This window comes from Chlorogloea sp. CCALA 695 (genome assembly GCF_003003885.1).
GTDB lineage: Bacteria > Cyanobacteriota > Cyanobacteriia > Cyanobacteriales > Chroococcidiopsidaceae > Aliterella.
Genome location: NZ_PVWN01000002.1, coordinates 171,233 through 226,667, shown reverse-complemented (window position 1 = coordinate 226,667; position 55,435 = coordinate 171,233). Strand labels below are relative to the sequence as shown.

Here is a 55,435-nt window from a genome sequence, read left to right as displayed (position 1 = left end):
TTATAAGATTTTGTAGCCTCAAAAAAACCTTGCCAATTTTTATCTAAAATTATAAGAATTTGTTGACTAACTTTGGAAAGTAAAGCTTTATAATCTATTTGATTCTGTAATTGTTTTTGAATTGCATTATACTTGAGATATTTATGATTGTTAATAAATTCTTGTCTAATAATGTAATTTGCAACGTTATAAAGATTTTTAGATAAGAAAGCTAAATTATCTATTTCTTTATAATTTTTGTGATTTGGATTAATAACATGACGTTCAGACAATAGCATTTAAGAATCCTCTAAACATTTTATTATTTCTTGAGTTTTTCTAGTTCTTCTGCGAATAAAATATAATCTCGCACAGAAGCTAGTAATAATAGAAACAAAATCGTGCATTAAATCATTAAGCCGTTCTGTAGCTAGATTAACTACTTCTATATCACGCCCTGTTTGATTTAATAAAACTTTTAAATAATTAAAACTTACTCTACTCAGGCGGTCTTTATGTTATACAACAATAATAGAATAATCATCTTTATTGAGTAGTTCAATAAGTTTGCGGATCTGTGGGGCGGGTTTCTCGACACAGAGCTTTCCAAGAGAGCGTCTGTTATCATTAACTTGGCTACCCACTTCTTTAACTATTCTAACTATTTGATAGCCTTTAGCAGTACAATAACTTTCTAATCTTTCTGCCTGACTGTTTAAGTTGGATTTATTTTCACTACTTGAGACGCGAGTATAAATAACAACGCCTTTATTTATATTTCTTTCTAAATTAACTATTACAGTACCGCTTGGTAATTGTTTTGCATTAAGTTCACCTCGTTGCCACATTCGCGCCCGCCGTTTTGTAACAACAGTCCTTTTAATTTTGCAAAATCCGATAATTTCATCCACTTGCTCATTTACATTAAATTAATGTTGTATATTTTGTCAACGTATGTCTACAGAACCAGCAAAATTTAGTAATACCGAATTGTGCGATCGCCTATTCTCATCGACAAAAGCTATCTTATTTGACCAATTTATATTTAATTATCCAAAAATAATTGTCAATTGCGGCTTGCAAAGCGTTTAAAAAAAACATAATTAATTGGTTAAAGTGCTGTATCGTTTTCCTTTGAGCCAAGGACAAAGCACCTTACCAAGGGGGAAATTTGTCAGAAGCTAATTTAATTACTCAGGAGTTTTGCTAAGAATGTACGAAAAGATCGCTCCTCCAACGACAGGTTCAACAGTCACGTTTAATAACGGCGAACCGATAGTTCCCGACAACCCGATTATTCCGTTTATTCGTGGCGATGGTACGGGAGTTGATATTTGGCCTGCTAGTCAAAAGGTAATCGATAAGGCGGTGGCTATTGCCTACAAAGGTAAGCGAGAAATTAGCTGGTTTAGAGTTTACGCCGGAGATGAAGCTTGCGAACAATACGGCACTTATCAGTATTTACCTGAAGATACCCTCAAAGCAATTAAAGAGTATGGTATTGCTATCAAAGGTCCTTTGACTACACCCGTAGGCGGCGGGATTCGGTCGCTAAACGTAGCGTTAAGACAAATCAATGATTTATACGCCTGCGTCCGTCCTTGCCGATATTATCCCGGTACGCCGTCGCCGCACAAATATCCTGAGAAAATGGACGTAATTATTTATCGGGAAAATACCGAAGATATTTATTTAGGAATTGAATGGAAACAAGGTAGCGAAATCGGCACGCGCTTAATTAAAATTCTTAACGAAGAACTTATCCCCGCTACTCCCGAACATGGTAAAAAGCAAATTCCGCTAGATTCAGGGATTGGGATTAAACCAATTAGCAAGAAAGGTTCCCAGCGTTTAGTTAGACGGGCGCTGAAACACGCTTTAAGGCTGCCCAAGTCTAAGCAAATGGTGACTTTGGTGCATAAGGGCAATATTATGAAATACACCGAGGGAGCCTTCCGCGATTGGGGCTACGAACTGGCAACGACCGAGTTTCGCACCGATTGCGTTACCGAGCGGGAATCGTGGATTTTAAGCAACAAAGAAAGCAACGCAGACATTAGTTTTGAGGCTAATGCGAGGCTAATTGAGCCAGGTTATAGCTCTTTGACCCCTGAAAAGCAAAACCAAATTTGTCAAGAAGTAGAGGCGGTTTTAAGCCAAATCTGGGCGACTCACGGCAAGGGGCAGTGGAAAGATAAAATTATGGTCAACGATCGCATTGCTGATAGTATTTTCCAACAATTGCAGACTAGACCAGACGAGTATTCAATTTTGGCGACTATGAATCTCAACGGCGATTACTTATCAGATGCCGCCGCCGCCGTTGTGGGTGGGTTAGGCATGGGCCCTGGGGCAAATATTGGCGATGATTGTGCTATTTTTGAAGCAACTCACGGCACAGCACCCAAACACGCCGGATTAGACCGTGTAAACCCCGGCTCTGTGATTCTTTCGGCGGTAATGATGCTGGAATATATGGGATGGCAGGAAGCGGCAGACTTGATTAAAAAAGGGATTGGAGATGCGATCGCCAAGGGTTATGTTACCTACGATTTGGCGCGGTTAATGGAGCCACCAGTAGAGCCATTAAAATGCTCAGAGTTTGCCGACGCAATTATTAACGCCTTTAGTTAAGTAAGGTTGTACCTACAGTTTTGGACTTTACTTTGCGGCGCGGACTAGCAATAGTCCCCCAGTCATTAAACCAAAAGCTGTAGGCAACCAAGCAGATACAATCGGCGAAACTACTCCACTCACACCGAGGGCGCTGCTAATAAAGCTCAGTAAGTAGTAACCAAAAATCACAATGATACTAATGCCGAAGCTGGTAGCTTTAGCTTTTCCCGCCCGTTGGGGGTTGGTTCCCAAAGCCGCCCCCACTAAGCCGAAAACAATACAGACAAAAGGTAAAGAAAGTTTTTCTTGAATGCGGACTTTGAGCTTGCGAATTTTTTTCTCATCTCCACTCAAATTTAAGAGTTTTAACCGCTCTCTTGCTTGAGCAATATTCATTTCCCCAAAATCTCGCCCTTTTGCCGCTAAATCTAAGGCGGTACGCGGTAATTGCAACTGCTGGTGTTCAAAGCGGACAATGTTGCGGTAAGAACTATCGGGCGCAACTAAATAAATAGTGCCATTAAAAAAGTCCCAAATATTTTGTAAGCGATTCCAAGCCGCCGAATCAGACACCAAAATTTGATTTATACCCAATTCTGAGCGATCAACAATTACCAATCCTTGCATTTGCTGCCCGTCAAACTTATCGGCGTAAAATAAACGAGACAAAATCTTAGTTTTTTCGCCATTTGGCTGTTTGACTTCTTTGTATTCTGGGTAAAAGATATTTTGCTCAGTCAAGATCGGTTTATTTTGCTTTAAGGCGCTTCGCAAGGTCTGGGAAGCTTGGTAGTTGGCAATGGGAACCAATTGTTCGTTGAAGAAAAAAGTTATCCCTGTAACTACAAAGCTCAAAACCACCGCCGGGAGAACTAACCTGTAAATACTTACTCCACTGCTGCGTAAGGCAATAAGTTCGCTGTCGCTGGCAAGACGGCTATAAGTCATCAAAGCCGAAAGCAGCGTAGACATGGGAAAAGCTAAGACAATAAAAGCTGGCAAATTTAGCAAAAATACTTGTGATGCGATCGCAATTGGCAACCCTGTTTCAACTATTTTTCTTACCAAGTCAAACAAAATCCCAACAGCTACCCCCACTGACGAAAATGCCCCCACCCCAAACAAAAACGGCCCTAATAGTTCGCTGGCAATGTAGCGATCCATAACCGCAGGCATGGGAATAATTGAGGTGAGAGACTTGAAACTTTTCATAGTTTGGAGTTTTTAAGCTTGAAAGTTACTACCCAAGTAGTATTGACGGACAAGAGGATTGCTATAAAGCTCCTCGGCGTTGCCATACGCAAGAATTTGACCTTCACGCATAATGTAAGCACGGTCGGTAATTGCTAGGGTTTCCCTAACATTGTGATCGGTAATTAAAATCCCGATTTGGCGATCGCGTAATTTTTCGATCATTGCCTGAATCTCGGCTACAGCGATCGGATCTACCCCCGCAAAAGGTTCATCTAATAATAAAAACTTTGGCCCCTCTCTCCCGGCGGCTAAGGCTCTAGCGAGTTCTGTGCGTCGCCTTTCTCCTCCCGACACCTGGATTCCTTTAGTTTGGGCAACACTTTCTAACCGAAACTCCCGCAATAAGGTATGCAAGCGTCCATCCCATTCGCGGCGCGGTACGTTGGTTTGCTCTAATACTAATAAAATATTTTCCGCAACGCTCAATTGCCGAAAAATGCTGGCTTCTTGAGCTAAATAGCCAATTCCTAGTCGCGCTCGTTTGTGAATGGGTAAAGACGTAATATCGCGGTCGTCAAGCCATACTTTACCTTGATTTGGTCTTTCTAAGCCTGTAGCAATGTAAAAAGTTGTGGTTTTACCTGCGCCATTAGGGCCTAATAACCCTACAACTTCTCCTTGGGCTACGGAAAGACTAACGCGATTAACAATAGAGCGCTTACCATAGGACTTATGAATATTCTCTAGGAGAATTTTCATTACTTTTTAGCGGGGCTTTTGCGGTTAAAACTTGGAGTTGCGGGGGCGGCTTGGGTTGTAGTGGCAGGGTTTGGATCGCTAATAATATAAATTGACTCTACCTGTCCGTTAGTTTTGGGTGTGGCAATAAATCGCCCTTCATCAATCAAGTAAGTAATATTTTCTCCTTGAATGCTGTTCCCTTCTTGCAATACATAGACATTGCCACTTAAAACAATTCGGCGTTCGCGGCTAAAGTATTGAGCTTGAGCGGCAGTTGCTTGGATTTTACGGGCGGGATAAAACATTTCTACGTTACCACGAGCGGTAACTACTCCAGTTTTAGAATTAGCTTCTTGAATTTGCGCCTTGACTGTAAGAGCGCGTCCGTCGCTTGTGGGTTGGCTTTTGAGCGGTGAAGGCATGGTAAAGGCGATCGCACTTACAATTGTTGGTATTACCAAAACTCGGTTGATGTAGCGCTGCCAAGAGGGATGTATATAAGCAAGTTTCATAAAAGTTTGTTTAAAATAATCGTTAAAAGCTAAGTAATAAGTAACTAGAACCAAAAAGGCGAAGTGCGAGCTTGTGGCTCTATCGCGTGTCCCAATTCTAACTTAACTCCTAGACCAAAACCCTTATAGGCAAGTTCCACGAATATATCAAGTTAAGTATCAATAGCTAGATTAATTTTAGGTAATAGAGGCGATGCAACTTCTTGTTGTTGTAGTTGGAGCAATAAAGTAACACTATCCTCTAACAACTTATCGACATCAATACCTGCATAACTAGCTTCGTAACGTCTCAACTTATTTGTGCCTTCTCCGAGCAGAATGCAAGCACCGCGCACGTTTGAGTTACCCAGATGATACAGTGCTACAGCAATTTGTAAAATGGCTTGATAAAAAGTTTTTTGCGGCTCAATTGCTTCCATCCATAAAGCTTCTAAAGTATCGTGACAGGCGTAAAACTGTTTTTGATTAAACTGTTCTACACCGTGCCAAAATTCCGCGCTCATAATACATGGCTCGTTTGGATTCATAAAATTTGGGTAATTGGTAATTGGGAATTGGTAATGGGTAATTAATAATTGGTAATGCTCAGGAATATTAAAGAAAGGACTAGACTGGAAAGAGATACAGAGATGTTTGTGATTAGATTATGGTGCGGATGGTTGATTTAGAGGCGATAGATAAAAAGCTTTCGGGGCGGTTTATTGCTCTCGATCCCGGTGGTTATTTTATTATTTATTTGGATCGGGATGCAAGGCTCATTTATGCCAAACATTTTACAAATATAATTAGCGATCGCGGTTTGGCTATTGACCCAGAGACGGGGAAGCCGATTCCGGTGCGGGGAAAGGTAGAACGCACGCCAACAGAGGTATTTAGCGGCAGAACTGCAAAAGAACTTTGTATTGAAATCTTTGAAAAAAATCAGCCCAGTTTAGTTACTCTTTTAGACCATGCGGCTTACTTAGGTCGAGAGTTTGTCCGGGCTGAAATGGCTTTAATTAATGGAATCGAGTATGTTCAAGATTAAGTTACTTGACGTACAAGTAATAAGTTGCCATCGGAATAACAGTAGCAGCGATTAAAAACCCAATTACCCAAACAGTCGCATTACTGCTACCTGTTTCTTCCGCAGTTTTAAAGGTGCGTTCGGTGCTAACGCCAGAGACAATTTGCGGTGGGCCAGGGTCGGGTTCCCCAGATAATACGGCAATTAGGCGACTACTTGCGTCTAAAAATGCTTGATTATATTTTTCGTCTTGTTTTAAAGGAGCAAGGATAGTTTCATTAACCACGCTAGAAGCGATGTCATTAGTTAACAATGATTTTGCCCCAGTCTCTATAGCTGTCCCACTGCTGAGGGTATCAATCACAAGTAGGGTTTGATTTGCTTGGGCTTCGGGAGTGGGGAACCATTTTTTAAACAGTCCTTTAGCAAAGCTTTCGGGGGTTTCACCGTAATCAAGGCGGCGAATAGTAACAATTCGCACTTCGTTTCCGGTCTGTTTTGCTAATTTTTCTAAGTTGCTGCTAATTGTACTTTCGTTGATTCGGCTTAATACTTCTGACTGATCGATTACCCAAGGACTACCACCGGGGGTAAGTTTGGGGATTTGATAAATACCTGTGGCATTTGCTGGAAAGGCGATCGCGCTTGTGGCTAATACGAGCGACGCTAATATTAAAATAAAGCGTTGTAGGTACTTTTTCCCATCAAGATGTTGGGTTTGCATAGAGGTATCCTTAAAAATTACTTTTTCTTCAAAATACTGTATAAATCGTTCCTTAAGCCACTTCAATACAATTTCACTTTATCCTTTCCATAAATTTCAGTAAGACAAATAGCTATGCGTCAAACCCAGGACAGTCCAATACAAAATTAAGGTGATAATAGGCAAGATCGAACCAATTCAGGGCTAAACTATAACCGGATCAAGCTTAAATTAACGAACATTAATAATGTCGGTAGAAAATCTCAAGACTTATCTCGAACGGGCGATTGAAGACGGTCACGCTAGGCTTGCAGGGGAAGGCAAAAAGGAACGTATTCACTACATTGCGACCAATCACTCTGAGCGATGGTCTGATCCGGAAGAGAAAATTCGGGCTGAGTTTTGGGCGGAATTGATCTACAAATACGAATACGATCCCAGGCGGATTAAGTTTGAGGTAAGAGTACCACGCCGGACTCCCAATGACGTGGCTGATTTGGTGATTTACAAAGATGAGGAGTGCAAAGAGCCTTATTTTGTTTTTGAGGCAAAGCGTTCAGATATTAGCGATGCTGAGTTTGCTCAATCTATCGAGCAAGCCTGCGGTAATCGAGCTAGTCTTGGTTCTCCGTTTTGTGGTGCGATCGCAGGTTTAACCCGTCGCCTCCTGCGCTTTGACAAATTTCCACCCGGCGAGCGAGAGCGCAACCACCTAACAGATATTCCAAAACGCTATGGGAATCCTCCCCAATGGCGGTTTTACAAGAACAAATCTGGACAGGATCTCTCTGCTGTTTCCCGTGATAAACTACGTTCTGCCATCCGCAAATGCCATCAGACTCTTTGGGAAGGTGGTCGCCGTAGCCCAATTGCTGCTTTTGGCGAGTTTTGTAAGATTGTCTTTGTTAAACATCGAGATGAGAAAAATGACGATCGTCAAGATGCTGACCCCTACGACTTTCAGCGTCGAGATGGTGAGAGCAGTGATGAACTTGCTAAACGTATTTTTAAGCTTTACGCAACCGAACAGGAACGAGAACCAGGCGTTTTTACCGACCCAATTAATGTAGAGCCACCAGTCCTTGCACAGGTTGTCGAGCATTTAGAAGGAATTTCGCTTGATCGGACAGAACTTGATACAAAAGGTGTCGCTTTTGAGGAGTTCATGGGTGGTTTCTTCAAAGGTGACTTTGGTCAATACTTTACGCCTCGTGAACTTATCGCTTTTTCTATTGAAGTGCTGAACCCAGAGCGTAAGCAGCTAGTGCTTGATCCTGCCTGTGGATCGGGGGGCTTTTTGCTTTATGCGCTTGACCACATTCGCCGGGAAGCAAATCGCCGTTATCCTAATCATAAAACTGATTCGCGTCAAGGTATCAGTCATTACAAGCACTGGCATGACTTTGCAGAACGTAATCTATTTGGAATTGAAATCAATGAAGAACTAGCCCGTGTCGCGAAGATGAATATGATCATTCATGATGATGGTCATACTAATATTGTGGGGCATGATGCGCTGGATTTTCTGACTAAATTAACTGCAATTAAGCCGGAGCTTGTTCCAGGTAAATTTGACTTAATCTTGACAAATCCGCCTTTCGGTTCGGTAGTCAAGGGAACTGAAAAAGGTGATGGGTATCTCGATCAGTTTGATTTACGTAGGTACTTGAACAAATCTACAACTGGTACAGAACCAGACGAATCCGCGCAAGGCGAGAGAGATGCAAAGCGGGGCGCAAATGCGGTAAAAGCCCGTACTAGCATTAAAACAGAAATTTTGTTTATAGAACGGGTTTGGTCATATCTCAAGCCGGGTGAAGGGCGTGCAGCTATCGTATTACCTGACGGGATTCTTACTAATTCTTCACTGCAAGGGGTACGTAATTGGATGCTGTCGCATTTCCAAATTCTTGCAGTAGTCAGTTTACCTCAGTTTGCTTTTGCTTATTACGATGCTGGAGTGAAAGCGAGTATTGTTTTTCTCCGCCGATTGCAGGATGGAGAAATCCTACCCAATGATACGCCGATCTTTATGGCGCTGGCTGAAAATATTGGCTATGACGCAACAGGACGGAAAACTTTTAATGTAACGGTCGAGAGTGAAATTCCAGAGAAAGAGAAAGTAGAGCGACAAAGCTGCGATCTGTTCGATTACCGCGTTTATTTTGAGTGGAGTAAAGTTAATCCTAAAGAACCAGGATGGAGCGAACGTCACCGTGAAATTATTCCTGATACTGGATTAGTTGCTCAGTGGCGAGAGTTCCAAAGAGATCCAACACCTTTTTTCGTCTAAGCCCCGATAGTGCAATTAGTTTTTGTTTTGCACTAAATCGGGGCAATCTAAAAGACAGATTAGATGCAAAATATTTTGCCTTGCGAGAAAACTTGTTGTCTGTTCATTATCCATTGCAAAAGCTAGGAAGCTTAGTTATTCAAGAACCTGCTTATGGAGCGACTTCCCGTGCTATTCCTCGAATTAATCAAAATCAGCCCCGTTATATAAGAATTACAGATTTTGATGATGATGGTATTGAGACAGGTCACGAGTTTTTGACGGCTGATCCAGTTGATTTAGATCATAAACTCATCGAATATGATTTGCTTTTTGCACGTAGTGGTGCAACTGTTGGAAAAACCTACCTTCATGAAGATACAAGCGAACCTGCCATTTTTGCTGGCTATTGCATCCGCTTTAGACTGAATAAATACAATGTTTTGCCAAGATTTGTTTACTTCTTTACAAAAACAGATGTTTATGCACGTTGGATTGCAGCAATTCAACGCCCGTCTGGACAGCCAAACATCAATAAAGAAGAGTTCAAGAATCTACAAATCCCAGTGCCGCCAATTGCAACACAAACTGAACTTGTTGCTGCTATGGATGAGGCGCGATCGCAGCGAAAACAAAAACTATCACAAGCCGATGCTCTCCTTTCTAGTCTTGATAGTTATCTACTAAACACTCTTGGACTTGATCGTCCCGCTAAAGACAATCGTAAGGTGTTTTCCATCCAATGCTCTGGTATTAACGGACGCTTTGATCCTCATTTTCATGCTCCTAGCTTTAAACAAGTCAGCCGTTTACTTTCCACAACTATTACTGCGTCTCTTGGATCGCTAGTGAGTTTTTCTAAAGAAACTTGGAAGCTTGAAGATGATGAAAGTTCTACGTTTCGTTATATCGAAATTAGCAATGTAAAGCCAGAAACAGGAGAAGCAAGGTGGTCAGAAGTTCCTGTAAAGGAGGCTCCTAGCCGTGCGCGAATGGTTGTTCGCACAGATGATATTATTGTTAGCCTTACTCGTCCTCATCACGGATCTATTGCCTACCTTTCTGCTGAATTTGACGGTTGTATTGCATCAACTGGTTTTGCTGTAATTCGTTATGTCAGTAAATTAGTTGATCGAGATTACCTCTGGTGCGTTCTGCGCTCTCAGATTTGTCTTCAGCAAATGCTTCAGCGTTCTAGTGGTGGTAACTACCCCGCGATCATTAAGTCAGAATTGGAAAATGTTATTGTCCCTGTGCCAGGTATGGCTGTACAGAAGGCTGTCGTTACTGAAGTACAAAACCGTCGTAACGAAGCTCGACGTTTACGATCGCAAGCAGAGGCAGGTTGGCAAGAAGCCAAGAGATGGTTTGAAGAACAACTGCTTGGATCTGCACCGCTATAATCTTGGAGTTCTTGAGCTTTATCTGCGAAACTCTAGCAGATGTACTAACCAAAGTGCTAGAAGCAAACTATGATAATTTCGATCCTAATGAAGTTCAGCAAATGCTTCTCCTCTCAAAAAGCTGCGACCATTTTTATATTTACCTTTTTTGAGGAATGTTAACCTTTGAACATGAAACATATACCCTCAATAATCATTGGTCTTTCCACCTTGTTTTTGACTCCCACCGCCTACGCCAGCAGTTGTAGTAAAAGCGATCTCTCCTTCGTTCAGTTGGCTAAACGATCGCAATTAGCAATTAGGGGCAAAGTTATTAAGTACCATTGGTCTAAAAACGATCAAGAGCAAAAAGGAAGACCACGAGCGATGATTGTGGAAGTTAAAGAGGTATATAAAGGAGTAACAAAATTGGCTAAGGTTACGGTGTGGGGAGATAACGGGATGCAGACTCGACCCTACGTTACTCAGTTTCCGATTGGGACAGAGTGGGTTTTGGCGCTCTCAAAAGATTATTGGACTCAAAAAGGAGAGTTAGCAATCTCAGGATGTGGAGAGTATTGGTTGCAAGTAAAAGGTAATAATGTTGTAGGAAAAGTAACCGACGGGAGAATTAAAGCCAAACCGCAAGTTGTCAGCCTTCCCAATCTTCGTAAGCTTCTAAAGGCTGCACCCTAACAAAAGCTTGCATCGGAGGGTATTAACGCTTCAAATGATTTAAAGACTCTTACCACCTCTAAAACCCAAGCCTTTATCTCACTTCATTCGAGCGGTTAAGGTGTGGTTTGACGATCCTACTGGGCATACGAAGCACGACAATTATTGGCACAGATTTGCCGAACATAATTTATTCGGAATTGAAATCAATGACGAACTAGCCCGTATCCAAAATTTGGCGTTTTAGAGATGTTGGTTGTCTTGTTTTCTGCTTTTTTGGCAGTAAGGGGGCGATAATTTGCCACTTTTTGTTAGTTAAGCTACTGGAGTACGGCATTTATTTTTCATCCTAGTTCATCTTCCAAGATCCTAAATGGGTTCTATAAACCACTCAATTAGAGTTGTTGCCATATCTTCCCTATTGGGGGCAAAAAGTCAAGGCTTTTGGGTAGTAGTAAATTAATACTAGCTCTAGCACTAGCGCAAAACTCTAAATTTTTCAATCATTGTCCGCTATATCTAAATGCCTTATAGTCTTAAGTCTGTCCTCAAAAATGCAAGACTTTTTCTATGGTGAGAGATTTAGAGCGGGTGCAAAAAAGTAGTAAGTTTCCTGAATCTGCCCCGGCTGGCGAAGCGGTATTTTATCGTACTTACAGCCGTCGCCAGAGTACCGGAAGGGAATCTTGGCAGCAAGTAGGCGATCGCATTCTCGAAGGATTAGTAAGTTTAGGTAAGCTTACTCCTTCGCAAGCGGCTTTAACTGCCAAAATGCAGCAGCAACTCAAATCTCTCTCTAGTGGTCGTTGGCTGTGGGTAGGCGGGACGCAATGGCTAGAAAAGCCAGAGAATTTTTCGGGCGCGTACAATTGTACTAGCACAAATGTAGTAGATTGGCGAGCTTTTGGGCTGATGATGGATTTGGCAATGATGGGTTGTGGGACGGGTGCAGTGCTAGAACCCAAGTATATTAACCAATTGCCAGCAATTCGCAATCGTCTAAGTGTTGAGTTACAAGGGAAAATTGGTACAACTCCCGCCGCAATCAGGCGAGAGCAAACAGAAATTAATATTAATAACAATATCGTTACAATCTACGTTGGCGATAGCCGTGCTGGCTGGGTTAAGTCTTATCAAACTTTACTCGAACTTTCCAGCGATGAAAGATTTACAGGCGACGTAATAGTTCGAGTAGTTCTTGATGATATTCGGGGCGAAGGAGAGCGCTTACAGGGCTTTGGCGGCGTTGCTAACCCAGTTAAATTACCGACATTGTACGATCGCTGTGCCAGTATCCTCAACAAGGCTTTAGGGCGACAATTAAATTCAGTGGAATGCTGCTTGTTGATTGATGAGGCGGCGGTAGTAGTAGTAGCGGGTAACGTGCGGCGCTGCCTTCCTGGTGAAGCTTTGGTACATACAGAATCAGGGTTAGTACCAATTCAAAAAATTAGAATAGGCGATCGCGTCCTGACAAGTAAAGGATTTTATCCTGTTACTAACTTTTTCGATCAAGGGACTCAATCGCTATGCCGGATTAAAACTCAAAATGGTTATTTTGAATGTACGCCCGATCATAAAGTTGCGGTTTTGAGCGATGTTTATGGTAACTATCAGATGGTTAAGGCTAAAAATCTGACGGAAGGCGATCGCTTAATTTTTGTACCGAAATCTATCCCCGGTACGGCGACAGAGTTACCGGAGTTTAGACAAGCAGATTCTAAAGCTAAACCGATTACTATCCCAGCTTTAACCACTGATGTAGCTTATTTCTTAGGCTATCTGCACGGTGATGGTTCGGTAGCTGCGGATGGTTCTAGAGTGAGATTTAGAATAGCAGAACATCAACCAGAAATCATCACTCGTTTAGTAGGTGTGGCGCAAAGTTTTGGGCTTGATACTTATACTCTAAGAACTCCCGAACAGTGTAAAGCTAAAGCCTTTGAACTTCAATTAAATTCCAGCAATCTCAATCGCTATTTAGCACAATTCAAAAAATCTTTTACATCAATCTCGATTCCTGATTGCATCTTGCTGGGTACTTTAGACATTCGTAAAGCTTACTTAGCTGGATTAGCTGATGCTGATGGTTGTCATAGTCAAGGAATATTAGTTGCTTCGGTACATCAAGACTTTTTACGGCAAGTTCAAGCTGTTTATGCTTCCCTAGGAATTACAACTCGTCAATGTTCTTCTGTTGGTAAAAAAGAATTAGTTGCTGTAGGGCATGATGCTTATGAAAGTACCTTAGCACTGCTATCAAAGTATTCTGGTTATTTCTCTACAACCGAGATCGACAGACTTAAGTCTTCTGAGGATCGTAGGTTTTCTAAAGTAATGGTTAGATCGAATGTTACCGATCTAACTCCAATTAAAGTCAAATCTGTAGAAATGGATGTAAGAACATCTCATACTTATGACATTGAAGTTTCGACAATTCACGAATTTGTTTGCGAAGGGATTTTAGTATCAAATTCCGCCGGAATGAGACAGGGAGTTAGCGAAGACGAGTTATTTGCTAACGCTAAGGGCAATTTATGGCATCAAGATGAACATGGGAATTGGCGTATCGATCCCGAAAGAGATGCGCTAAGAATGGCAAATCATACAAGAGTATTTCATCGCAAACCTAGCCTGGACGAATGTATTAATGCTGTCAGACAACAGTATTATTCGGGGGAAGGTGCGATTCAATGGGCGGGAGAAGCGATCGCACGAGCAAATGCGGATATAGTAAATACGCTTGAACTAAAAAAAGACTTCCTTAAAACCTACACAAATTCTGAAACTGCGGCGGCGGATTGGTTGCTTAATCGCGTTCCCGAAATGCCAGCAACAGAAGTAGAACATCGGCTTTCTAGATATGCTTTGAATCCTTGCGTTACTTCAGATACTTGGATTCATACCGAAAAAGGTGCAAGGCAAGTTAAGGATTTAATCGGCGTACAACATGGTACTTATGTTAACGGCGAATTATTTAGTACAACGTCTTCAGGATTCTTTTTTACAGGAGTTAAGCCTGTAGTTAAACTGACGACAAAAGAAGGTTATAGCCTGCGATTAACAGAAAATCATCAACTTCTAAAAGTAACAGCCCAAACTCAAAATAGTCAGTATACAGAATGGGTTGAAGCTGGTAAATTGCAAATAGGCGATCGCATTTCAATCCACAATCACCGAGAATTGTTACCTTGGGATGGCAAAGGAACAAAAGACGAAGGCTGGCTATTAGGTAACTTGGTAGGCGATGGTTGCTTTAGTCACAATCCCTCAAACTACAGCTATCAGGCACATTTGAGATATTGGGGCGATAGCCAAGTAGAGATGAAAGAATATGCTCTTGGTTTGATTAGAAAATCTGTTCAGAGCAGTAACAAATTACAGGGAGTTTACAGCAAACAACATAAGTATTATCAAGTAAGCTCTGCGGGTTTGGCTGGGCTTGCTCGTGATTATGGAATCGCCATTAGACACAAGACAATTACACCAGAAATAGAGCAAGCAAGCTTTGACTTCTACTGTGGTTTTCTGCAAGGAATATTTGATGCAGACGGTAGTGTCCAAGGTACTCAAAATAGCGGAAAGTCTGTGGGGAGGGTTTCCCTCCACAGAGCTTTTCAAGAGAAAGGTGTCAGCATTCGATTAGCTCAAAGTAATTTGCCATTACTTGAGGCTGTACAAAGGATGCTACTGCGCTTAGGAATTGCCTCTAGTATTTATCAAAATCGCCGATTAGAAGGCGTGACAATGTTACCAGACTCTAATCGGGAACTAGCGGAATACTTTTGCAAGGCTCAACATGAATTAGTTATAGCTAACGACAATATCGTTAGTTTCCAAAAGCTAATTGGATTTGCTGAACCGAAAAAAGCCGAACGTTTACAAAGTTGGTTGTCAGGATACAAGCGAAACATTAATCGCGAACGTTTTAGTGTCACAATATCCAGCATTGAATCTGACGGTCAAGAAGCTGTTTATGATTGTACTGTGCCTGGGGTGGCAAGATTTGATGCTAATGGTTTAGTTGCTCACAATTGTGGTGAAATTTTAGGCACTAATTTTCACTGTGTTTCTGGAGAAACTCAATTAATTACCCGCGACAGCATCCACAAAATTAAAGATGTTGTAGGCGAACAAATCGAAATTTGGAACGGTAAGCGCTGGAGTAAAGTAGTACCTTTCCAAACCAATACAGGACAAAAATTATATAGAGTTAGCTTTGCTGATGGTTCTTACTTAGATGCTACAGAGTACCATCGTTTCTTTGTCAAAGATAGATTTGGTAAAGAATACAAAGAGGTGCAAACAAAAGATTTATTAAATTGCAGCAAATACAGTATTCACACAGAACCCTTTACCATTGATTACCTTGATGGGGTTGCGGTCGATTCATCTTATGCTTATACGCTGGGAGTAGCCGTAGGTGACGGAACAATAGATAGTAATGGCAATGCAAAAATCCGTTTGTATCAGCAGAAAGCTGAACTTTTGGTTGCAGGGAAAAAGTCACCGCAAAGAAGTTACAGTTACTTACCCACCTTTGTAGATGTTACAGATTTAGGTTTCTCAGGGGAACTATTACAGCGATTAAAAAATGACCCAGATTCGTTAAATGCGATCGCTTGTTGGCACAAAAAAGCTATTCTGGCTTTTATCGCTGGACTTGCGGATACTGATGGCTCTAACACCGATAGCAACGGCATCAGAATCTATGTTTCTGATTATCAAAGAGCCTATCGCTTACAACTACTCTTGTCTAAATGCGCCATTAGGTCGTCTGTAAATATCATGGCACGTCAAGCAAGTACAACAAATTTAGGTCAAAGAGCTAAAGATTTGTACTATCTGCAAATTACTGATTGTGCGGAAATCCCCTGTCAACGCTTAGATACAACTAAAGGACACAAGCCTACCAATAAAGGCAAATGGCAAATTATCAAAAGCGTTGAAGAATTACCAGGACAGCACGATACGTATTGTTTCAACGAACCAGAATTTAATAAAGGTGTCTTTGGCAATACGTTAACGGGAAACTGCAATCTTGCGGAGATTCACCTCAATCAGATCGATCCTCACAACTACCAAGAACAAAAAGATGCTTTTACCGCCGGAGCGCTTTCGGTTGCTTCTTTATTGAACCATCAATTTATTGAAGAAAGATACCAATCTTCGCGGGAATTAGACCCAATTGTAGGCGTATCTTTTACCGGGTTATTTGACTTTTTTGTTAATGCTTTTGGTACAGATTGGCTACGCTGGTGGGAAGCTGGAAGACCGCAAACAAAGGCAGGATTGGAGTTTAAGCAGCAAGAAGAAGCATACTTAAGTCGGTGGAAGGCGATCGTTAATGAGGTAGTTTGGCAGTATTGCGACGAGCATAATTTTAAGCGCCCAAATCGCTGTACCACAGTGCAACCATCAGGGACAAAATCGTTACTCACGGGCGCGTCTCCGGGCTGGCATCCCCCCAAAGCCCAACGTTTTATTCGCCGCATCACTTTCCGCAAGAATGACCCTGTAGCCTTAGCTTGTATTGATTACGGCTATAATATTGTGCCTTCGCAATCAGATAAAGACGAGAATGGCAACTTGCTAAATAATCCTTTTGACGATCGCTGTACAGAATGGCTTGTAGAAATTCCTGTAGCCGTACCTTGGGCAGATTTTCCTGGAGCGGATGAAATAGAGATTAGTCAGTTTAGCGCGGCGGCTCAAATGGACTTTTATATGCAGGTGCAGAAGCATTACGTAGCTCACAATACTAGCGCCACTATTGAGCTAAGAGAACACGAAATTGAAAGCTTGGGGACGCGGATTTATGAAGCAATCCGCGATGACGAGGGTTATATTTCTGCGGCTTTGTTGGCTCGATTTGACGCTCATCAGACCTTCCCGCGCTTACCTTTTGAACCGATTACGAAGGAAACTTACGACCAACTAATGCAGGAAGTGAAAAGCCGCCGTCAAACTGATGATTTTTACGCCGCTTTGAGTCGTTACGATTCGGGGGAAATGACCGAAGCTGGCCCGGCGGGTTGCGATTCAGATAAATGTTTATTTGCGGCGGAAGAACCCAAGTAGATAGGCATTCCCAACAGGAGCAAGGATAGTTACGAATACGTTAAAATTTTAGCCTAGTAGTACAAGGAGACTTAGATCGTGTTTTTAGACGAATTAGCACCCCTTTTCAAAGAATTGACTCAGCACCCAGTATCGTTTTTAGGTGGACTTTGCTCCGGTTTTTTGCGCCTTAACTTAAATGACGATCCAGTAAGAAGTTGGCTCGAACAGCAAGGCGGCACTACAGCTTATAGTAGTTTTAGCGTTGATGGCGATCGCAATGGAAATAGTACAGGCCCTCAATCTATTTCTATCGACTAATTATTCTTGGCGGTAAGCAAGCGTTGCTTACCGCCATAAGTAGTTTTGTATTCCAGATAACCTTGAAGTAAGGTAGGGATAAGCTATTATGGGGCGGTATGTTTAAGTTCAGTCCCATCAGTGGTCGAAACCTAGACTTGCTGCCTATTTAATTAGACAAAAATCTAGATTTGCCATTGATAAGTCAGATAGATTTTATTAAAGTGTTATCTATCGGTCTATCGGTCTGAAGCTTTTGCTAATCGTCCAGACTAAATTGCCACTTCTATGACTATTTACGTTGGAAACCTCTCTTACCGCGCTACCGAAGAAGACTTAAGAACAGTATTTGCGGAGTACGGCGCAATCAAAAGAATTGTTTTGCCTACAGACCGAGAAACCGGACGGCTGCGAGGTTTCGCCTTTGTTGATATGAATGAGGAGGCCCAAGAAGACACCGCCATTACTGAATTAGACGGCGCAGAATGGATGGGTCGTCAGTTGAGAGTAAATAAAGCCAAGCCGAAAGAGGACAATCGGCGCGAGGGCGGAGTTACAAGGAGAAGCGAATATTAATTAAAATAGTTTTTTAGCGCCAGGTTCAGCAGCACAAACTGAGCCATATATAGTAGTGTGTAGCCGATAAGCCAGTGACAAATGCAAAAAGTGTCATTGCTAGTCGGTATTTTTGTATATTCTCCAAAACTGAATAATTGTATTAATCCTTTTTAAACATGAATTAAGTATTTATCTATGAATCCTAGAGAATCTGTCTATGTAATTGTTCCAGTACATAATCGAAAAAATGTCACTCTAAAATGTCTTGAAAATCTCCATTTACGCGGTGATTTGAACCGCTATCATATAGTTATTGTTGATGATGGCTCTATAGATGGAACTACAGAAGCTATCCATAGCTTATATCCAGAAGTTGCTGTCTTACAAGGAGATGGTAACTTATGGTGGACAGGTGCAATTAAAAAAGGAATGGAATATGCTTACGAACAAGGAGCAGAGTTTTTTGTTTGGCTAAATGATGACTGCTACCCCCAACAAGATACAATCAACAAACTTTTAAATATCTGTAAAAATGATTCAAAAATAATTGCAGGTGGTCAATCTTTGAATCCTGATACGCTTATTCCTAGCTATGGCGGTATTATAGGTAAAAACAAAATTGTACCTGTTCATGCTTTACCTAACTCCGTCTTAGAATGTGACGGTTTATGTGGAAACATAGTATGTATAAATAAAAGCGTTGTTCAAGCTATTGGTTATCCTCAAGCTCATTTATTCCCGCAATATCATGGGGATACAACTTATACTCATATAGCTAAACAAAAAGGATATAAGCTTTTGATCGTTGGAGAGGCCGTTGCATTTTGTGAAAACGATCATGAGCATACATCCTGGATGACTACCCGTCGTTCTTTTATAGATATTTGGAATGAACGTTTTACTATAAAATCACCATATTACTGGAAAGCAGAATTAAATTATTATATAGTCATGCTTGGAATACATGGTTTATGGTTTTATTTTTATGAAAGGATTATAAAATTTATATTTATAGCAATTATTGTTAGTGCATTTCCCCTAAAATATAGGACTTGGTTAAAAAGCATTGTTTCTAAGAAAAGCATAGTATGAAAGAATAAATCTATGATTTGTTACGGAAAGCTTTATACTTAAGCGCAAATTCGCAGTAATTATTAATAGCTAAAATATGAAAGTCGCTTATGATATCTCTATTTTAGGGGCAGGCTATTTGAATCCTAAAGCTAGAACAGGAGTTTTTCGAGTAGTAGAAGCTTTGTTTTTAGCAATAGCTGCTCAATCAAATGTAGACTTAATGGCGATCGCCTTGAATCAAACAAGTACCCTTTGGGATGAAATAAGTGCCAACTTATACTTAGAAAGCTTTAACTCTGAACCTAAAAAATATTTGGACTCGTGTTATGGTAGCAAGCTAAACTTAGATAATATTTATCTTTCTGCTGTAAACTTACATCGGTCATTAATTCAATTTTCTGTTCAAAATCATCCTTTAATATATAAGTCTGCTCAAGGTTTCAAAATCTTGCTTGAGCTAGCTGCTAAGATAAATGTTGATGTGAAAAATATAGATAAAAAATATGATTTGTATCATTCTTCTTATTATCCTTTGCCATCAAGTAATATATTAGGAAGTACACCTAGAGTATTAACTATTTATGATTTAATTCCAATATTATTCCCCAAAGTTGTAACTCCTAAAGTCAATCGTCAGTTTATTAAAACTTTAGAAAGCATCGATTTTAACAAAGATTGGATTATTTGTATTTCTCAACATACTAAAAATGACTTTTGCCAGCGTACAAGAATAAACCCTGAGAGAGTTTTTGTTACGCCTTTAGCTGCTAGTAAAAAATTTTATCCTGTCAATGAAATATCAATCATAAAATCTGTACTTAAAAGTCACAACATATCTGAAAGTCCTTATTTATTAAGTATTTCTACTCTTGAGCCACGCAAAAACTTAACTTTATTAATTAAATGTTTTTGCCAGATTGTTACAGAAAACCCAAATTTAGATTTGAACCTGGTACTGGTTGGTGTAAGTGGCTGGAAAAACAAAGATATTTTTGAGATAGTTGAAAAAAACTCTCAATTGAAGTCAAGAATAATTTTTACAGGGTACATACCAGACAACGATTTAAGTGCAATTTATAGCGGTGCGATCGCCTTTGTCTATCCTTCACTGTACGAAGGTTTTGGACTACCGCCTTTAGAAGCAATGCAATGTGGTATTCCTGTAATTACTTCTAACACAAGTTCTTTACCTGAAGTAGTTGGTAATGCGGGAATTACCATCGATCCCACACAATCTGATGAACTATGTCAAGCAATGCTTGATGTCGTAAATAATTCAAAACTTCGCGCGCAAATGTCGCTGCTTTCTCTTGAACAAGCTAGTAAATTTAGCTGGAAAAAGTGTGCAGAACAAACTGTTGAAGTTTATAAAATAGCGGCTAATAAATGAGTCATTATGCAACTACTTTACACGCTGACAGCTTATCCACCTTATATTGGCGGCGCTCAACTTCATCAGCATTACATTGCTCAACAATTACAATTAAGGCACTCTATTCAAGTAGTTAGTCAATGGGATACAAACCGCACAGACTGGTTGCTGGGTACAACAGTGCGATCGCCAACCAACAATTACAATTACACTGTTGATAATATACCCGTACATCGATTGGGGCTTTCTATACGGGAAAAGCTGCAAGTTGCTCCTTATTTGCCAATTTATTACCCTTTGATGAATCTGGCATTACCGCCAATTGCTGCTTGTTTAGAACAACATTTGTTAGCTTACGCAGCTAAAGCTGATTTAATTCACAATGTGCGAATTGGTAGAGAAGGGCTAAGTTATGCGTCTTATCAAGCAGCCAAACGCTACGATATTCCGTTTATTTTTACTCCTGTACATCATCCGCGTTGGGTAGGATGGCGTTACAAAGCCTATATCAAACTTTACCAAATGGCAGATATGGTAATTGCCTTGACTAATGCCGAAAAGCAGATTTTGATAGATTTAGGTGTAAAAGCAGACCGAATTACAATTACAGGTATGGGCGCAAGTTTAGCTCCTGTGGCTGAAAGCGCCGCTTTTAGAAACAAGTATCAAATTGAAGCACCTTTTGTATTGTTTTTAGGGCAACACTACCCGTATAAAGGCTATCAGCAAGTAATTGAAGCGGCGGCATTAGTTTGGCAAAAACTGCCTGATCTACATTTTGTATTTATTGGGCCATCGGTAGGAAAATCAGAACAATATTTTGTGTCCGTAAACGACAAGCGGATTCATAGTTTAGGCAAAGTAGATTTACAGACAAAAACAAATGCGATCGCATCTTCTAGTTTGCTTTGCGTTCCCTCCACTCAAGAAAGCTTTGGAGGAGTGTATACAGAAGCTTGGAGCTTGGGTAAACCTGTAATTGGCTGTAACATCCCCGCAGTTGCAGAAGTAATCGCTGATGGCGTTGATGGGTACTTGGTAGAGCAAGAATCGAACCAAATAGCCGAAAGAATTATTTATTTACTACAGAATCCTACTAAAGCTCAAGCAATGGGTGAAGCTGGAAAACAAAAAGTAGCATCGCGTTACACTTGGCAGAAAATAGCCGATCGCACTGAGCAAGTTTATCAACAAGTATTAAAGGCTTCATAATAAAAAATGCTTTTAAGTTGCCCATCTAAATACATTCTGGCTACTCAAGTTTATGAAACCAGCTATAAAGATACGACAAGTCGCATTATTATTTGGGCTAGGAATAAAACCTCTTGTTACGTTGTGGCGGCAAATGTCCACGTAGTAATGACTGCTTACTGGCAACCACACTATCAGCAAATTATCAATGGAGCGGCGATCGCAACACCCGATGGGATGCCCCTAGTGTGGGCTTTAAGGCTGCTTGGAGTCGCTGGACAACCTAGAGTTTATGGGCCCGATTTGATGCTTGAATTGTGCGAAAAAGCCGCTACTGAAGGCATCCCGATTTACCTATATGGCGGTACAGAGGCGGTGTTGGCTAAATTGCAAACTAATTTAAAACAACGTTTTCCTACTTTGGTAATTGCTGGGGTTCATTCTCCCCCCTTTCGACTTTTGACAAGCGCAGAAGAAACCACCGATATTAACCGCATTCACGCTTCCGGTGCGGGGATTGTATTGGTAGGTTTAGGTTGTCCCAAACAAGAGGAATGGATGGCAAGACAACAGGGATTGTTACAAGCTGTAATGGTGGGGGTAGGTGCAGCTTTTAGTTTTCATAGCGGCGATGTTTCCCAGTCTCCGCGCTGGATGATGAAGTTGGGTTTAGAGTGGCTTTACCGCTTTGCGATGGAACCTAGAAGGTTGTGGCGACGATATTTAGTCAATAATCCGGCTTTTATAGTTTTGTTTGGGCTGCAACTGTGCAAAAATCAATTTTTTTCTGCTAAAAAATCGGGTGTTGCTGATTAAACCTAGGAATTTTAGTTGCAATGCAACGTCTCTAACATTGGATTTGCTAAATAATTTATTTCTAAGTCAGATTTTCTAGGCTTTTGGGGAATACTAAGTTAGTTGCTCCCAATAGTCAGCCCTGCGGTTATGAATAAACTATCTGGCACTCGTTATAAAAATGATATTCGCGCCCCTGGTAGCTTTCAACCCCAACAAATATTTAACAGCCTAGCTTACCGAGTGGTGGCATTATTATTAAGCGATTTACTAGCGCTGGCTTTAGCTTGGCGATTTGCCGAACATTGGAATAAATTTTACTCTCCCGTTCCGCCTCAACTAGCTTGGTGGGAATGGCTGGGTTTACCTAGTTTATTTTGGCTATTTGCAGGCTGTACATTTTTATTATTTGCTTATGGGGGGCTTTATAGCTTCTCTACTCAACAGAAAAACTACATCCTTTCTGGTCAATTGGTCAGTGTAATTTATTTAATGTCTTTGGTGCTGGGATACTTCTACGATCCTAAATTAGATCCACCGCGATCGCTCTTTTTTACGGCTTGGTTTAGCAGTATCTTCTTAGTTATTGGGTTGCGGCTAGTTACAACCTTGATTTTGCGTCAATTTGACAGGTATCATCCACCAGTTTCAGTATTTTTAATTGCTAATGGCGATCGCCTGCCCATTTTAGGTAAAGTATTACAGAAATCGCCATATAAAGTAGTAGGTGCAGCCCTTGCTTGTACTGCTAATGCTACAACTACTATCGACAAAATCAAGGCTTCTCACGCACGAGAAGTATTAGTCGAAAACTTACCTCAAACCGAGTTAGCTTCTACTTTATATTGGCAATTGCGGCGGTTGGGAATTAGTATGCGTTTAATTCCTTCTAGCTTAGAAATGCTCCATCGGCGCGGTGTTCCTGAAGTTTTTGCCGGATTGCCAACACTATTATTAGAGCTTCCCTTAATTAGCGGCTGGGACTATAGGTTTAAGCGGTTGTTGGATATTTGTGGGGCTTTACTAGGACTGATTATACTATCCCCGATATTTGTTGCTAGTGCGATCGCTATTAAACTTTCTTCCCCTGGTTCTATTTTCTTTTGTCAAGAACGAATGGGGTTGCATGGCAAGGTATTTCAAGTCTGGAAGTTTCGCACTATGGTAGCTAATGCTGTTACTTTACAAAAAACTTTAGAACAAAATAACGAAGTTAATGACGGTGTAATGTTCAAAATTAAAAACGACCCGCGAATTACTTTTGTCGGGCGCTTTCTTAGACGTACCAGTATTGACGAGTTACCGCAATTAGTTAATGTTTTATTAGGGCAAATGAGCTTAGTTGGCCCGCGTCCTTTGCCTTTACGAGATGTAGAACGTTTTGCGACTTGGCATCATATTCGTCATCAAGTTTTGCCTGGTATTACTGGACTTTGGCAAGTTTCGGGGCGGTCTAATATTAATGATTTTGCTGATGCTGTGCGCTTGGATCTTTATTATATTGATAACTGGTCTTTCAATTTAGATTTAGATATTTTAATTGATACAGTGAGAATTGTTCTGTTTGGCAAAGGTGCTTATTAAAGGTAATTATGAAAAATGAAATGCGCCTTGATAGTCAAACAGAAGGTAAGATAATTGGGCTATTAGTAGCAATTTTTTATGGCTTACTTACACTTTTGCCTGATAGCAATACTCAATTTGTAACTTGGCCTTGGGTGTTTTTATGGCAAGCGGGTTTGATGTTTCCTTGCTTGTGGTTATTGTGGCAGTTATGGCAACAAAAAACAATTCAATTATTAGGCAATAAATTAGATTGGATTGTAGGATTATTAGCGATTATTTTAATAATTTCCGCAGCGTTTGCACCGTATCCAAACCAAGCACGATGGTATAGTTGGGCGGGATTGTGTTTATTAGCAGCGTTGTACGCTATAAATAATTGGTTAAGTCAGTCATCGGAGCGCTATTACAAACTATTAGTAGGACAGGGGTATTTAAACTTAGGATTTATTATAATTAGTCTGACTTTATGGTTTAGCCAAATAGTTTTACCCGAATTAAATCGTTTAGATGAAATTAAGCAAACCTACAATATTAGCTTGCCTTTTGACTTTTCGATAATTACGTTACGAAATGGCTTCCCTATTGGACATCAAAATTATGTTGCTGGTTATTTATTATTAGCCATACCTTTACTAATTGCTTTAAGTATTATTCAAAGTGGCTGGCGGCGTTATTTATGGGTAAGTACGGTAATTTTAGGTTTAATAGACTTGTACTCTACAAGTTCTAGAGGTGGATGGCTGGGTTTAATTATAGTAGGTATTATTAGCTTTATTTTTCTGCTTATTCGCAGTAACTTACCGCGACTTTGGCTTTGTTTAGCAGGTGTGGCAATTCTCGTTATTTTCAGCTTTTTAGTGTTAGCAAATAATCGCTTAAACACTTTAATTTCTGCGGTGCTTTCAGGTACAGGCGGTGGTGAATTTGCCTACAGAATAATTACGGCAACTACAGGCTGGAAAATAGGTATTAACCATCTAATTTTTGGTGCAGCACCGGGAAGCGTACCATTACTATATCAACAATATCGCCCCACTTGGGCAGGACGAGAGGCAGAACTTGCTTATCAATTGCATAGCACTCCGGCGCATCTTTGGGCAGAATTGGGATTAAGTGGAATTGCTATACTAGTAAGTGCGATCGCACTTTTAATTTACCTAGGTTTTAAATGGGTATTACACCACTCACAAACTCAAACTAATACTGAGCAAATTTTTGTTTATAGTATCTACGCTGGTTTGCTTGCTTACGGCATAAATAGTCTTACAGATTATCAATTAGATAATATTTGTATTAGCGGCACAATTATAATTTATATTGCAGTATTGGCGACAATTTTTCGCCCAGTAGCAACACCAGCAATAATCCCACTTAAAATAGTTTCTGGCTTAACTTTAGGAGGATTGGGCATACTTTTAGCAATGATAGTTTGGTTATTTCCCATCCACTCGGCTTGGAATGCTTCTAGTGTTGGATTTTTGGCTTTAACCCAACAAGACAATCAAACTCCCGAACAAAAAGCCCAATTAGTAACAGAATTTACTCAGCGATTAACTCAAGCAAATCAATTAGCACCTTGGGAACCTTATTATCCCTATCAATTAGGCTGGAATTTGGGCGATAGAGGCTTGCAAACCAGCAATCCCCAAGAGCGAAAAAAACTAATTGAAGCTGGAATCTCTTGGTTTACTACAGGTGTAAAGGTTTCACCAAATCAAGAATTTGGGCATACAAATTTAGCTTGGTTGCTAATGGCTAAAGGCGATGCTACAAAAGCTACAAAAGAATTTGCTCGTTCTACTCAATTGATGAGTGCAAAACGAGGTGTATTTTATGGTTTGGGTTTAAGCTTACTGGCTCAAGGAAAAACAGATTTAGGCGTTGAAGCTATGACTTTAGAAGCTTTGCGAGATCCAATTATTATTACTAGCCCAATTTGGAATTCACCTCAATTAAAGCCAATTTATACTCAAGTTATTAATCGCTTAGTAGCAAAATATACTGTTTTATTACAAAAACCTTCACCACTTGACAGTTACTTGCGTTATTGCCTAGGTGGGTTGCATTGGTGGCAAGGAAATTATCAAGCATCTCGCGCTAATTGGGAAGCTGCTAAAGCGGTTTTAGGATTGCAAGTGTTGGACTTAGCAGAAGGTAAACCAATATTAAGAGATCAAGCAGCAAATAAGGCGATCGCAGCTTGGCTAGATCCTGCCAATAGACAAACTCTAATCCAATCAGCTTTAATTACAACTAATTCTAGTATCCCCTCACCGCAATTAGTTCAAGACTTAGCTAGTAGCATGGATGCTTCCGCAACTTTTGAACAGTGGCTAAAACAAAAAGCTCCTACTCAACAATATCGCCGTAGCCGTGCGGGTTTTGGAGTTATTAGCCGTCACAATGATGGCCCATTCCCCGTTGATTTTTTACCTGTAGTTGAAAACGGGGCAATCACAAACTTATTTGCTGGATTGCTGCCTTCAAGCATCTACGAACCCCAATTAGACTTAGCATTGCAACCCTGGCGCGATTTGTTACTAAAAAATATTTCGGTAATGGGTAATGGGTAATTGGTAATTGGTAATTGGTAATTGGTAAGAATTTCAATATGAATGAGGAGGAGACAGGATTGCAGAAGAAAAATCATTGTACTTTCGGCAATGCCCTAAACATTCAACTTGTATAACATCAGACTTCAATTAGCAAATTCTCTCTCTAAGATAGAAATTAGCAACCTAATCAAGCTTGTGTTAGTTCGTATAAGCGATCGCACTTAGAGGACAAAATAATGACTGACGTGCAACAAATTCAAGAGGATGAGTACGACTTAAATCGAGATTGTACAACCTTATCGCGTCACGTATTAGAGCAACTGCACAGTTTTGGCGCAGACGCTCAAGACCTTAGTGCTTTAATGAATCGAATAGCTTTAGCAGGAAAGTTAATTTCCCGGCGGCTTAGTCGTGCGGGATTAATGGCAGGGGTACTTGGATTTACTGGAGAAACCAACGTCCAAGGAGAATCTGTTAAAAAAATGGATGTTTACTCCAACGATGTATTTATCTCCGTATTTAAGCAAAGTGGGCTTGTATGCCGCCTAGCATCCGAGGAAATGGAGAAACCCTACTACATCCCTGAAAACTGCCCAATCGGTCGTTATACCCTCTTGTATGACCCGATAGATGGATCTTCTAACACCGATATCAACCTAACTTTGGGATCGATTTTTGCCATTCGGCAACAAGTCGGTACAGATAGCGACGGCACAGCCCAAGACTTGCTTCAAGATGGACATAAGCAAATTGCCGCCGGGTATATTTTGTACGGGCCAAGCACGATGCTAGTTTATTCTATTGGCAAAGGAGTTCATTCTTTTACCCTCGATCCCAGTTTGGGTGAGTTTATTCTTACTGAGGAAAACATGACAATTCCTAGTCATGGTGCTATTTATAGTGTCAATGAAGGTAATTTCTGGCAGTGGGATGAATCTTTTAGAGAATATATCCGCTATGTCCACCGCACCGAAGGTTATACCGCTCGTTATGGAGGCGCTATGGTAGGAGATATTCACCGGATTTTAATCCAAGGTGGCGTGTTTCTTTATCCTGGGACAGAGCAAAAACCCGAAGGTAAGTTGCGCTTATTGTACGAGTCTGCACCGTTAGCTTATTTAATTGAGCAAGCCGGAGGCAGAGCAACTACGGGAATTCAAGAAATTATGGACGTAGTACCCGAAAAATTACATCAACGAACTCCTTTAATTATCGGGAGTAAAGACGATGTAGCTTTGGTAGAATCGTTTATTCAAAAACAAACTCAGCACCAAATACGCGAAAGATCCCGCGTACCTCAGTAAAACGTGACGCTCGAATTACAAACACCAATACGGAGTTAATTATGGCAACTAATCGTTTATTAGAGATCAAGCAATTCGGTCAGAGTATCTGGATGGACAACTTAACCCGCGACATCGTTAAGTCTGGGGAACTCAAAGACATGGTGGAAAATAAAGGGATCTGCGGGATCACTTCTAACCCAGCTATCTTTGAAAAAGCGATCGCTGGAAATGTAATTTATGATGCAGACATTGAAGCGGGAATTAATGCCAAGTTACCAATTTACAAAATCTACGAGTCGCTAATATTTGATGATATCCGTAACGCCTGCGACATCTTGCGCCCCATCTACGACTCATCAGAGGGACTAGACGGCTATGTGAGTATTGAAGTACCACCAACAATCGCTCATGATACTGAGGCAACGATTAAAGAAGCTAGGCGTTATTATCAGGAGATCGGACGGGACAACGTAATGGTCAAAATCCCTGGTACGAGTTCGGGGTTGCCAGCCGTTGAACAGGTAATTAGTGAAGGAATTAATGTCAACGTTACTTTGCTATTTTCTGTAGATAGCTATATAGAGTCAGCATGGGCTTACATTCGTGGTCTGGAAAAACGTGCCGCCGAAGGCAAAGATATTAGTAAAATTGCCTCCGTCGCTAGTTTCTTTCTCAGCCGCATTGACAGCAATATTGATGGCAAAATTGATGCCAAACTCAAAGGTATTGATGATGCGAGTTTATCGGCAAAACTAACCGCCGTTAAAGGTAAAGTTGCGATCGCCAATGCCAAAATTGCCTACCAAGAATACAAAAAGATTGTAACAAGCGATCGTTGGAAAGCATTATCAGCTAAAGGTGCGAACGTACAACGCTTACTATGGGCAAGCACTGGCACTAAAGATCCCAGCTACAGTGATGTCATGTACGTTGATGAATTAGTCGGCCCAGATACCGTTAATACCCTGCCCCCAAGCACCATTGAAGCTTGCGCCGACCATTGCGACGTTGATAACAGAGTAGAAACCAAAGTTGATGAAGCTTATCAGCTAATTAAGAGCCTCAAAGATCCTGATATCAATATTGATATCGACAAAGTAATGGAAGAATTGCTAGTTGATGGGATTGATAAATTTGTCAAACCTTTTGAATCGTTGATGAGTTCTTTAGAAGATAAAGTTAGCAACCTATCACCTGTATAAAAAACCGAGGGAAGGGTTTTAAGCCTTCCCTCGCCCTTTGTCCCTTCATCCTCAAATAAATATGATTAAGTTGCTAGAAAATCCTTTGCGCGTAGGGTTGAAGCAAGAAAAACTACCCGAACCGCAAATAATCGTAATCTTCGGGGCTTCAGGAGATTTAACTCAACGCAAATTAGTTCCCGCCCTTTACAAGTTACGTAAAGAAAGACGAATTCATCCAGAAACTACCATTGTGGGTGTAGCGCGTCGAGAATGGAGCGACCAATATTTCCGCGACAAAATGCGCGAAGGAGTCGAACAATTTTCTGACGGTATTGGCTCTGAAGATTTGTGGCAAGACTTTTCTCAAGGACTATTTTACTGTCCTGGAGACATTGATAATCCTGAAAGCTACCAAAAACTCAAAACCCTCCTCGGCGAACTAGACGAGAAACGCGGTACGAGAGGAAACCGAATGTTTTATCTTTCAGTTTCGCCGAACTTCTTTCCCGAAGCAATTTCCCAACTAGGTAAAGCCCAAATGTTGGCAGATCCCGTCAAAACGCGCTTATTAATTGAAAAACCCTTTGGGCGCGATTTGAGTTCGGCGCGAGTTCTTAACCGAGTAGTACAGCAAACTTGCAAGGAAGAACAAGTTTATCGGATCGACCACTATTTAGGCAAAGAAACTGTCCAAAACTTGCTCGTATTTCGCTTTGCCAATGCAATTTTTGAGCCGTTGTGGAATCGTCAATTTGTTGATCACGTGCAAATTACCGTAGCTGAAACCGTCGGCGTAGAAGATCGGGCGGGATATTATGAGAGTTCCGGCGCATTGCGAGATATGTTGCAAAACCACTTAATGCAACTATTTTGCTTGACAGCAATGGAACCACCAAACGCCCTAGATGCCGATAGTTTGAGAACAGAAAAAGTAAAAGTTATCCAAGCTGCTCGATTAGCCGACGTACAGAATTTACAAAGATCGGCGGTACGGGGTCAATATAGCGCTGGGTGGATGAAAGGCAAAAATGTTGCTGGCTATCGTCAAGAACCAGGAGTAGATCCAAATTCGACGACACCAACTTTTGTAGCGATGAAGTTTTTGGTTGATAACTGGCGCTGGCAAGGCGTACCCTTTTATTTACGCACGGGTAAACGCTTGCCGAAAAAAGTTTCAGAAATATCAATCCATTTTCGGGAAGTTCCGCATTTAATCTTTCAATCGGCGGCGCAACAAGTAAATGCCAATATACTAGCAATGCGGATTCAACCTAACGAGGGTATTTCTTTGCGTTTTGAAGTCAAAATGCCGGGGACATTAGTTAGCACGCGATCGGTAGACATGGACTTTAGCTATGGTTCTTTTGGTATCCAAGCAACGGGGGATGCTTACGATCGCCTATTGATGGATTGCATGATGGGAGATCAAAGTTTATTTACTAGAGCCGATGAAGTAGAAGCAGCTTGGCAATTAGTCACCCCAGCCATGACGGTTTGGGACTCGCCCAGCGATCCCGCCCAAGTTCCTCAATACGAGGCGGGAACTTGGGAACCGAGCGAAGCTGAATTATTAATCAATCAAGATGGTCGCCGTTGGCGCAGACTCTAAAAAATGTTTGGAAAATACAGTAATAATTGTAGTTTTACGTTAAAAAATAATGTAAAACTTCCCTATTACTTCATTTTCAAGCCTTCCTACTCCTAACGCAAACTATATATGTCAACAAAATCTGCTCCTATAGTTTCCTTGCAACCGCCTAAAGATGTGTCTTTGAGCGATATTGAAGCGGAATTGAGTCAAATTTGGCAAAGCTACGGGATGAGCGGAGACAATGCTGGACTTCCCCCGGCGACACGAGCGACTACCTTTAGCTTAATTGTTTACGAACCAGAAGAAACTCAACAGCTATTAGCAGCTTTGGGCGTATACAAAGGGCCCATTGATGGCATTCCTGGCCCCCAAACCGAAGCCGCACTAAGAGAAATCCAAAAAAAATATGGCGTGTCTGTAACGGGAACTGGAACCCCCGAAACTTTGCGTTATTTGCGCGAAGAAGTCGCTAAACGGGGTGGCAATGAGAGTATTAATGATGGCTCAAAAGGGTCAATAGACCTAGCTTACAGCCTTAGCAATCAAAACCCCACAATTGCCGATGCGATCGCCCTGCGTAATCCCTGCCGCATTGTGGCACTGTGTCCGATGGCTGGAGAGGATGAAGGGGTAAAAGTTCAAGTATCTGCTTATTGTCCGTTGCAAAAGCAAGCGTCAAATACTTTGATTTGCTGCGAGTACATTACTCTCAAAGGTACAGCCACCGCTTTAGAAAGAGTGGGGGGTTTAGTTTCCGCTTTATTAATTGGCGATTTGCCTAAGTTTTTGTGGTGGAAAGCTACACCCGATCCCAGTAACGAATTATTTAAGCGCCTAGCATCAGCTTGCAATTCGGTAATTTTTGACTCTAGTAACTTTACCGAAACCGAGGCTAATTTAGTCAAGCTGCAAGAGTTGCTCAAAGCTGGTACACCCCTTGCCGATCTCAATTGGCGGCGCTTATCGGCTTGGCAAGAATTGACAGCCGAGGCTTTTGATCCCCCAGAGCGTCGCCTAGCCCTAAGAGAAGTCGATCGCGTCACCGTTGACTACGAAAAAGGCAACCCCGCCCAAGCTTTAATGTATTTGGGATGGTTAGCAAGTCGTTTAAACTGGCATCCTACCGAGTTTCAGGAAGAAGCCGGAGACTACGACTTTAAGCGCATTCATTTTGTAGCCGACGATCAGCGCTTAGTAGAAGCAGAGCTTGCGGGAGTACCAATTACTGATGTGGGGCAAATTCCGGGAGATTTGATCGCTTTGCGCTTGACTTCAACCAATGTTGAAGCCGATTGTTGTACGGTGCTATGTTCGGAAACTAGCGGTTGTATGCGGATGGAGTCGGGCGGCGGCGCTCAATCTTGTCGGTTTCAACAAGTATCTTCTTTAGCCGATCAAAAAGCGGAGATTTTACTTAGCGATCAGTTGCAACGCTGGGGTAGCGATCCTTTGTATGAGGAGAGTTTGGCGATCGCGGCGGAAATTTTGGCACTAGGTAAGTATTAGATAGCAACTTCTAAATTATGGTCGTGATTGCTGGAGAGCGCAGTGGGGTAGGGAAAACAACTGTAACCCTCGCCCTGCTGTCTTTTTTATGCCGCCAAGGTAAGCTGGTGCAGTCTTTTAAGGTGGGGCCAGATTACATCGATCCGATGTTTCATCAGTACGTTACGGGGCGCTTTTGTCGCAATTTAGATCCGGTACTTACTTCTATTGATTACCTTAAACAGTGTTTTAGCTTTCATACTCAACAAGTCGATTACGCCTTGGTAGAGGGGGTAATGGGCTTATTTGATGGTGCAAGCGGTGACTTTTTTTCAAGTACCGCTCACGTGGCTTTGTTGCTCGATTTGCCCGTGCTATTAGTAATTGATTGCAGCCGTTTGTCGGGAAGTGTCGCCGCGATCGCTCACGGTTATCGTTCTTTAGATCTGCGCCTACAAATCGCTGGGGTAGTGTTAAATCGAGTCGGTAGCGATCGCCATTTACAATTACTTCAAGACGCTTTAGCGCCGCTAAATTTGCCCATAGTAGGAGTTTTACGGCGACAAGATAATATAACTATTCCTGATCGCCATTTAGGTTTAGTTCCTACGGGTGAAATTAACCAATTTGATCGCGTTATCGATCGGTTAGCAACTATTGGCGAAACTTGTTTTGACTGGGACAAATTGTTACCTTTACTAAAACCCCAATATTCCCCAGTTTCTCCTATTTCCCTGATTCCCCCAAAAGTGCGGATTGCGATCGCACGCGATCAGGCTTTTAATTTTTACTACCAAGACAATTTAGATATTTTGACCCAACTAGGCGCTGAATTAGTTTTCTGGAGTCCGCTTAGTGAGTGTGTACCCGATAATGTTCAAGGGCTATATTTTGGTGGTGGTTTTCCCGAAGTTTTTGCCGCCGAATTAGCAGAAAATCACCCAGGTTTAGAGTCCGTTAAGAGAGCAATTTTAGCAAAAATGCCCACTTATGCTGAGTGTGGCGGATTAATGTATTTGTGTCAGCAGATTGTGGATTTTGATGAGAAGTCGCACAATATGGTAGGAGTTATCCCCGCAACGGCAATTATGGGAAAGCACTTGACGTTAGGTTACAGGCACGCTACAGCCCTGCAAGCTACCCCTTTAGTAACTCCTGGTCTGGTGGTATGGGGACACGAGTTTCATCGCTCTAGTTTGTCAGTAGAGCCAAAAGAGCCATTATTTCAAGCGCGGGGGTATGAGGTTTTATCACCTTCTATTGCTGAAGGATGGAAGTCGCCCTTTCTCCATGCTTCCTATATTCATACCCATTTTGGCGGCAATTTAGACTTACCTAAAAGATTTATCAACGGTTGCACCCAGTTTATGAGCAATTGATAAGTTTTGCTACGAGCAACCAAATTTTCTGCAATCGCCCACAGGTTAGTTGTATCTATCAGATGATTGGGTGAAAAGATCAAAAATCTTAGTCCAAATTGGTCTGGTATCCACAAACCCAAATAGCTGCAAATAGTGCGATTTTTAGCCTTAAACAAGCTTCATCAGGGTTTTTTTAGTTGAGCAAATCATGAACACTTCAATCTTGATTGTGGGAACTTACGAATTTTTAAATGAACTGCCGCAGATTCATGAACAAGCAGATTTTAGCTTAGAAATCGTCACCAGTGTAGATGAGGCGCGATCGTACTTGCGAAGAAGCTTACCAGATATATTGCTAGTACAGGCAAGCATACATAATAGTGAAAAATTCTGTCAGTGGAGCAAAGAGCAGTCGGCTTTAAATTCCCCTTACTGCATTTTGCTAGAAGACAGACCCCAATGCGATCGCCATAGCTGTACTTGGGACGTAGAGCAAACCGCCGCGATTATAGAAGATGTTGCTGATGCTTACATAGACTTTTGTTGGTTAGATAACGAAAAACTTAAAGCAACTAACCGCCTAATATTAGCCCATATTCAAGTAGGACGACGCAATCAATACCAAGAATTAATCGATAAAAATAATACTTTATCAGCGATCGCTTTAGCCGATCCCTTGACTCAGTTAAATAATCGTCGGGCTATGGAAAGAGATTTACCAGCACAGATTTTGGCAAGTCGTTCTAATAAAAAACCTTTAAGCTTGCTGATGCTAGATGTAGACTGTTTTAAAACAATTAATGACACCTACGGGCATTTGGTAGGCGATCGCGTTTTGCAATTGCTAAGTAGTCGGTTAAAACACAACTTACGATCCCAAGAGTTGCTATTTCGTTACGGCGGTGAAGAATTTGTGATTATTTTAAATAATATCGATTGTCAACAAGGGCTATTTATTGCCGAACGTTTGCGTCGCCAGGTTGGGGAGCAAATTTTTACTTTAGACTCCGCCCTCAGCTTAACTGTGACTATTAGTATTGGTGCGGCTTGCTTGCAAAGCTTAGATGACCGGGGAGGAATTGCCTTGCTAACTCGCGCCGACAATTGCTTGTTGAGTGCCAAAGTTGCCGGACGCAACTGCGTTATCGGTTGCACCGAGCAATTGTGCGCAACTAAACAACTGGCGATCGCTCTGTAATGTTAGGTTGCTCTAAAAATCGTCACCATCACTTATAAATCCTCTTACTTAAGCCATAACCCATCTCAAAAAAACTATGTAAGACTGGCAATAAATGCTGATGATGCCTAAATCACTATGGGTAAGCAGATTTTTTGCCAGGATGCGTTCAAAGTAGATGAAAGACAATCAACAATTGAAGCCTATAGAAAATGCGATCGCTCTATTTGATGAGTCGCAGCACCTAATTTTATTTAATCAAAGACTTGCTACGTTATGGGGTTTATCTAAAGATTGGCTCAAACTAAAGCCAGATTTGCGCTCATTTTTTGCCGAAATCGTCAGCCTTGGCTATTGGTCTCAAGCTCAATATTTACAATTAATTGCGGCGGTGGAATCAACCCAAACTGAGCATTCGCAATATATTAAACAAATTAATGGTTTCTGCTTAGACATCTACATTAGCCTCACTTCCGAGCAGGGATATATATTTACATTTAACGATGTTACAGAGCATCAATTATTGCCAGCAAATCTAAACCTTCAAGTAGTAAGGCAGCAAGCCTTTGTTTTAGGATTGATGGAAAGACTACAGCCTGCAAGCGAATTGCGGGAAATTGGGGAATTTGCCCTTAGTTATCTGGTGCAAGCTATGGATGCTGCCTTTGGTGATATTAAGGTAATCACTGGAGACGGGCTTGAGGCGATGGCTCATATGCTGACAAGTGAAGTAGGCGCTACATTTATTGCCATTTACGGCAAAGTTGCGGTAGGAGAAATGGAAAGCTTGCTAAATGTAGGCATTCCCTACGGTCAAGGTCTGTTGTGGCAAGTAGTGACCACAGGAAACCCTTTATTTGTTGATGACTACAAAAATCACCCTAGTGCTGTACCCGCTTTTAGACAACCCGGCATTGGTGACTTGGGTATTTTTCCAATTCCTGCGGCTAATGGCAAGATTATCGGCGTATTAACTTTAGAGTCTCGCAATTGCCAGAAATTGCAGGATGCTCCCCAACAAGATATGCTCTTAGCTGCCTGTCGGATCATGGGCGTAGCCATCGAACGGGCGCAAGACCAGATTCGCTTATTTCAAGTTAATCAAGACCTAGAGCAGGCTTCTCAACTAAAATCAGAATTTCTTACTTCCATGTCTCACGAACTGCGAACCCCACTCAACAGCATTTTAGGTTTTGCTGATTTGTTGCAAAGACAAGTTGCTGGAGCTTTAAACGCGCGTCAGGTTAAATATACGCAAATAATTGCTGAAAGCGGTCAGCATTTGTTGGGATTAATTAATGATATTCTCGACCTTGCCAAAATTGAATCTGGTAAAGATGAATTAGATTTGCAACCAATTGCGATCGCCGATCTATGCGTCCAATGTGTGGAGATGGTTCAACATCGCGCTGACAAAAAACGTTTGGTGCTATCTCAAGAAATTGACCAGCGTTTAGGACAAGTAAATTTAGACGAGCGGCGCGTTCGTCAAATGATAATTAATCTGCTTTCCAATGCGCTTAAGTTCACCCCCGAAGGCGGACAAATTAAATTTGCTTCTAGATTAGCTTATGGCAGTCAATTACAAGAGCAATATCGACCAGATCGCAGCCCTGTTAATCTCAGCACTCCTTACCTATGCCTTGAAGTTCAAGATACAGGTATTGGCATTGCTCAAGATAAGTGGAATTTATTATTTCGACCGTTTCAACAAGTAGATGCTTCATTAACGCGAGAGCATGAAGGTACAGGATTAGGACTAGCGCTAACAAAACGGCTGGCAGAATTACACGGCGGTACAGTTTCTCTCAAATCCGTCGAACATCAAGGCAGTACCTTTGCTGTTTGGCTGCCCCTAACAGAAATGCGTACCGAATTATTAGCTAACCCTTTGACTGCGCCGCCAGTTGTCAAAGAAAAGGGACTAGAAATCACTAAGCGTAATAAACGAATTTGGCTAGTAGAAGATCAACCTTATAACCAGGAGTTAATTATCGAAATTTTGGAACTAGAAGGCTATGTTGTAGACCTAATTGCTGATGGTGGCTTGATGATGGAGGCAATGGAAGCCAAGGTAGCATCCCAAAGACCAGATTTAATTTTGCTAGATATTCAGTTACCAAAAGTAGACGGATTTGAAATTGTCCGCAATCTCAAAGCTAGTCCTGATTGGAAACAAGTTCCGGTAATTGCTGTTACGGCTATGGCAATGATGGGCGATCGCGATCGTGTTCTGGCGGCGGGGGCTAATGCTTATATGAGCAAACCTTTAGACCTAACCTTGTTAATAGACACAATCCGCGCAATGTTGGTTTAGGGAATTGGGAATTGGGAATTGGTAATTGGTAATTTTCTTTTATTATCCTAGGTCTTCTATTCTAAGAAGATGTTTTAAAAGTCTTGTGATTAATATCGATTGGTTGCACTTTTGTTTAAAAAAAGTCGCTAATCTGTATTTCCCCCCCTTTTTAAGGGGAGTCAAAAAGCGGGAAGCGTAGCTACACCGCTTTTTGACGTGGGTTATGAGGGATCTTCCTTGCATCACTTTTTACCGGGTATAGCTTCTAAAACATCCTCTAAAGCAAACTTAACTTATTGATAGCCTCCTTCTTCTTCCTCGTATTCTGGGGCTTTGGCTTTCTTGGGAATATTAATAGGTTTTGGCTCGTCATCCCAAGCATCGGCTATCAATTCGTCATCGTAATAACTAGGATTAGATTCCGTCTCAATATACTTTTTGGGTTCGTAGGAGTCTTTGGCTGTGGCTTCACTCCAGTTATCTTCTTCTAAGTCTTCTTCGTATTGAATCGACTCGTACTGACGCTGGCGCAATTGTTGCGGTGGGATACGTTCTTCTAATTCGTACTCGTAATCGTCTTCATCCCAGGTTTGTTCTACTACTATAGGGCGATTGGTACGCACTTGTTGTTTTGGCGCTTGCAGGGGTACTCCTGTACCTAACTGGTTTTCGGCTTTAGTTGTTGTGGGTGTATAGTAAGCTTCGTCTTCGTCGCGTTCCCAAGGGGCTTTACCGATGCCTAGACGCTCTAATAATCCTACTGTTAACTGATTTAGCCTTTCTTCCGCTCCTTCAACTACAATCAGCCTATTTGCGCCGCTACTGATAATTTCATCAATCGGCAATTCGTAGGTACTTAATACTTGTTCGGGAATTTGGGGAATACCTAGGGAAGCGATAATTAGCGATGTTATTTTACCACTTTCTGGGTTAAATATAAAACTGCGGACTCTTCCTAGCATTTCGCCAGTTTCAGTAATTACTTCGTAGTTGATGAGGTTGCTATAAATTTCAACGTCTATATCTTCAATTACGTCTTCGTTGTCTACTAGCAGCACATCGCCCATTTTGCGAATGCTACTTAAATACATATATCTTGGCACACCGGAAAAAGCGATTAGGTTGTCTCGTAAGCTTAGAGCTACAACCTCGCGTTGGTCGATATCTACCCACAGTTGACTTACTAAGCCTAATTGCTTGGCGTTGTCATCGGTAATCACTTTGGTGTTTAAGATGTCGGAACGTCTGATAATTTGTTCGGAGGTCATTGCGCTTGCAGAGTCCTGATCTCGAAATCCGGTTATTTCAATACTATTAATAGCAAATTCTCATCTGTTAAGATGTTCGGCTATTACAACTTGATTCCCAACACTTGAGTATACGCCCCTCGTGCTTGAGTCACGCCTATAGTACGTTCGGCTGATTCTATCATTGGTCGGCGCAAACTGACGACTATAAATTGCGCTAGATTCGCTTGTTGTTTAATCATTTTAGCTAATCTTTCTACATTTGCCCCATCTAAGAACATATCGACTTCATCAAAGGCATAAAAGGGCGATGGACGGTAACGTTGTAAGGCAAAAATAAAGCTTAAAGCTGTAAGTGATTTTTCTCCCCCAGACATGGAAGCTAGGCGTTGTACTGGTTTGCCTTTGGGATGAGCTACTAAGTTTAAGCCGCTATTAAAAGGTTCTTCAATATTATCTAGTTGCAAGTAGCCGTCGCCTTCAGAAAGAATCGCAAAAATGCTTTGAAAGTTCTCGTTTACAGCATCAAAGGCTTCTTTAAAGGCTCTTTGACGCAATGTTGTAAAGTTCTCTATTCGTAATAATAATTCTGTACGTTCGGCGGATAGTGTCTCTAACTTTTGCGTAAGTTCTTCTAAGCGCGTGTTGGTGCGATCGTATTCTTCTAACGCCAGCATATTTACAGGCTCCATTGCTTCTAAACGTTTGGCAGTTACTTTCAATTCTTTTTGTAGTTGTTCTAAATCTATTTCTATTGGTACTTGCGGTAATGGTTGGGGTAACTCGGCTTGTTGTAACTTTGCTTTTAGTTCTAATAATTGTTGCTGCTTTGTTATTTGGGTTTCTTGCTGTTTTTGTTGTTGCCATTCTAGTTGACTGTGGGCTAAATGTTGGGCGCTTAAGTGTTTTTCTGTGCGATCGCGCTGCGCTTTTTCGGTGGTCAATTGTTGGCTTACTTGACTTAAAGATGTCCTAATTTGGGTGATTTGGGTAGAAGTCGCTAATAGTTGATTTTCAATTTCGGCAATTTGAGCAGTCGTTTCTATCTCTTGCTGCTGATATTCTTCTTTTCTAGCAATACTGGCGGCGATGGATACTTGCAGACGAGATTGTTGATTTTCAAGGTCTTTAATTTTTCCCTCCGCTTGTCTTAGTTCCTGTTCTTTTGCTTGCAATTGTTGCTCGTTAGTCTTAATTACTGCTTGGATTTCCTGCCATTGACTATTTGTTTGTGAGTTCTCTAATTCAGTTAATGCTAGTTTTTGTTGTTGCAGTGTAGCTTCTTGCTGGGGCAGTTCTTGCTCTAAAACTTGCAATCGAGCTTGAGCCTTAACTAATTGTTCAGTAGTTTGGGCATTTTGAACTGCTGTTTGCGCTAGTTGCTGGCTTAAGTTAGTAATCTCTTTGCTAAGTTGTTCGCACTTAATCTGCTTTTCTCGCCTTTGTTGGCGCATTTCTGTTATTTCTTGACTTTGCTGCTTAGTTTTGGCTAGAAGCGTGTTGATTACTTGGGTACAACGCTCTAATATTTGCGTAATATCTTGCAGGCGATTTTTTAACTGGGTAATTTCTGATGATTCCGTTGCCTCTCCTCTGCCAAAATGCAAGCTCGAACGCTGGTTACTTATTCCCCCAGTCATTGCGCCGCTAGTTTCTAATAATTCGCCGTCTAATGTCACAATCCGATGCTGTCCCAAATAACCCCGCGCTGCTTCTAAGGTGGCAAATACTACGGTGCTACCAAACACATAAGCAAAGATATTTTGATATTTGCCTTCGCATTCCAGCAAATTTATCGCGTAATCTACAAACCCTTTCGCGTAGCCCAAGGCTACAGTAGGCGAAAACCGCCCGGATTGAATCTTATTTAAAGGTAAAAAGGTGATTCTCCCAGCTTTTTTTTGCTTCAACAACTCAATAGCTGCCGCCGCTACCAAGTCATCTTCTACTACCAACTGTCCTAACCTTCCTCCGGCGGCAGTTTCTAAGGCTAATTGATACCGGGGTTCAACCTTTCCTAATTGGGCAACTAATCCACAAACACCACTTAAACCCGATTGTAAAATAACGTTAGTGGCGAAAGTTCCTTGAACCGATTGAACGGCTTGAATTTGTGCTTCTAATTGATCTAAATTACGTTGTTTTTCTCTTTGTTCTAAGATCAATCTATTTTGCGTTTGCTGCTGAATTTGTAATTCTTGTTCTCCTGCTGCCAAGGTTTTTAATAATAATTCAGTTTTTTCAGTAAATGTTAGCAATTCCGCTTCTAAGTTCCTAAGTTGATCTTTTTTCTGGGCTATTTGCGGCTCTAAGTTAGAAATTAATTGAGTTTGTTCGCTAACTTGTTTATTTAACTGATTGTGACGCTCGTTTAACTTAGCTTGTTCTGTACGTTGGGGTTCGATAGTTTTCAGTAAAGCCTCAATCTGACGGCTTAGAGCGGTTTGTTGCTGTACCAGCTCATCACCAGCATAGGCGATCGCATTTGCTGATTCTCGGCTTTGTTCTAAAGCAATCTTTGCCTCTAGTTGTGCTAAACGTAAGGCGGCAATAGTTTGGGTTTCTAATACTTCCTGTTCTTTAATAATTTGACTAAAAAGATGCTGATTTGACTTGACTTCTTCATTTTTTCGGGATATTCTGGCTGTGATATTGTTTGCGGCGTGTTCTAACTCTTGCTTGCGGAGGTGGAGTTGTTTTTGTTCAGCTTGGAAGGTTGCTAAAGTAGACTGGAGTTGTAAAAGATCCGCTTCTCCCAAGGCTTTGACGCGCTGGTTGAGTAAGTCAAGTTGGGTGGTAGAAGTGCTAATTTGTAGCTGACTATCGGCAAGCTGAGTAGTTAATTCGGCGATAGTGCGATCGCCTATTTGTAGTTGCTCTACAATTTGTTGTTGTTGAGCTTGGAGATGTCGCCACTGTAGCACCGTTTCCCATTGTTGCTTTTGAGCGAAGTCAGCGCGGAGGCGTTGGTATTTCTCAGCTTTGAGCCTGTCGGTCGAAAGCTTTTCGCGTTGAATAATTAATTCTTTCTCAACGATTTGACAGCGTTCAATGCGATCGCGTACTTCTTCCAAAGTATCTTTGGCTTGAATAATTTTGCGATCAAAGTTAGCAACCCCTGCTAGTTCGTCAATAATTTCTCTCCGCTCTTTAGCATTCATAGAAATAATGCTAGTCACATCGCCTTGCAGCACTACATTGTAGCCTTCAGGATAAATCCGCAATTGCGATAACTGAGCGTGTAGCTGAGTTAAAGTACAAGCTTCGTCATTGATGTAATAGTTTGAAGTATAAGTATCTTGCTTAGTGACTCGGAGACGGCGCGTAACGCTCCATTCGGTAGAAGTATTTTGCTCGTCGTCGCTGATATCAAAGGTAACAGTAACACTAGCTTCTGCTTTACCACGATTGCCTTGATTGTGGTTAACTAGGTCGGGTAAGCGCTCGGCTCTCATCCCTTTAGAACTAGCAAGACCAAGGGCAAATAATAAAGCATCGAGAATATTAGATTTACCCGAACCATTGGGGCCAGAAACCACTGTAAAACCTGGCAATAATGGAACTGTCGTTGTACCGCCAAAGGATTTAAAATGCGAGAGTTCCAGGCGCTTGACATACACCATAGGCGCTGGTTGAATTTTGCTCAGGGTATTAGTAGTTAAACACCTTAGCACGGTTGGCTTCAAGGATCTAGACCTTTACTAACTTTAGGGCAAAGGTGTTAAAGGTATTTTTTTAAACCTTACGCTCGTGTAGATAAGTAAATACTGATTTGTCGCCAATATCTGGAGGAATTGGTTGTACGGCTTTACGAAGGGCAAACACACAAAATAAAACCGCCCAGGTAGCCAGCATTAATTTTTCTCCAGCAACAGGTATAAGATTTAACAGATGTCCTAAAAGCAAAGCTGGCACTAAAGGCGTAAGAAATTTTGTTTCTAACCGATAAAAACAGAAGGCTTCCTTGAAGTAGATACCCGTCAAAGCGGCAAAAATAAACCCAACTCCGAATAAAGCTAGTGGTTGATGATAAAGAGTTGTAGCCAAAGGTGCGCGACTAGATATTGTCCAAAAAACTGCGCTCGTTGTCCCGATCGCCCAAAAGATTTGTAATACTCGGTGCAGTACCGCAAGATAAATGTGGATTGTGAGCAAACTAACTCCCAAACCCAAACTAAAGCAGAAAAACAAAGGCTGTAGCAAGGACAAATTATTAGGTTGGAAAAGAGAAACCGCACTTCCTAGGGCAAAACTAAGGGCAGCAATACCCAAACCAGTACGATAGATAATTACACTGGTGCGATCGCTTTTATCGATAGTAAAATCGCCAAACTGTCCTGGATAAATTATTGATTCTGGGGCTACTTGGTTAGTCATATCTTCTCAGTGAATTTGCATAACAACTAAAGTCATGTCGTCAGTATTTTGACTATCAGTACCGATAAATTGGCGAACTTTGTCAAATAGATATTCTAAAATTGATTGAGGTGCTAAAGAATGCTTGCAAGCCCACCCAAAAGCCCTGATTAAGTTTTCCTCATCAAAGCGATCGCCATTTTGACTAGCTGCATCGGTAAAGCCATCAGTGTAATAAATAATTGTATCTCCACTGCGTAATTGAACTTGAGCATTTTCGTACTGATTATGAGCATCAAGCCCGATTAACATTCCCAACGTATCAAGACGCTTAATAGTTTTAGTTGCAGCGTGCCACAATAACGGTGGATTATGAGCGGCGTTACTATAGGTCAAAATCTGCGTATCGGGATCGTACTCCGAGCAAAACAGCGTGACAAATCGATGAGAATTTTCTAAATCTGCATACATTACCCGATTTAAGTGTTGCAGAATTCGGGCTGGAGAGTGACCATTTAGCACTTCTCCCCTTAGCATTCCCCGTGTCATAGTCATAATTAGTCCTGCCGGAACTCCTTTACCCATCACATCGCCAATTACTAGCGTCCAGCGATGAGATTGGCTAACTAATTTTTTTTGTCCGTTGTGACCAGTAGGAATAAAATCATAATAGTCTCCACCTACGCGATTAGCTGGTTGACAAAAAGCAGCTAAAGATACGCCAGGAATAGTTGGACATTGACGAGGTAGTAATTGTAATTGAATTTCTGCGCCAATTTCTAATTCTCGGTCTAAACGTTCTTTTTTGCGTAACTCTATAGTAAGTTCGCCATTTTCGATAGCTACGGCGGTTTGATCAGCTATTAGGCGCACGAGTTTTTGTCGCTCTTCCGTCCAATTGTATTGGGGATTATTGCTAAAAACATATAATCTACCTCTTTCTGCCTGTTTGACTAGAATACTCGTACCAAACAATTGCCTATCCCCCCCCAATTGGCTGCTAACTTGAGCGTCTATAGTGGCGGTGACTGGTACTAATTGGGCAGAAGTCAAAGAGGCGGTAACTACATTAATAGCTGTTTCTAAGGCTTTACGAATTATTTTTTGCTGATTGCTATCTTGGCAATGTAATTGTTCTAACTTTACTTGACCATTAGGTTTATATAATATTAATGCGCCAACCTCCGCTTCAGTTACCCGCGTTGCCATAAGCGGAATTAATTCTAAAAACTGATTGAGATTGTTGAAACTTCGCAGCGCAAAACCTAAAGAGCTTAGTAAGTCTGGGATTTTATGTTGTTCTCGATGCAGACGCGCCACCAATTCTTTTAATGCCAAAACTGGGTTTATCTCTGTAGGCACATTGTTAAGGTCAGTAGGTTTTTGAGGCACAGAAATTAGGCTTCCATTAAGAATGCTGTTTGAGTGCGGTGAACTCAGTAATTAAGATGAGCTTAACTTAAGTTTTTGCAGCGCTAAGTCAAAGATTATAGCGTAGGTTGTCACAGTTGACGCGATCGCAATTATTGGATTATTTATCTAAAGTCTTGTTTGTCCAACACCTGTTGGAGCATCTACTACCAAATTTAGGCGATCGCTATGAACTGTTAATATAGGCTGACTAATATTTAGCGATGCAAAAGGGCTAGTTGTGGGAATCTCTAAGTTAGAACTAACTAAACCAAAATTCGCTTCCACAAAGGCAGGAAATATTAACAAATTACTCTCTTTGCGACTAAAAGCCGCAGCACCAAGTTTTAGAGGTAAACCAAAGCTTTGACGCTGGTAATTGAATTTACACAATAAATGGCCTGATTGACTTACAGTGACACTACTTGCTTCCCAACTAAATTGGGCTAATTCTTTAGGTAAGCCCCAAACTTCTCTCCCACCCGCCACCGAGTCAGGATTATCTACATAAATATGCGAAACCCAGCCACCAAATTTACCTTTATAGCTCAAAAAGCCAGCAATAATAATTAGTTCGCTGTATTCTAATACAGAACCAGAACTGTACTTAGATAAATAAACCCCACCAACAGTTTTACTAGGCAAGACGGAAACAATATTTAACTCCGCAGGAATTAGGGGACGTACTCGCGCAATGTCTAATAACTGCAAAGTGACAAAAGCATCGCCTTTTAATGTCCAAGGAGGCTGGGGATAGGTCATTTTTATTTCAACCTCTGTGCGTCGCCAGGGCGGGGCGGAAGTGGTGTGGACGTGGGGGCGGGAATCTGAGGATTTGCCCTACCAGAGGGGCTAGTAGCAGCCCGTGTGTTTTGATTAAATAGGCTAACCATAACTTGCACTAATTCATTGCGCTGTTTGCGGTTGAGGCGGGTAATTACCGCGCGATCGCCTTCTAAGGGATTTGTCAACAAAGTAGCGTATCCTGGATATGCTACTTCATCTATTAGCTCGTTAGCGCCTAAATAGTCAGCTAAAGTTAGTTTCCAATCAAGTCTATAACCGGGGGCGCGTCCTTTAAGATATAGGTGATATTGCAGCAAACGAGTAACTAAAGTATTGTCTGCGGCTACTTTTTTCGTATCTTTGCTGACATACTTGTTTTCTAAAGGTAGATTTGGCAACCTTTGATAAACTTGCATTCCAAACTCTTGAGGTCTAGCACTTTGAGCAAAACTCGGTGCAGCTAAAAAGCTATTGCTAATATTTAGCGACGTACCTAACACTATTAAGCCTGTTGTGCAAGCGAGAATAAATAGCGATAAAGGCGATTTTTTTTGCCTATTCACAATTTTCTGCCCCTAAACGGATCTTCAAGATTCGCCAATAATTTCTGGCTGATTAAGTTCGTCGGACATTTCAATAATTGCCCTTAATACTGGTTTCATCATGGGATCGTCCATAGTATCAAAGTCTTCATAACGGCGGCGTTTAGCGCGATTGGCTACTTGAACAGTGATCCGATAGCGATTTGAGGCGGCACTAATTAGCTCTTCCGCTCGTTGAATAACTTCGGTTTGGGGTGTCTCGAATTTAGTACGTTTGAGCATGAAACCTGCAAGTTTTGGGTTTGATTATAGTCTACAACAGACTTTAGAAATAGGGCGATCGCACTTTTAGCCAAGTTGCAAATTATTTGCCAAGATATTCCCGTGTCAAGGGCGAAACTAATTCCTAATGGTAGAAAATGCGATCGCCAATCTAAGCCAAAATCTTTATAGGGATAGTTAGGTAATGTTGGCATGGATATCAAAAATGGATTCATAGACACTGTAGGCAATACGCCACTAATTCGTCTAAATCGTTTCAGCCAGGAGACAGGCTGCGAAATTCTGGGAAAAGCTGAATTTCTCAACCCTGGTGGTTCGGTAAAAGATCGCGCCGCCCTGTATATGATTTTAGATGCGGAGGAAAAAGGCTTGCTTAAGCCCGGTGGTACGGTAGTAGAAGGAACCGCCGGAAATACAGGAATTGGACTTGCTCATATCTGCAACGCCAAAGGCTATAAATGCCTAATTGTGATTCCCGATACTCAGTCTCAAGAAAAGATTGAGGCTTTAAAAACTTTAGGTGCAGAAGTTCGCACTGTCCCTGCCGTACCTTACAAAGATCCTAATAATTACGTGCGGCTTTCAGGAAGAATTGCCTCAGAAATGGAAAATGCTATTTGGGCAAATCAATTTGATAATTTGGCAAATAGGCGATCGCATTACGAAACTACAGGTAAAGAAATTTGGGAACAAACCGATGGTAAAGTCGATGTTTGGGTAACGGCAACGGGAACAGGCGGGACGCTGGCGGGGGTTTCAATGTACTTAAAAGAAAAAAATCCAGCCATCAAAACTGTCTTAGCAGATCCGATGGGTAGCGGGCTTTATAGTTATGTTAAAACGGGCAAACCCCACGCCGAAGGTAGCTCGATTACTGAAGGAATTGGCAATAGTCGCATTACTGTTAATTTAATCAATGCGCTTATTGATGATGCGATTCAAATTGAGGATCTTGAAGCCGTCCGGGTGGTTTACCGATTGCTTCAAGAAGAAGGGCTATTTCTGGGCGGTTCTACAGGTATTAATGTCGCCGCCGCCGTGCAATTGGCAAAACAACTAGGGTCAGGACATACAATTGTTACTATTTTGTGCGATAGCGGTACTCGCTACCAATCGCGTTTATTTAACCGAGAATGGTTAGCTCAAAAAGGACTTTTGCTCGATTAATAATCTCAAACAGAATTATCTTACCCCCTCTTGCAAAACTTGATTTTTAGGTTGAGGATTTTTCCCAATCTAAAAATCAACTTGTATATTGGTTAAAATTATGTTTTACTATTAGCAAAAAACCAGTAAAATCATAATTAGACTTAAAATAAATTAATAATATTTATTCAAACGTAAACATATTTTGTTATTATTTACAATTGATAAAGGTTGGAGTTAACAAGTGCGATCGCAATGACCATTTACTTTTATAAGGTGAATGAACCTTACGGGTGCTTTTCTAACTTTTCCCCTCACGGTATTGCGATCGGTGGAGAAAACTGGCAAACTGTCGAGCATTACTACCAAGCGCAAAAATTTATCGGCACACCAGACGAAAGAAGTTCATTAATAATTAAAGCCGTACCTACGCCAGAACAAGCCGCCGCTTTGGGACGAGATTGTCGCCGTCAATTGCGGTCAAATTGGGAACAAATCAAAGTTACAGTGATGCGAGAGGCAGTAAGGCAAAAGTTTTTTACTCATCAAGATATTCAAGCAATATTGCTTTCTACCGCCGACTTGCTGATAGTAGAAGACTCGCCAAATGACTATTACTGGGGTTGTGGAGAAACTAAAACTGGCGCTAATCATTTAGGTAAAATATTGATGAGCGTCCGAGCAGAAATTAAAAGTAAACTTTAGTATCATTTCCTAGCTTTTAGCAATTACAGAAGCTAACTTATTAATTGAAGCTACAAAGCTTTCCTGGCAGATCCAACAGCTAAAGTACACACTAACTTAAGAGGTAAAAAGCGCTGTTAAATTCCTATCTGTCTCGTCAAAACACCGCAACACCCAGCTTATTTAAAACTGATATTTCCTAAAGTGATTATCATCGGGGGCGCTGCCACTGAAAGCAACATTACTCAGCTTTTCAATCGAGTAATAATTCAGTGCAACCCTAAGTAAAATCGCCCAAAAGAGGAAATTCCCCGGTTACTATCAAGTTGGGTGTTGTTGTGTAAAAATTTTTATTTCAACTAGAGGCGGAGTCAATATAATTGAAGGGCAGCCTGAGATAAAATCCGTATTATGGCGATTATTGCCTTAAAAGCTTGGTATTTAGACAAGTACGAGCCGCTTCAAGAATTAGAGAAACGCCACCACGATTTGAGGCTGAATAAAAATAGCTTACTCAAATCGGCGCTAAGAGCAGATTTTTTGGAAGATAGCCAAGAAATCAAAAAGTCAGGATGGTTTCAACGCTACCTAGATGGGGAAGTTGTCGAATTTTATATTGAAGGCAGTGGCGGCTATACGATCGCAAATATCGACCTTAGCAGCCATGAAATTTATTTTATCAAGCAAACAACCATTGCTCAGATGGAGCCGACAATTTTTTTATGTCATCAAAACGAGTACGCAGAGTCTAGCCAAATACTTAGAGAATCTTTAAGTATGGTATTAGAAAACTTAAATAAGCGATCGCGTTTCCCCATAACTTTAGTTGAATCTCCGCGCCCAGGCAATAGCCCTGTGAGACTCAGCAGCACTGCTACGCGCAAAATCCGCAAATGCCTGTTATTTATTGCTGATGGTACGCCAGTGGCTCAAATTGAGGGCAAAACTAGCCAATTAATTTTAAGTCCGAGCGTCTGTGTAGAAATTGGCTACGCTGTTACGAGCAAACGGGCAGAGCAAATTTTAATTGCCCAAAAAAACCGCTCTCAACTATCGGGGCAGTATCCTTTTGAATTACCTAGCTACCAATCATTACCATTTAATGACAGTGCCGAATTAGATAAAGTATTGCCTCAAGTAATTGAAACGCAGTTGCAGAGATTTAACTTATTTGCTTGAGTTGTGTTGCACTGTTAAAAAACTGACGGCATAGCCCCTGAGTTACTAATAAAGTAGTGATTAAGTTAGCAAAGGTGAGCATAAACATCACTAAAATTTGGTAAGAGGCGGCATCTAAAGGTTCAATACCGCTCAACAATTGCCCGGTAATAATGCCTGGTAAAGTAACTATTCCGACAACCATCATGGCGTTGATTGTCGGAATTAATCCAGCTTTGATAGCTTCAGTGCGATATTTATTTACAGCTTGCTGGGGAGTTGCGCCTAAACTAAGATGAGTTTCAATTTCTAAATGACTGGCGTTGATGGTGCTGACTAATCTTTCGCCAGCGATCGCCGCCCCATTCATTGAGTTACCTAAAATAATCCCGCCGATGGGAATAAGATACTGAGGTTCGTACCAACTGTTAGGTTGAATTATTAGTAGTGTTGTATAGCTTAAAGTTAAAGCTGTGCTGATGAAAATTGACCCCCATACCAAAGGTAAAACACGCGGAATTTTTTTACTAATGCGGTTACGGGCGACAATCGCCGCAATTGAAACCATAATCAGCAAAATCGCTAAAACCGCCCAAGGATTATCTAAAGCAAAGATGAACGCTAATATATACCCAACTACTAGCAATTGCAGGAGTGTCCGCCCTGTGGCGATCGCTAATGTCCATTCCATGCCCAATTGTTGCCAAGCCGATAAACCAATCGCCAGCCCCATCATGCCCAGCGCCAAAACTAAATCGAGTAAATCTAGCTTAATTAAACCTTCCACTACCTAAACTCCTAAAAGGAAACAATTTATAGCTTTACTCATTCTCAAAGCTAAAAAGGTACTATAAACATTTTCTAACTAAACAAAATTTGGTTTGATATTAAAATAAAAACTTATGAGTCAAAGCGTGAATTTTATCCCTCCTCTCGATCTAACACAGCAGTACAAAAGTATTGAGGTGGAAGTCAGCGAAGCTGTATCAAAAGTCTTAGCATCTGGGCGCTATATTGGTGGAACTCTCGTTGAAGAATTTGAACAACAGTTTGCCCATTATGTTGGCGTATCAAATTGTGTAGGTTGCAATTCGGGTACAGATGCGCTGTATTTAGCCCTGAGAGCTTTAAATATTGGCGTAGGTGACGAAGTAATCACGACTCCTTTTACTTTTATCGCTACTTCCGAAGCGATCGCGGCGGTAGGTGCGACTCCTGTATTTGTCGATATTGACGCAGCTACATTTAACCTTAATTTAGACCTATTAGCGGCAGCAATTACACCTAAAACTAAAGCAATTATTCCCGTTCATTTATTTGGGCAACCTGTGGATATGACGGAGTTAATGAAAGTTGCTTCTACTTACCAAATCTCGGTAATAGAAGACTGCGCCCAGTCAACAGGGGCTTCTTGGGAGGCGTTTAAAGTCGGTAGTATTGGGCGAGTGGGCTGTTTTAGTTTTTTCCCCACTAAAAACCTTGGTGCTTGTGGCGATGGGGGGGCGGTGACAACCAACGATCCGGCGATCGCATCTACTATTAAAAGCTTGCGTGAACACGGGCAAAAAGAACGGTACATACACGCCGAAAACGGCATCAATAGCCGTCTAGACTCCTTGCAAGCAGCGATTTTAATGGTAAAGTTGCGCTATCTCGACTCTTGGAACGAAAAAAGACGGGCGATCGCCCAATCCTACCAAGAGTTACTAAGCCATGTTCCCGGAATAGTCGCACCGCAAGAATTAGCGGGATCTAGTGCCGTTTGGAATCAATACACAATTCGGGTGCTAGAAGGGCGAGACAAGGTACGCGACTTGTTGACTGGGCGCGGGGTTGCTTCGATGGTTTACTATCCGCGCTCTTTACATTTACAGCCCGTTTACAAGCATTTAGGCTATCAGTTAGGACAATTCCCCATAGCTGAACAAGCATCGGGGCAAGTATTATCTTTACCGATGTTTCCCGAACTGTCTGTAGATCAGCAACAACAGGTAGTTTATAGTCTCAAAGATTGTTTAATGTAGAGACGTTGCAATGCAACGTCTCTATTAATTTAGGCAAAAATCCGGCGACGACTACCAGCAATTGATTCTACCAAACTACGAACGGCGGCAATCATCGCAACTTCGCTGTTAAGTTGGTTAATTGCCGAACCAACACCAACGCCAGCCGCTCCACAAGCGATCGCTAGGGGTGCAGTTACGCTCGATATGCCACTAGCGCACAATACAGGAACACTTACAGCGCGGGAAATTTCATAGGCGGCGGCTAAGGTAGGTGCTGCCTTTTCTAGCAGCCCTAAAGTCCCACCATGCACGGGGTTAGTGCTAGTTCCACCTTCAGTTTGAATAATATCGGCTCCCGCTTTAACCAAGTCTTCGGCTAGTTGAACTTGTAAATCGAGGGCTAAAATGTACGGAACGGTTACAGATAGAGTTACGTCAGGTAATAAGCTGCGGGTTTGATAAGTTAAAGCTAATACTTCCACCGCCTCAAAACGCCGCCCTTGAGCGTAAAAACTATCAAAGTTACCAATTTCAATTAAGTCTGCGCCTGCGGCTACCGCTTGAACGAATAATTCTGGCTCTACGGCAGATACACAAATCGGTAGATTTGTCAACTGTTTAGCTAAAGTAACTAAATTAGGGTCAGCAGCAATATCTACAAAAGTAGCACCACCAAGCTCGGCGGCTCTAATTGTAGCAGCGACGCGATCGCTATTAAAGTTATTTAAGCCGCTAATAACTTTGAGTACGGAAGCAGAATCAAAAGCGCGTTGTAATAATCGATCCATTGTCATAAATGTAGCTCCTGTTAGTGATGAAATTAGATAGTAAATACTATCTGGCAAAATTAGGACAAAATTAACTATTTACCGCTATAGTAAAAAGCAATTTCCTTATCTTTTAGGGGTGCAAAGTCTGCGTCTACTAGCATTTGATTGAGTTCGGCTTGGGGAATATGTTTTGCACCAATGCGGACAATGCGCGATCGCATAGTATTAGATACGCCACTGCGCTGTCTACCTGCTTCCAAACCCATTACTTGATGATACAAGCCTAATTTGGCTTGGGGAATGGGAGAACCGTCAAAATCGTTTCCTGATGCGATCGCTTCATCAATTGCATCTGCGCCAGTGGTGGTTGCGTCTGGGTTCATTGTCTCAAGTCATTAATATAGGCAAAGATTATTTTATCAGGCTTGAGTAACCCCGATAGGCGCTTGAAATCTTTAAGCCAAAACTAGGGAAGCGGTTATTTGTGTTGATTATTTGAAAGGACTCCTTAAAAAATGCGAAGCTTTGCGAGCTTGTGGCTCTATCGCACCAGTCCTAAATCAATAGCTACAAAACTCTTGTCCACCCAGCACTTAAGAGTAGAATCGCTCATAATCATCATGGCTACCGATCCAAAACCACGTCACTGTATCACCTTCTAGAATTCCAATTGCGCGATAGCTAAGTGTTACCCGAACTGACCAAATTCCTTCCTCACTATTGATACATTTAAAATGTAAAGATGGATGAAACGGATTTTCTGCCCAAAGCTGATAGGCTTTTCGCGCTCCCTTTCTGACCGAATTGCTCAGTTGTCTATATTCAACCCAAAAAGATGGCAGGGTAGCCGACTTCATAACTGCTTATAATCCATCGGCATCGATCGACCTTCAGCGATTTCTTGTTTTGCTTGCCGGGCGGCGGTCACTAACTTATCCTGTGACTTTTTAAATGAAGACTCCCACCGTGCTTCATCTTCCAAATCGATAATATATTCACGAATATGCTCCGCAACTTGCTCTTGCAAATCATCTGGTAAAGATTCAACCATTTTGACAATTGTGGTAATGGCAGAGGAAGACATAAGTTATTTAGGAATAATAAAAAGGGAGCTTTACTTTACACACTAACACTTGTCAGGCTTAACGCCATTACTACAAGCTGTGAGCAGCGCTCACCTCAAAACACTTTCAAATGTGCGAAGTATCCAATAGCCAACTACTTAAACTCGCCAGAGGAGAAGATAATATAAACAATGTCGTATTCCTTCGTTTCAAGGCAGCAACTTATTAAACGGCAGTGTAGACAAAACGATAACCTACATCATACTGTTCTTGTTGACGTAAATGCCCATGTTTTCGATCCCAAACTGTTAGAGTCGATGGGGGCTATTGCACCCCGCACCTCTCCTACAAAGCCGGACGTGAAACTTTCGCCTCATCCGGCTCCCAGATATTCTTAGGGTTGTTGTTCCCTTTTGCCCATGTGGACGTAATCGTGACAAGATTCGTGTACGGCAATTAGATTTTTGATCTTCCAGTTGCTATGATTCCCGTCAATGTGGTGTAGTTGTACTTGCTCATCGCTAATGCACTTCATACCGCAATGTCCGCACGTGTGGTTTTGCCGTTTTAAGGCTTTAGAGGTGTGATTGTCGTATAACTTACTGTTGCGTTCGCTCCAGTACGTTATATCTCCGTCGTAAGGTGATTTATTGCCTTTAACGTTGAAGAATTTGAATTCGGAGTAAGGAACCGAAGGGAATGCCATGTCTAATAATTTCTTACTAGAATGACGGTCTTGCTTGGGTTCCTTGTTAAATACCCTGAAGGCTCTGTTTTGAGTGAGGTATAGCGAAAAACGCGACCCGTCCATCTTACAGAATTTATGGTAATTTCTCCAGCCTCTAACGATGGGGGCTAATTTCATAGCCTTGACCTTCGCGCCATAGTTCGAGCAGTTGACGATTGCTTTTATCTTCTGACGGAATTTCTTGAAGTTATCCACTGAGGGGGTGCTTCTAAATTTTCCGTTGTTTTGCACTTTGAAATGCCAACCAAGGAAGTCAAAACCCTCTGTCGTAGCGGTTATCTTTGTCTTCTTTTCGCTTACTTTCATTCCTCTGGCGGCTAAAAACTGACTAATTCTTTCAAGTATCTCTGTCGCGTTCTCTTGGGGACGAAGTATTATTACCATGTCATCCGCATATCGGATTGATGGTTCTACGTACTCTCCACTTGTACTTTTGTATCTATGGATTTTTTCGATTCCGTTGAGTGCGACATTGGCTAATAGGGGGCTTACCACACCACCTTGTGGCGTTCCTTGTTCTGGAAATTCAGGATTTACCCCGGCTTTTAAGCATCGGAATATTCCTGATTTGATGCCACGAGTGGCAATAAGGTTGTCCATTATGGTTGTATGGCTTATCCTATCGAAGCATTTTTCAATGTCAAGTTCTATGACTCTTTTATTGATTCCATTTACACCGGAGTTTAGATTTGCGAATAGGATTCTTTGGGCATCATGTGCCGAACGTCCTGGTCTGAACCCATAGCTCCTAGCATGGAAAGTTGCTTCGTGTGCTGGTTCTAAGGCGTATTTGGCGAGGCATTGCCAAGCTCTGTCCGCGATAGTGGGGATTTTTAGCATTCTGGTACTTCCGTCCTTTTTTGGGATGGGAATACTACGCAATTTCTGGTGTTTCCAGTTGTTACTCAATGCCTTCAGCAGTTTCTCTAGCTTGAAGCGTTCCTCAAAGGTGAGGAATTTCTTGCCGTCGATACCTGCCGTTTTCTTACCAGCGTTTAGCTGAGTTACTTGACGGATTGCCAGTAATCTAGCCGCTTTGGACTTCAGAATAAGTTTTTGAAGGGACATTGCTTTGCGCTTGTCTCCTGCTTGAACTGCTTTGTACACTCTCTTTTGTAGGCGGAATAGATTACGCCGGAATTGCTTCCAGGGTAAGGTCCTCCAAGATTCACTAGCGTTGTCGCTGTGCCTAATCATGCTCGTACTCCGTAAAGTGTCTTCTGAATATCTTGCGGCAATTACGCCGCATCCTACCCGAATCAGAGGGATTCTGTATCTCGTCTTACCTACTTGGGACTCGACCGTCCCTAGACCTTTGATTCGTTTTTATTCGTTCCCTCAGATGATTGTTTTGTCCTGTTAGGAGTAGCCAATTTGACCATCAGAAACCCTGGGTTCAGACTGCTATCAACAAGTCATGCAGTAGGTTTTAGCTCTGATGCAGTCAGGGATAATCTGGGTTGATTATGTTATGCCCTGCTGTTATAGTGGGTCACTTTTATAGGCTCGGTTTCTCCATAAGAACTCCCTGTTAGCGCCAGTGTCAATCCATAACGATTGTCTGATTGCGCCCTGTTCCCCGCTTTACTCTACAAGAATCGAGCTTGTTCGGTAGGGGCAAGGTAAGGAGTCACACCTGAACCTGGTGGGTAGGACTTTCACCTACATCAATCTGAGAGTTCAGCTAGACTTGGGAGTCTTGGCTGGGTTAGTTATGTACGGACTGATTACCGCGATTTGCTAACCAACGAATCGCACCCTGTTTCTAAATCCTTATATAAATTCGCTAAACCTTGATTTAGCTCATTCTCAGCAATGTTTGCAAACGATGAAATTCCATTGCGAATATCGCTATTAAGGTAAAGTTCTGGTCTTGCCCAGCCAACGGCTGCAAACGAGTCCGACAAGTCATTAGGTAAAGGAAACTTAACTACATTTACGGCAACATTTGCGATCGCCTCAATTTCAAATATTAATCTTGGAATAGTCAGAAATGTAGCCTGTACATCTGCTACAAGTGAGGGAAAATATTGCGTCAACCAAAAACTTGAGATTTTTTCTGGATCGTAAGTGAACAGAACAATTTTTCCATCACCTGCGATCCTATGGATTTCACGCAACGCTTGCCGATAATCCTGGAAGTGGTGGAAAGCCAGCATAATAATGGCTGCATCTACCGAGCCGTCTGGCAAAGGTAAGTTGTCAGCAAAAGCATCTATCCATTGAATGGCAGGATGAGACTTCGCCTGCCTTCGCATCGTCGCTGACGGCTCAATTGCAAAAACACGATATCCACACTCAG

At 41.6% G+C, this 55,435-nt stretch carries 46 protein-coding genes and 1 pseudogene (1 of these 47 only partly in view); 26 read left to right on the top strand and 21 right to left on the bottom strand.

The window, feature by feature from the left end; translation table 11 throughout:
• Positions 1 to 278 (bottom strand): annotated as a pseudogene (locus C7B70_RS02470) (RNA-guided endonuclease TnpB family protein); the annotation flags it as partial.
• Positions 279 to 497: 219 nt separating this feature from the next.
• Positions 498 to 890 (bottom strand): recombinase family protein, encoded by a 393-nt coding sequence (locus C7B70_RS27520; RefSeq protein WP_233220795.1) that lies wholly within the window; start codon positions 888 to 890, stop codon positions 498 to 500.
• Positions 891 to 1,191: 301 nt separating this feature from the next.
• Between C7B70_RS27520 and C7B70_RS02460 the strand changes: the two genes are divergently transcribed.
• Positions 1,192 to 2,613 (top strand): NADP-dependent isocitrate dehydrogenase, encoded by a 1,422-nt coding sequence (locus C7B70_RS02460; RefSeq protein ID WP_106367477.1) that lies wholly within the window; start codon positions 1,192 to 1,194, stop codon positions 2,611 to 2,613.
• A 27-nt stretch (positions 2,614 to 2,640) separates the two neighbouring features.
• On the opposite strand, the gene C7B70_RS02455 is transcribed toward C7B70_RS02460, so the two are convergent.
• From C7B70_RS02455 to C7B70_RS02440, 4 genes are all read right to left on the bottom strand, one after another.
• Positions 2,641 to 3,807, bottom strand: a complete 1,167-nt coding sequence (locus C7B70_RS02455) for an LptF/LptG family permease (RefSeq protein ID WP_199192002.1) — start codon at positions 3,805 to 3,807, stop codon at positions 2,641 to 2,643.
• A gap of 12 nt (positions 3,808 to 3,819) precedes the next feature.
• Positions 3,820 to 4,548 carry an LPS export ABC transporter ATP-binding protein gene (gene lptB, locus C7B70_RS02450; RefSeq protein ID WP_106367476.1) on the bottom strand — a complete coding sequence of 243 codons (729 nt, stop codon included), beginning with the start codon at positions 4,546 to 4,548 and terminating at the stop codon, positions 3,820 to 3,822.
• Positions 4,548 to 4,952, bottom strand: coding sequence for an LptA/OstA family protein (locus C7B70_RS02445; protein WP_199192013.1), 405 nt, complete (start codon positions 4,950 to 4,952; stop codon positions 4,548 to 4,550). Before C7B70_RS02445 ends, lptB begins: the two co-directional genes overlap by 1 nt.
• A 242-nt stretch (positions 4,953 to 5,194) precedes the next feature.
• A complete protein-coding gene (locus C7B70_RS02440; protein WP_199192012.1) occupies positions 5,195 to 5,548 on the bottom strand; it encodes a DUF309 domain-containing protein in 354 nt (117 codons plus the stop codon).
• 140 nt (positions 5,549 to 5,688) lie between these two features.
• Between C7B70_RS02440 and C7B70_RS02435 the strand changes: the two genes are divergently transcribed.
• Positions 5,689 to 6,069 (top strand): DUF4346 domain-containing protein, encoded by a 381-nt coding sequence (locus C7B70_RS02435; RefSeq protein WP_199192001.1) that lies wholly within the window; start codon positions 5,689 to 5,691, stop codon positions 6,067 to 6,069.
• 1 nt (position 6,070) lies between these two features.
• Here the strand turns inward: C7B70_RS02435 and psb32 are convergent, their stop codons facing one another.
• Entirely contained in the window at positions 6,071 to 6,772 is a 702-nt protein-coding gene (gene psb32 / locus C7B70_RS02430) for a photosystem II repair protein Psb32 (RefSeq protein ID WP_106367473.1), read from the bottom strand.
• Between the two features lie 226 nt (positions 6,773 to 6,998).
• Between psb32 and C7B70_RS02425 the strand changes: the two genes are divergently transcribed.
• The 19 genes from C7B70_RS02425 (at position 6,999) to C7B70_RS02325 (ending at position 36,952) form a co-directional block, all read left to right on the top strand.
• A complete protein-coding gene (locus tag C7B70_RS02425; RefSeq protein WP_106367472.1) occupies positions 6,999 to 9,044 on the top strand; it encodes an N-6 DNA methylase in 2,046 nt (681 codons plus the stop codon).
• Between the two features lie 95 nt (positions 9,045 to 9,139).
• Positions 9,140 to 10,426, top strand: coding sequence for a restriction endonuclease subunit S (locus tag C7B70_RS02420; RefSeq protein WP_146134002.1), 1,287 nt, complete (start codon positions 9,140 to 9,142; stop codon positions 10,424 to 10,426).
• A 171-nt stretch (positions 10,427 to 10,597) separates the two neighbouring features.
• Positions 10,598 to 11,101, top strand: a complete 504-nt coding sequence (locus C7B70_RS02415) for a hypothetical protein (RefSeq protein ID WP_106367470.1) — start codon at positions 10,598 to 10,600, stop codon at positions 11,099 to 11,101.
• Positions 11,102 to 11,650: 549 nt separating this feature from the next.
• Positions 11,651 to 17,161: a ribonucleoside-triphosphate reductase, adenosylcobalamin-dependent gene (gene nrdJ, locus C7B70_RS26785; protein ID WP_199192000.1), complete on the top strand. Its 5,511-nt coding sequence runs from the start codon at positions 11,651 to 11,653 to the stop codon at positions 17,159 to 17,161.
• Positions 17,162 to 17,239: 78 nt separating this feature from the next.
• Entirely contained in the window at positions 17,240 to 17,461 is a 222-nt protein-coding gene (locus tag C7B70_RS02395) for a hypothetical protein (RefSeq protein ID WP_106367469.1), read from the top strand.
• 267 nt (positions 17,462 to 17,728) lie between these two features.
• Complete coding sequence (locus tag C7B70_RS02390) at positions 17,729 to 18,016, top strand: RNA-binding protein (protein ID WP_106367468.1); 288 nt, start codon at positions 17,729 to 17,731, stop codon at positions 18,014 to 18,016.
• Between the two features lie 177 nt (positions 18,017 to 18,193).
• Positions 18,194 to 19,090 (top strand): glycosyltransferase family 2 protein, encoded by an 897-nt coding sequence (locus C7B70_RS02385; RefSeq protein WP_106367467.1) that lies wholly within the window; start codon positions 18,194 to 18,196, stop codon positions 19,088 to 19,090.
• 76 nt (positions 19,091 to 19,166) lie between these two features.
• On the top strand, positions 19,167 to 20,462 hold the full coding sequence (locus C7B70_RS02380) for a glycosyltransferase family 1 protein (protein WP_106367466.1): 1,296 nt from the start codon (positions 19,167 to 19,169) through the stop codon (positions 20,460 to 20,462).
• A 6-nt stretch (positions 20,463 to 20,468) separates the two neighbouring features.
• Positions 20,469 to 21,656 (top strand): glycosyltransferase family 4 protein, encoded by a 1,188-nt coding sequence (locus C7B70_RS02375; RefSeq protein WP_106367465.1) that lies wholly within the window; start codon positions 20,469 to 20,471, stop codon positions 21,654 to 21,656.
• 6 nt (positions 21,657 to 21,662) lie between these two features.
• Complete coding sequence (locus C7B70_RS02370; protein ID WP_106367464.1) at positions 21,663 to 22,451, top strand: WecB/TagA/CpsF family glycosyltransferase; 789 nt, start codon at positions 21,663 to 21,665, stop codon at positions 22,449 to 22,451.
• 129 nt (positions 22,452 to 22,580) lie between these two features.
• Positions 22,581 to 24,014 carry a sugar transferase gene (locus tag C7B70_RS02365; RefSeq protein WP_106367463.1) on the top strand — a complete coding sequence of 478 codons (1,434 nt, stop codon included), beginning with the start codon at positions 22,581 to 22,583 and terminating at the stop codon, positions 24,012 to 24,014.
• An 8-nt stretch (positions 24,015 to 24,022) separates the two neighbouring features.
• Positions 24,023 to 26,569 carry an O-antigen ligase family protein gene (locus tag C7B70_RS02360; protein ID WP_106367462.1) on the top strand — a complete coding sequence of 849 codons (2,547 nt, stop codon included), beginning with the start codon at positions 24,023 to 24,025 and terminating at the stop codon, positions 26,567 to 26,569.
• Between the two features lie 218 nt (positions 26,570 to 26,787).
• Positions 26,788 to 27,855, top strand: coding sequence for a class 1 fructose-bisphosphatase (gene fbp, locus C7B70_RS02355; protein WP_106367461.1), 1,068 nt, complete (start codon positions 26,788 to 26,790; stop codon positions 27,853 to 27,855).
• A gap of 41 nt (positions 27,856 to 27,896) precedes the next feature.
• The gene (tal, locus tag C7B70_RS02350; protein ID WP_106367460.1) at positions 27,897 to 29,039 is read left to right on the top strand and encodes a transaldolase; all 1,143 of its coding nucleotides are present in this window, start codon (positions 27,897 to 27,899) and stop codon (positions 29,037 to 29,039) included.
• Between the two features lie 61 nt (positions 29,040 to 29,100).
• Positions 29,101 to 30,630 (top strand): glucose-6-phosphate dehydrogenase, encoded by a 1,530-nt coding sequence (gene zwf, locus C7B70_RS02345; RefSeq protein ID WP_106367459.1) that lies wholly within the window; start codon positions 29,101 to 29,103, stop codon positions 30,628 to 30,630.
• Between the two features lie 108 nt (positions 30,631 to 30,738).
• On the top strand, positions 30,739 to 32,118 hold the full coding sequence (opcA, locus tag C7B70_RS02340) for a glucose-6-phosphate dehydrogenase assembly protein OpcA (RefSeq protein ID WP_106367458.1): 1,380 nt from the start codon (positions 30,739 to 30,741) through the stop codon (positions 32,116 to 32,118).
• Between the two features lie 17 nt (positions 32,119 to 32,135).
• The gene (locus C7B70_RS02335) at positions 32,136 to 33,476 is read left to right on the top strand and encodes a cobyrinate a,c-diamide synthase (RefSeq protein WP_199191999.1); all 1,341 of its coding nucleotides are present in this window, start codon (positions 32,136 to 32,138) and stop codon (positions 33,474 to 33,476) included.
• A 190-nt stretch (positions 33,477 to 33,666) separates the two neighbouring features.
• Complete coding sequence (locus C7B70_RS02330) at positions 33,667 to 34,656, top strand: GGDEF domain-containing protein (protein ID WP_106367456.1); 990 nt, start codon at positions 33,667 to 33,669, stop codon at positions 34,654 to 34,656.
• A gap of 157 nt (positions 34,657 to 34,813) precedes the next feature.
• Positions 34,814 to 36,952 (top strand): ATP-binding protein, encoded by a 2,139-nt coding sequence (locus tag C7B70_RS02325; RefSeq protein WP_106367455.1) that lies wholly within the window; start codon positions 34,814 to 34,816, stop codon positions 36,950 to 36,952.
• Between the two features lie 275 nt (positions 36,953 to 37,227).
• Here C7B70_RS02325 and C7B70_RS02320 read toward each other — a convergent pair whose 3' ends face one another.
• The 7 genes from C7B70_RS02320 to C7B70_RS02290 form a co-directional block, all read right to left on the bottom strand.
• The gene (locus C7B70_RS02320) at positions 37,228 to 38,202 is read right to left on the bottom strand and encodes a PRC-barrel domain-containing protein (RefSeq protein ID WP_106367454.1); all 975 of its coding nucleotides are present in this window, start codon (positions 38,200 to 38,202) and stop codon (positions 37,228 to 37,230) included.
• A gap of 83 nt (positions 38,203 to 38,285) precedes the next feature.
• Complete coding sequence (gene smc / locus C7B70_RS02315) at positions 38,286 to 41,804, bottom strand: chromosome segregation protein SMC (protein WP_106367453.1); 3,519 nt, start codon at positions 41,802 to 41,804, stop codon at positions 38,286 to 38,288.
• A 112-nt stretch (positions 41,805 to 41,916) separates the two neighbouring features.
• On the bottom strand, positions 41,917 to 42,558 hold the full coding sequence (locus C7B70_RS02310; RefSeq protein WP_106367452.1) for a DUF2301 domain-containing membrane protein: 642 nt from the start codon (positions 42,556 to 42,558) through the stop codon (positions 41,917 to 41,919).
• Positions 42,559 to 42,564: 6 nt separating this feature from the next.
• Complete coding sequence (locus tag C7B70_RS02305) at positions 42,565 to 43,935, bottom strand: GAF domain-containing SpoIIE family protein phosphatase (RefSeq protein WP_106367451.1); 1,371 nt, start codon at positions 43,933 to 43,935, stop codon at positions 42,565 to 42,567.
• 141 nt (positions 43,936 to 44,076) lie between these two features.
• Positions 44,077 to 44,709, bottom strand: a complete 633-nt coding sequence (locus tag C7B70_RS02300) for an acetoacetate decarboxylase family protein (RefSeq protein WP_106367450.1) — start codon at positions 44,707 to 44,709, stop codon at positions 44,077 to 44,079.
• 2 nt (positions 44,710 to 44,711) lie between these two features.
• On the bottom strand, positions 44,712 to 45,296 hold the full coding sequence (locus tag C7B70_RS02295) for a hypothetical protein (protein ID WP_106367449.1): 585 nt from the start codon (positions 45,294 to 45,296) through the stop codon (positions 44,712 to 44,714).
• Between the two features lie 24 nt (positions 45,297 to 45,320).
• On the bottom strand, positions 45,321 to 45,557 hold the full coding sequence (locus C7B70_RS02290; RefSeq protein ID WP_106367448.1) for a DNA-directed RNA polymerase subunit omega: 237 nt from the start codon (positions 45,555 to 45,557) through the stop codon (positions 45,321 to 45,323).
• Positions 45,558 to 45,749: 192 nt separating this feature from the next.
• On the opposite strand from C7B70_RS02290, the gene C7B70_RS02285 reads away from it, so the two are divergent.
• From C7B70_RS02285 to C7B70_RS02275, 3 genes are all read left to right on the top strand, one after another.
• Entirely contained in the window at positions 45,750 to 46,724 is a 975-nt protein-coding gene (locus C7B70_RS02285; RefSeq protein ID WP_106367447.1) for a cysteine synthase A, read from the top strand.
• Between the two features lie 234 nt (positions 46,725 to 46,958).
• Positions 46,959 to 47,408, top strand: coding sequence for an NADAR family protein (locus C7B70_RS02280; protein WP_106367446.1), 450 nt, complete (start codon positions 46,959 to 46,961; stop codon positions 47,406 to 47,408).
• Between the two features lie 390 nt (positions 47,409 to 47,798).
• Positions 47,799 to 48,566: a hypothetical protein gene (locus tag C7B70_RS02275; protein ID WP_106367445.1), complete on the top strand. Its 768-nt coding sequence runs from the start codon at positions 47,799 to 47,801 to the stop codon at positions 48,564 to 48,566.
• On the opposite strand, the gene fetB is transcribed toward C7B70_RS02275, so the two are convergent.
• Positions 48,550 to 49,332, bottom strand: coding sequence for an iron export ABC transporter permease subunit FetB (fetB, locus tag C7B70_RS02270; protein ID WP_106367444.1), 783 nt, complete (start codon positions 49,330 to 49,332; stop codon positions 48,550 to 48,552). The genes C7B70_RS02275 and fetB overlap by 17 nt on opposite strands.
• Before the next feature lie 115 nt (positions 49,333 to 49,447).
• On the opposite strand from fetB, the gene C7B70_RS02265 reads away from it, so the two are divergent.
• Positions 49,448 to 50,569, top strand: a complete 1,122-nt coding sequence (locus tag C7B70_RS02265; protein ID WP_106367443.1) for a DegT/DnrJ/EryC1/StrS aminotransferase family protein — start codon at positions 49,448 to 49,450, stop codon at positions 50,567 to 50,569.
• 29 nt (positions 50,570 to 50,598) lie between these two features.
• On the opposite strand, the gene C7B70_RS02260 is transcribed toward C7B70_RS02265, so the two are convergent.
• The 4 genes from C7B70_RS02260 to C7B70_RS02245 form a co-directional block, all read right to left on the bottom strand.
• Complete coding sequence (locus C7B70_RS02260; RefSeq protein ID WP_106367442.1) at positions 50,599 to 51,345, bottom strand: DUF561 domain-containing protein; 747 nt, start codon at positions 51,343 to 51,345, stop codon at positions 50,599 to 50,601.
• 68 nt (positions 51,346 to 51,413) lie between these two features.
• Positions 51,414 to 51,704 (bottom strand): DUF4090 family protein, encoded by a 291-nt coding sequence (locus C7B70_RS02255; RefSeq protein WP_106367441.1) that lies wholly within the window; start codon positions 51,702 to 51,704, stop codon positions 51,414 to 51,416.
• A 210-nt stretch (positions 51,705 to 51,914) separates the two neighbouring features.
• Complete coding sequence (locus tag C7B70_RS02250) at positions 51,915 to 52,178, bottom strand: hypothetical protein (RefSeq protein WP_106367440.1); 264 nt, start codon at positions 52,176 to 52,178, stop codon at positions 51,915 to 51,917.
• On the bottom strand, positions 52,175 to 52,405 hold the full coding sequence (locus C7B70_RS02245) for a hypothetical protein (protein ID WP_106367439.1): 231 nt from the start codon (positions 52,403 to 52,405) through the stop codon (positions 52,175 to 52,177). Before C7B70_RS02245 ends, C7B70_RS02250 begins: the two co-directional genes overlap by 4 nt.
• 171 nt (positions 52,406 to 52,576) lie before the next feature.
• Here C7B70_RS02245 and C7B70_RS27515 point away from each other — a divergent pair, with 171 nt between their 5' ends.
• Positions 52,577 to 52,783 carry a hypothetical protein gene (locus C7B70_RS27515; protein ID WP_233220793.1) on the top strand — a complete coding sequence of 69 codons (207 nt, stop codon included), beginning with the start codon at positions 52,577 to 52,579 and terminating at the stop codon, positions 52,781 to 52,783.
• On the opposite strand, the gene ltrA is transcribed toward C7B70_RS27515, so the two are convergent.
• Together ltrA and C7B70_RS02235 are read right to left on the bottom strand one after the other, a co-directional pair.
• Positions 52,780 to 54,330 carry a group II intron reverse transcriptase/maturase gene (ltrA, locus tag C7B70_RS02240; RefSeq protein ID WP_106367438.1) on the bottom strand — a complete coding sequence of 517 codons (1,551 nt, stop codon included), beginning with the start codon at positions 54,328 to 54,330 and terminating at the stop codon, positions 52,780 to 52,782. The two genes, C7B70_RS27515 and ltrA, sit on opposite strands and share 4 nt — an antisense overlap.
• A 530-nt stretch (positions 54,331 to 54,860) precedes the next feature.
• Positions 54,861 to 55,435: the 3' portion of a class I SAM-dependent methyltransferase gene (locus C7B70_RS02235; RefSeq protein ID WP_106367437.1), read on the bottom strand. The gene runs 154 nt beyond the window's last position; 575 of the gene's 729 nt are visible here — the last part of the coding sequence; the start codon falls outside the window, past its right edge — the gene reads right to left on this strand; the stop codon is at positions 54,861 to 54,863.

Excerpts from the sequence above, each read along its gene's own strand:
- C7B70_RS02280 (WP_106367446.1), top strand. The coding sequence starts at position 46,959 with ATGACCATTTACTTTTATAAGGTGAATGAACCTTACGGGTGCTTTTCT.
- C7B70_RS02435 (WP_199192001.1), top strand. The coding sequence starts at position 5,689 with ATGGTGCGGATGGTTGATTTAGAGGCGATAGATAAAAAGCTTTCGGGG.
- C7B70_RS02265 (WP_106367443.1), top strand. The coding sequence starts at position 49,448 with ATGAGTCAAAGCGTGAATTTTATCCCTCCTCTCGATCTAACACAGCAG.
- C7B70_RS02375 (WP_106367465.1), top strand. The coding sequence starts at position 20,469 with ATGCAACTACTTTACACGCTGACAGCTTATCCACCTTATATTGGCGGC.
- C7B70_RS02250 (WP_106367440.1), bottom strand. The coding sequence starts at position 52,178 with ATGAAGTCGGCTACCCTGCCATCTTTTTGGGTTGAATATAGACAACTG.
- lptB (WP_106367476.1), bottom strand. The coding sequence starts at position 4,548 with ATGAAAATTCTCCTAGAGAATATTCATAAGTCCTATGGTAAGCGCTCT.
- C7B70_RS02415 (WP_106367470.1), top strand. The coding sequence starts at position 10,598 with ATGAAACATATACCCTCAATAATCATTGGTCTTTCCACCTTGTTTTTG.
- C7B70_RS02360 (WP_106367462.1), top strand. The coding sequence starts at position 24,023 with ATGAAAAATGAAATGCGCCTTGATAGTCAAACAGAAGGTAAGATAATT.
- opcA (WP_106367458.1), top strand. The coding sequence starts at position 30,739 with ATGTCAACAAAATCTGCTCCTATAGTTTCCTTGCAACCGCCTAAAGAT.
- zwf (WP_106367459.1), top strand. The coding sequence starts at position 29,101 with ATGATTAAGTTGCTAGAAAATCCTTTGCGCGTAGGGTTGAAGCAAGAA.
- C7B70_RS02455 (WP_199192002.1), bottom strand. The coding sequence starts at position 3,807 with ATGAAAAGTTTCAAGTCTCTCACCTCAATTATTCCCATGCCTGCGGTT.
- tal (WP_106367460.1), top strand. The coding sequence starts at position 27,897 with ATGGCAACTAATCGTTTATTAGAGATCAAGCAATTCGGTCAGAGTATC.
- C7B70_RS27515 (WP_233220793.1), top strand. The coding sequence starts at position 52,577 with ATGTCGTATTCCTTCGTTTCAAGGCAGCAACTTATTAAACGGCAGTGT.
- smc (WP_106367453.1), bottom strand. The coding sequence starts at position 41,804 with ATGGTGTATGTCAAGCGCCTGGAACTCTCGCATTTTAAATCCTTTGGC.
- C7B70_RS02300 (WP_106367450.1), bottom strand. The coding sequence starts at position 44,709 with ATGACCTATCCCCAGCCTCCTTGGACATTAAAAGGCGATGCTTTTGTC.
- C7B70_RS02370 (WP_106367464.1), top strand. The coding sequence starts at position 21,663 with ATGCTTTTAAGTTGCCCATCTAAATACATTCTGGCTACTCAAGTTTAT.
- C7B70_RS02425 (WP_106367472.1), top strand. The coding sequence starts at position 6,999 with ATGTCGGTAGAAAATCTCAAGACTTATCTCGAACGGGCGATTGAAGAC.
- nrdJ (WP_199192000.1), top strand. The coding sequence starts at position 11,651 with ATGGTGAGAGATTTAGAGCGGGTGCAAAAAAGTAGTAAGTTTCCTGAA.
- C7B70_RS02260 (WP_106367442.1), bottom strand. The coding sequence starts at position 51,345 with ATGACAATGGATCGATTATTACAACGCGCTTTTGATTCTGCTTCCGTA.
- C7B70_RS02365 (WP_106367463.1), top strand. The coding sequence starts at position 22,581 with ATGAATAAACTATCTGGCACTCGTTATAAAAATGATATTCGCGCCCCT.
- psb32 (WP_106367473.1), bottom strand. The coding sequence starts at position 6,772 with ATGCAAACCCAACATCTTGATGGGAAAAAGTACCTACAACGCTTTATT.
- C7B70_RS02310 (WP_106367452.1), bottom strand. The coding sequence starts at position 42,558 with ATGACTAACCAAGTAGCCCCAGAATCAATAATTTATCCAGGACAGTTT.
- C7B70_RS02335 (WP_199191999.1), top strand. The coding sequence starts at position 32,136 with ATGGTCGTGATTGCTGGAGAGCGCAGTGGGGTAGGGAAAACAACTGTA.
- ltrA (WP_106367438.1), bottom strand. The coding sequence starts at position 54,330 with ATGATTAGGCACAGCGACAACGCTAGTGAATCTTGGAGGACCTTACCC.
- C7B70_RS02290 (WP_106367448.1), bottom strand. The coding sequence starts at position 45,557 with ATGCTCAAACGTACTAAATTCGAGACACCCCAAACCGAAGTTATTCAA.
- C7B70_RS02330 (WP_106367456.1), top strand. The coding sequence starts at position 33,667 with ATGAACACTTCAATCTTGATTGTGGGAACTTACGAATTTTTAAATGAA.
- C7B70_RS02380 (WP_106367466.1), top strand. The coding sequence starts at position 19,167 with ATGAAAGTCGCTTATGATATCTCTATTTTAGGGGCAGGCTATTTGAAT.
- C7B70_RS02445 (WP_199192013.1), bottom strand. The coding sequence starts at position 4,952 with ATGCCTTCACCGCTCAAAAGCCAACCCACAAGCGACGGACGCGCTCTT.
- C7B70_RS02390 (WP_106367468.1), top strand. The coding sequence starts at position 17,729 with ATGACTATTTACGTTGGAAACCTCTCTTACCGCGCTACCGAAGAAGAC.
- C7B70_RS02245 (WP_106367439.1), bottom strand. The coding sequence starts at position 52,405 with ATGTCTTCCTCTGCCATTACCACAATTGTCAAAATGGTTGAATCTTTA.
- C7B70_RS02320 (WP_106367454.1), bottom strand. The coding sequence starts at position 38,202 with ATGACCTCCGAACAAATTATCAGACGTTCCGACATCTTAAACACCAAA.
- C7B70_RS02285 (WP_106367447.1), top strand. The coding sequence starts at position 45,750 with ATGGATATCAAAAATGGATTCATAGACACTGTAGGCAATACGCCACTA.
- C7B70_RS02325 (WP_106367455.1), top strand. The coding sequence starts at position 34,814 with ATGAAAGACAATCAACAATTGAAGCCTATAGAAAATGCGATCGCTCTA.
- C7B70_RS02460 (WP_106367477.1), top strand. The coding sequence starts at position 1,192 with ATGTACGAAAAGATCGCTCCTCCAACGACAGGTTCAACAGTCACGTTT.
- C7B70_RS02255 (WP_106367441.1), bottom strand. The coding sequence starts at position 51,704 with ATGAACCCAGACGCAACCACCACTGGCGCAGATGCAATTGATGAAGCG.
- C7B70_RS02385 (WP_106367467.1), top strand. The coding sequence starts at position 18,194 with ATGAATCCTAGAGAATCTGTCTATGTAATTGTTCCAGTACATAATCGA.
- fbp (WP_106367461.1), top strand. The coding sequence starts at position 26,788 with ATGACTGACGTGCAACAAATTCAAGAGGATGAGTACGACTTAAATCGA.
- C7B70_RS02275 (WP_106367445.1), top strand. The coding sequence starts at position 47,799 with ATGGCGATTATTGCCTTAAAAGCTTGGTATTTAGACAAGTACGAGCCG.